The organism is Pseudonocardia sp. 73-21 (genome assembly GCF_001899645.1).
Classification (GTDB): domain Bacteria; phylum Actinomycetota; class Actinomycetes; order Mycobacteriales; family Pseudonocardiaceae; genus Pseudonocardia.
Genome location: NZ_MKVV01000014.1, coordinates 146,897 through 201,030 on the forward strand (window position 1 = coordinate 146,897; position 54,134 = coordinate 201,030).

The following is a 54,134-nucleotide window of genomic DNA, read 5'->3' on the forward strand; positions in this document are numbered from 1 at the left end:
CCGGGTGCCCCCGACGGGGGTCGCCCCACACGGCGTCGGCCGCCGCCCCCAGTACGAGCCCCACTGCACGCGATCTCACCCCGCGAAACTACGGGGAGGGCGGGATCATGGTGGTCATGCGTACCGATCTGGATCCCGTGGAGGTGGGCGCGGGCCCCTTCTACAAGCTGATGACCTCGGTGATCGTGCCCCGGCCGATCGCGTGGGTCTCCACCCGCTCGGCCGACGGCGTGAACAACCTCGCCCCGCACTCGTTCTTCACCGTCTCCTGCGTGGACCCGCCGATGATCCAGTTCACGAGCGTCGGGAAGAAGGACTCGCTGCGCAACGCCACCGAGACGCGCGAGTTCGTGGTGTGCCTGGCCCCGGAGCCGCTGTTCGAGCAGGTCAACGCGACGGGCACGAACTTCCCGGCGGGCGTGAGCGAGTTCTCCGAGGTGGGCCTGACCGAGGAGGCGAGCTCGCTGGTGGCGCCGCCGCGGGTGGCGGAGTCACCGGTGGCGCTGGAGTGCCGCCTGCACCTCGCGCTCGAGCTGGGCGACTGCACCGTGGTGATCGGCCGCGTGGTGCACGCCGCCATCGACACCGACGTCTTCGACGGCGAGCCGATGGGCCAGGACGCCGACGGGCACCTGATCCTGCCGGAGATCGACCGGCTCAAGCCGCTCGCGCGGCTGGGGCGCAACGAGTGGTCGACGATCGGCGAGCTGCTCGACATCACCCGCATCCCGTACAAGAACTGGCCCGGGCACTACTCGCCCCCGACCGCCTGACCCAGCCGCAGGCCGTGGAGGCGCTGGGCCTCGCCGGCGATCCGGTGCAGCGAGCACGGCCAGAGTTCGCCCGACCCGCTGGAGTTGCGGCACGAGGTGCAGCGCCCCAGCCGGTCGGGCACGTGCGCGGCGAGCAGCCGCCGCCACACCTCGGGCATCCCCGCCATGACGGCAGCCATGGACTGGTCCCCCTGCTTGTCACTCACAAGTACCCCCAACCCGTGCGTGTGCCCGACCAATCCCCTCCGCGGAGGTCCCTCGGTGGACGGTGCAGCGTCCGCGGTGGGCGACTGCACCGTTCACCGTACTGTCGGGCACGACCGTTCGACGTACCACCGCGGCCGTTCGACGGAAAGCCCTGCCCTACAGGGTGAACTCCCCCTCCGGCGTGGCCACGAGGGTGTCGGTGTCGGCTCCGTGCAGGTCGTTCTCCCGCCCCCGCAGCTCGACGCGGCGGATCTTCCCCGAGATGGTCTTGGGGAGCGGCGCGAACTCCAGACGACGGATCCGCTTGTACGGGGCGAGGTTGTCCCGGGCGAACTGCAGGATCTCCCGGGCCGTGTCCTCCGTCGGCTCGTAACCGGCCGCGAGCACCACGTAGGCCTTGGGCACCGCGAGCCGGACCGGGTCGGGCGAGGGCACGATGGCCGCCTCCGCGACGGCCGGGTGCTCGATGAGCACGCTCTCCAGCTCGAACGGGCTGATCCGGTAGTCGCTGGCCTTGAACACGTCGTCGGCGCGCCCGACGTAGGTGATGTAGCCGTCCTCGTCGCGGGATCCGACGTCACCGGTGTGGTAGACCCCGCCGGCCATGGCCTCGGCGTTGCGCTCGGCGTCGCCGTAGTAGCCGACCATCAGCCCCAGCGGCCGGGCCTCGAGGTCGACGCAGATCTCGCCCTCGGCCACGCCCTTCTCGCCGGTGGCCGGGTCGACGAGCACGATCGGGTAGCCCGGGATCGGACGCCCCATCGAGCCGGGCTTGACGATCTGCCCGGGCGGGTTGCCGATCTGCACGGTGGACTCGGTCTGCCCGAACCCGTCGCGGATCCGCACGCCCCAGGCCTTGTCGATCTTGTCGATGACCTCGGGGTTGAGCGGTTCCCCCGCGCCGACGACCTTCTGCGGCGGGTTCTTCAGCACCGACAGGTCGGCCTGGATGAGCATCCGCCACACCGTGGGCGGGGCGCAGAAGCTCGTGACGTTGCAGCGGTCCAGCACCGCGAACACACCGGCGGCGTCGAACTTCGTGTAGTTCATGACGAGCACGCACGCCTCGGCGATCCACGGCGTGAAGACGTTGCTCCACGCGTGCTTGGCCCAGCCGGGCGAGGAGATGTTGAGGTGGACGTCGCCGGGCTCCAGCCCGATCCAGTACATCGTGGAGAGGTGCCCCACGGGGTAGGACGCGTGGGTGTGCTCCACGAGCTTCGGCTTCGCCGTGGTGCCGGAGGTGAAGTAGAGCAGCAGCGTGTCGGAGCCGAACGTGGCGCCGTCGGGCGTGAATTCCGCGGAAGCCGCGGAGGCATCGGAGTAGTCGAGCCATCCGGACGGCGCGTCCCGGACGGCGATCTTCGTGTAGTCACCCTCGACCTCGTCGAACTTCCCGACGTCGGCACCGCCCACCACCACGTGCTTCGCCGCGCCCCGGTCGAGCCGGTCGCGCAGGTCCGCGGGGGTGAGCAGCGTGGTGGCCGGGATGACGACCGCACCGAGCTTCATCGCGGCGAGGATGGTCTCCCACAGCTCGAACTGGTTGCCGAGCATCAGGATGATCCGGTCGCCGCGGGCCACGCCCTGGGCGCGCAGCCAGTTGGCCACCCGGTTCGACCGCTCCGAGAGCTCTGCGTAGGTCCAGTGGGCCTCGCTGCCGTCCTGCTCGATGATCCACAGTGCCCGCTGGTCGCCCCGCTGGGTGGCGACGTTGTCGAAGTGGTCGAGCGCCCAGTTGAACTCCCCGATCTCCGGCCACCGGAAGTCGCGGTAGGCCCTGTCGTAGTCCTCCCGGTTGGCCATCAGGAACTCACGGGCCGTGTAGAAGGCCTCTGCCGACGCGTTCATAGATCCACCTCGTGAAATAGCCGCTCTGCTCGCGATGCACCTTAATGATCGAGGGCCCCGGATCCCACCCGGACGTGCACCGTTCCTGGCCGGACAGGCAGTACTGCGGCGTCCTACGGTGATCGGGTGCATCTCCGCCCCCGGCTCGTCGTCCCGGCCCTGCTCGCCTGCCTGCTCGCCGGCTGCGGCACCCCGGTGGACGGCACGCCGTCGGCCGCGGAGTCGACCGCCTCCGCCATCCCGACGACGGGCGCGGCCCCCACGACGACCGAGGAGCCGACCACCGGCCCGGCCCCCTCCCCCGCCTCGACGCTGCCGAGGCCGACCGTGAAGTCGTCCGGCGCCGCGGAGGCGGGCCCCGTCACCCTGCTGCCCTGGCCGACCGCGGACCCGAAACGCCTCCAGACCGCCGTGGACGGCGGCTCCCAGCCGTGGCTGCTCGACCCGTCCGACCTCGCGGACTCCTACGTCTCGGCCACCTACGGCTGGACCGCGGCCGACTCCACGCCGCGAGCCGGTGGCACGTCGGCGAGGACCGTCGTGGACGTCCGCAACGCCGACGGCGCCCGCCGCACCCTGACCGTCGCCCAGCCCGGTCGGAAGGGTCAGGGCGGGATCTGGCTGGTGACGGCGGACGCCAGGGGTTAGTGCCTGCGGTACCAGTCGCGCCAGATGAGCCGGTGCACCGGCACCCACCGGGGGATCGAGCGCACCCCCGGGATGAAGGGGACCAGCACCAGTCCGAGGGTCAGCAGCATCATCAGGCCCCAGACCTGGGCGTCGGCGTTCTCCGACGTGGCGAACGGGGGCACCTGGTACCAGAACGTGTAGAGCCACATCCACGGCTGGCCGGGGTAGTTGCCCGTCTCGTTCATCATGCCCCACTGGTCGCCGCCGAGGCTGCGGGCGCGGGCCTGGTCCTCCAGGTAGGCGCCGTCGGCGAGCAGCAGCAGGCCGCGGGTGGCGTCGCCGCCGTAGAAGGTGCCGGAGGGATCCAGCGCCCCCTCGAGACCGCCGGTGCGCGCGAGCGCCAGGAACGACGACGCGATCACCGGGACGGGGCCGTAGTCACCCGGGGCCACGCCCGCGGGGTCGCCGTCCGGAGCGGCCGTCAGCGCGTCGGAGTAGGCGGTGCTCCAGGCAGTCCGCTGCTCGGGCGGGGCCGCGGCCCAGGTGTCGAGCGCGGCGGCCGTCGTGGGGTCGGCGGAGCGGCGCAGCGGGGCCAGCACCAGGTCCTGCGCCGGGTCGACCGGGATGGTGACGCCCGCCCAGCGCTGCAACGCCAGCGGGCCGAGGGTCTGGCCGGGACCGGCGTCGTTGTAGGGCGCGCCGTAGCCCGCGCTGGTGGTGGTGCCCGCGAGCTCGCCGGTGGCCGTCGCGACCACGTCGTTCGGCGCGGCCGCGGCCCAGCCGACCAGGCTGATCGGCTTCTCGTCGGGCGAGGAGAACACCGCGGCGAGCGCGATGGTGAGCACGAGCATCGCCACCAGGGCGAGGGTGAACTCCTTGACCAGGTCGTAGGGCCGGGTCGGGAAGGCGTGGGAGTCCGGCGTGCGGTCGCGGCCGGTGGGGCGCAGCGTGGAGGCCATCGTCATCACCCCGTGGTCGTGAGGTCGCGGGCGGCCGGAGCGACGGGGATCGGCCCGGTGGGTGTCGCACCGTCGTCGGGTCCGTCGAGCACCGCGTCGATGGGCGGGACCACACCGTGGCGCCGCACGAGCACGATGTGCGCGACGACGATCACGCCGACGACCAGCGGCAGCAGCGTGACGTGCCAGAGCAGCATCTGCCCGGGATCGAGGACGTTGAAGAACGCCCCGATGCCGACGGAGTTGAGGCCGTCCTTGGCCTCACCCGCGATCCACTGCGAGTCGAAGTTGGTCTGCGAGAGGTAGCCGGTGAACGCGGTGCCGATCGAGCCCACGAACGCGACGGCGCCCGTCATCCAGGTCAGGGCCCGCTTGCCGCGCCAGGCCGCCATGAAGAACTTGCCCCACAGGTGGATCACCATCGTGGCGAAGAACAGCTCGACGCTCCACAGGTGCGTGGAGTTGACGAAGTGGCCCAGGCCCGAGGTGTGCCACCAGGTGACCCCGCCGATCGCGAGCACGCACCCGGTGCCGATCACGACGACCAGCGACGCGAGCGACAGCACCCCGAACACGTAGATCCACGACGAGACGTACGCGGGCTGGCGGTCGGGCAGCAGTTCCCCCGGGGGCACCGTCCGGGCGAGCCGGGTGCGCAGGCCGACGGTCCAGCTGCTCACGAGGCGTCCCCGTCACCCGAGCCGGGCCCGTGGAACGGCACGAGCACCGCGAGCAGGAACACCACCACCATCACCGCGATGACGACGAGGTTCGCCACCGAGATGTGGACGACCCCCCAGTCCACGTAGCTGCCGTTCATGGCACGCACCTCCGGGTCGGGAACCGTGGACCCGCAGGCTCGTCTCCACGACGGGGTGACGGCAGAGCCGCTGGACCCTGCCGGACGGGACCAAAGCCATCACGATGGGTGGGCACCATCACTGGTTCGAGTGAACAACGGCGGGAAGTGCAGCGTTCCGGCCGGAGCCGTCGATAGGCCAGTCAAGACCGGCGCACACCGCGCAGGGCACGATCCCTCGGGGGTTGACGACATGAGCAACGAGACCAGCACCGACTCGGTCCAGCAGGACATGTTCACCGTGCTGCACGGGCAGCCGGCCCCCGTCGTGACCCGCTGGAGCTACTGCGCCGCCGACCCGTACGCCGTCACGCTCGCCGTCCGGACCAGGCACGACCGCTGGGTCGAGTGGCTGGTGGGCCGGGACCTGGTCGCCGAGTCGCTGGAGGCGCCCGCGGGCATGGGCGACATCCGGATGAGCCCGCAGACCGTGCAGGGCTACGACATCGTCGAGATCGAGATCCGGTCCACCGACGGCCGGGCGATCCTCGAGGTCGACCGCGACCTGCTGCGGCACTTCGTCACGTCCACCACGGAGATCGTCGCTCTGGGTGACGAGACCGGCCGCATGGACCTCGACGGCGAGATCGCCCGGCTCACGCAGAACTGCTGAGCCGCTAGTCCTCGTCCCGGCGGTAGGGCTGCGTGAACCGTGCGATCCGGCCCGGGACGCGGGCCGCGAGCCGCCCGTCGCGCACCTGCTGCGCGACCCCGCGCAGGAACCCCGCCTTGAGCGCCCGGCTCTCGGCCGCCTCGTCGAGGTAGGCCAGGGCGTAGATCATCCCGACCAGGACGCCGCCCGCGATCGCCATCAGGCGCACCCACGGCTCCGACGGCACGAGCACGTAGATTCCCACGGCGACCGGCGCGATCTGCACGAGCGACCGGAACAGCGACCGCAACCGCCACCACCGCGCGGTGACGTCGTGCAGCACCCACTGGCTGTAGCGGATGGGGAGCCGACCACCGAACGCGTACCAGAGCCAGCGCAGTGGATCCGGGCGTTTCACCCCCGTCACGGTACCCGCGGCGTGGTCTGATGCGGGGTGTGAGAGCGCTGAGCACCAGGTCCGTGGCCGAGGGCATGCAGGCCCTCGCCCGTGCGACCGCCGACCCCACCAGCACCGTCTCCGAGGCGTGGCCCATGCCGGGCAACGCCGGGCTGTCCTTCGGCTGCGACGTGGTGGACCGCGACGGCACCACGCCGCTCGTGATCCGGCTCGCCCCGCCCGGCGTGCGCCGCCGCGGCAACACCGACGTGCTGCGCATCGTCCCCCTGCTCGACTCGCTCGCCGCCGCCGGTGTGCCGGTGGCGGCCGTGCGCTGGAGCGTCGACGACCCGCGGTGGTTCGGCACCGACGCCGTGGTCCAGGACCGCCTCGACGCGCTGCCGCTGCACATGGCCGACCCCGCGCTGAGCGCCACCGTCTCCGTGCCCCACGCGCTGGCCCAGGCGGTGGAGGTGCTGGCGCGCATCCACGCGACCCCTCCCCCGCCGGGCTGGCCGGAGCCCCGCCCCCTCGCCGAGGAGATCGACTTCTGGGCGCCGATGCTCGGCCGGTCGAGCGAGCCGGCGTGGACCGACGCCGGCACCGCGCTGCGCGACGCATTGCTCGCCGGGATCCCCGACGACCCCGCCGTCGGCGTCTTCCACGGCGACTTCCACACCAACAACATCCTGTTCGACGCCGACGGCACGCTCGCCGCCGTCGTCGACTGGGAGATCTCCGGCGTCGGCGCGCAGCTGCTCGACCTGGCCTGGCTGGCGATGTTCACCGATCCCGGCTGCTGGGAGCCCGCTTTCGGCGCCCGGATGCGCGTGACGGCCGACCCGGCGTGGCTGCGCGAGCGCTACGAGACCGCCACCGGCCGGAGCACCGGGACGTTCGACTGGTTCCGGGCGCTGGCCTGCTACCGGTTCGGTGTCATCACCGTCTTCAACGTCTACCTGCACCGCAGCGGCAAGCGCGTGGACGCGACCTGGGAGGACCGGGCCCGGTCGATCCTGCCGCTGCTGCACCGGGGGCTGGAGTTCCTGCGATGAGTGACCTCTTCGACCTGACCGGCCGCACGGCGCTGATCACCGGCGGCAGCCGTGGACTCGGTCGCGAGATGGCCCTGGCCTTCGCCCGCGCGGGCGCCGACGTCGCGGTCGCCTCCCGCCACCTCGACGCCTGCGAGGCCGTGGCGGACGAGGTCCGCGCGTTGGGCCGTGAGGCGTCCGCGCACGCGTGCCACCTCGGGCGCTGGGACGAGATCGGCGCGCTCGCCGACGCCGTGACCGCACGGTTCGGCCGCGTCGACGTGCTGGTCAACAACGCCGGGAAGTCACCCCTCTACGACCGGCTCACCGACCTCACCGAGGCCCAGTACGACAGCGTGCTGGATCTGAACCTCAAGGGCCCGTTCCGGCTCACCGCCCTGCTCGCGGAGCGGATGCAGGCGGCCGGGCGCGGCTCGGTGATCAACATATCGAGCATCGGGGCGCTGCGGCCCGACCCGTCCGCCGCCCCGTACTCCGCGGCCAAGGCCGGCCTCAACGCGCTGACGGTGGCGCTGGCCCACACCTACGGGCCCGAGGTCCGGGTCAACGCCATCGCGCCCGGCGCGTTTGCCACCGACATCGCCCGGGCCTGGACGCCCGACGTCGTGGCCGCGCTGGAGGCGCGCACCGCGCTGCACCGGGTGGGCCGGCCGTCGGAGATCGTCGGCGCGGCGCTCTACCTCGCGAGCGACGCGTCGACGTACACGACGGGCACGATCCTGCAGGTGGACGGGGGGACGCGCTAGCGCGCTCCTAGAGGCCCGAGCCGGGGCCGACGTCGTCGCGGCCGGACGCGGGGGCGGCCGCCCCACCGGCGTCGCGGAACGAGTCGATCACGGCGGCGGGCTCGCGCAGCGCGTGGCGACCGGTGGGCACGTCCTCGGCGGCGTCCCGGGCCGCGTCCTCGAAGGCCGGGCCGCCCGCCGCGTCCACCGCCGCGTCGGCCTCCGGGTCCGCCGGCACCACGATGGCGGGCTCGGTCTCGACGGGCCGTGCCCCGTCCCCCACGTCGTGCACGGCCGCCTCCTCGGCGGAAGCGGCGCCGCCGTCGATGCCGACGTCGGTGCCCTCCCCGTCCGCCGTGCCGTCGGCCACCAGCCGCCCCGCCCGCTCGTCGTCCACCGGGAGCTCGTCGGGCTGCTCGCGGCGCAGCCGCTCGTCGAGGCTGTCGCCGCCGCGCATCCCGGCTCCGGTGACACCGTCCTCGTCGAGGCCGTACGGGCGGTCCGGGGGCACGTAGCCCGCGTCGAGCGCGTCGGCGCCGCCGGCAGGCCCGTCGAGGGTCTCGGCGTTGTCGAGCTGGACGGCGGCCCCCAGGTCGGGGGACTGCGGCTGCTGGTCGTCGGGGTGGGCCATGGCGGCGGTGTACCCGGACCGCGCCGGGGCCACACCCTGGCCCGTCATCCGATGTGGTCTGATCCGGGCATGACATCGGCGCGGCCGTCCGGGCCCATCCGGACGAGGGACGCCGCCGCGACCCGCCGCGCGCTCCTCGCCGCGGGGCGGGAGCTGTTCGCGTCGGAGGGCTTCGACCGCACCACGGTCCGCGCGGTGGCCGAGCGGGCCGGGGTCAACCAGGCCCTGCTGTTCCGCTACTTCGGCAACAAGGAGGGCCTGTTCGCGGAGGCCATCCGCGACGACGCGCTGGAGGTGCTGGAGGCGGGCCCCCGTCGCGACCTGCTGGAGCGCACCGTCGCGACGTTGTTCCACGCCTCGTCCGCCGCGGACGCCGAGCCGCTGCTGGCCGTGCTGCGGGGGGCGAGCAGCTCGCAGATCGGCGCCGAGGTGCGCCAGCAGCTCGCCGACTCCTACGTCTCCGCTTTCGCCGACCTGGTGGACACACCCGACCGGGCCGACGCCGTGCTGCGCGCCGAGCTGTTCCTGAGCTGGCTGCTGGGGATCTCCCTGTCGCGCTCGGCCGACCTGCCCGGGCACAGCCTCGACGAGGTAGCGGCGCAGGCCCACCTGCTGAGAGCGGCTCGGGCCCTGCTCGGGCCCCTCCCCGCCACCCTCGCCACTGATCCACCGGGTTCCTAGCGTCGCCACCGACGGCCGCCGGGGGCGGTCAGCCCGTGAGCTCCTGGCACAGCGTCCAGAGGCGTTCCCGGTCGGCGGGGGTCTCCCGCGTCCACGGCACGTAGTGCTCGGGCCGGGCCCGCCGGTCGTGCCAGAAGCGCCCGGTGCCGATCACCGCGGCGGGTGCGGCGCTGAGCCACACGGCGGTGTCGGCGCCCTCGTCCGGGGTGCGCAGGAGCGGCCCGACGACCGTGCGGAACGCGGGCAGCGAGCTGGTGACCCCGGGGGTGTCGGCCCAGCCGGGGTGCGTGGCGTGCACCGACACCCCGGACGCCGCGAGCCGGTCGGCCCACAGCCCGGTGAGCACCACCTGCATCCGCTTGGTGCGGGCGTAGGCGGCGGTGCCGCTGTAGGGCACCTTCGTCGACTCGACGTCGTCGAGCTCCAGCTTCTGCGCGTACATCCCGCCCGACGAGACGAACACGACCCGGCCGTCCGGGGCCAGCGACGGCGCGAGCAGCGAGGTGAGCAGGTGCGGGCCGAGCACGTGGGTGGCGAACGCCAGCTCGTGCCCCTGCGGCGAGAGCGTCCGGGACGGCGGCAGCACCCCCGCGTTGTGGATCAGCACGTGGGGCCCGGTGTCGGCCAGCTCCTTCGCGGCGCGGCGCACGTCGTCGAGGTCGGACAGGTCGCACAGCGTCACGTGCAGGTCCGCGCCCGGGACGGCGGCCGCCACCGCGTCGCGGGCCGCGGCGCCGCGCCCGGCGTCGCGGACGACGAGGTGCACGGTGGCGCCCAGCCGTGCGAGGCCCTCCACCGTCGCGAGGCCGAGCCCGGAGCTCGCCCCGGTGACGAGGACGACGCGGCCGCGCAGGGCGTCGGGGGCGGGGTCGCCGCGGTCGCCGACGAAGCCCGCGGAGCGCAGCAGGTAGCCCAGCCGCGAGTAGCCGGGCGCGATGGTGCGGTCGAGAACGGTGTCGACGATGCGCGCGAGCATGATTGCGTCTCCCTGTTCCGGTGATTGCCCACTAGCCTGCCCGGATGGGCAGAACTGCGCTCCTCGTGGGCACCTCCGACGGCACGCGGCTGGTCGGGCAACGCTGGACGGTCGACGGGGAGGCGCGGGCCGCGCTCGTCCTCGTCCACGGGATGGGCGAGCACTCGCTGCGCTACGACCGTGTGGGCAAGGCGCTGGCCGCCGCCGGCATCGAGGTACTGGCCGTCGACCAGCGCGGGCACGGCCGCACCGCGGGCATCTCCGGCGAGCCGCTGGGTTCGCTGGGCAAGCCCGGCTGGGACGGGCTCGCCGCCGATCTCGCCCTGGTGGTGCGCAGCACCCGCGGGGAGCGGCCGGAGATCCCGATCGTCGTGCTCGGCCACAGCATGGGCTCCTGGGTGGTGCAGCAGTACCTGCTGGAGCACTCCGACGACATAGCCGCCGCCGTGCTCACCGGCACCGCCGCGCTCGACCAGGTGGTGACGGTGGTCGACCCCACCAAGGAGGTGGACCTCAGCGCGTTCAACGGGCCGTTCGCCCCGGCCCGCACCGACTTCGACTGGCTCTCGCGCGACGAGCAGGAGGTGGACGACTACGTGGCCGAGCCGCTGTGCGGCTTCGGCCTCGACACCGACGCCACCGTGGGCATGGTCGCCGCGGCGCCCCGGCTCGCGGACGTGTCCTCCCTGCGCAAGGGCCTGCCCGTCTACATCGCGGTGGGCTCGGCCGATCCCGTCAACGCGGGCGGCGCCTGGCTGGCGCCGCTGCTGGAGCGCTACGAGGCCGCGGGGGTCGACCTCACCACGAAGGTCTACGACGGCGCCCGCCACGAGGTGTTCAACGAGACCAACCGCGACGAGGTGGTGGCCGACCTGATCACCTGGCTCGACGCGAAGCTCGCCTAGCGTTCGACGTGCACCTGAACGGACCGGCCGTCCCCGGACAGCCAGCCCTTCTTCTCCGCGTAGCCGGTCATGGCGCTCCAGCGCTCCGCCCAGTCGGGCGCCGTGGCCAGCAGCGCGGCGCGGGAGCGCAGCACCGCGAGATCCAGGTGGGCGTTGTCGGAGTCCACCAGCTCCCCGGTGCCCGTGGTCCTCAGCGCCGTGCGCAGGGCCGCCTCGTCGAGATCGGTCTCCAGGTGCAGCCGGCCGCAGTCGTCGGCGTCGCTCACGACGGCGCCGTCCTTCCCCACTCGCACGATCATGGCCATAGTCTTCCACCCGTGGCACTCCCCGAGGAGATCTCGGTGGTCACCGTCGGGCGGGCAGCCCGCTCACCGGCTGATCAGGGGGACCGGCGGCGCTCCCACCAGTACACCTGACGCTCCTCGCAACCCGCGGCGTCGCGCAGGGAGCAGGTTCCGCAGTAGAGCGGCTCGCCTGCGCGGCGCGGGAACCGCTCCCGGTAGGCCCGCGTCTCGGCGTCCAGCGTGGCCGGGTCGGGCTCGGGGCCCGGCGGGGTCTGGTAGCTGAGGCAGCAGCCCGCCTTGCGTCCGAGGTAGAGCGGGCCGATGGCGGTCTCGGCCACCCGCACCGTCGGGCGCTGCCGCCACGGCGCGCCGGGCGCGTCCAGCGCGGCCCGCACCGCGTCGACGGCGCGCTGGTCCACGGGCAGCCCGGGGACGTGGAGCACGGCCGAACCCACGCCGTCGGCCACCTCCGTCCACGCCGCGGACCGCCCGACGCGGCCGAGCCGCCGGCAGGCCTCCACCAGTGGCCCCGCCACGTCGACCAGTGCCGCCAACGCCGGCGCCGTCGGGTCCTCGACGACCCGGACCCCGTCCATCCCCGCCCACGGATGCCCGGCGGCGACGGCCACGGCGACCGGGCCGGGATCGACACGCCCGGGCCTGCCGTCGGCCTCCACCCGCCACCGCACCGCGTCGGCCTCCACGAGCAGCCCGGCCGACGCCGTCGCCAGCGTGAATGCGACGGCACCGGCGAGCTCCCCCGCCACCCAGCTGACCAGCCACTTCGCCGCGGCGGCCGGGGTCGCGTCGTACTCGCCGACCAACCGGGCGTGCACCGCGGGCAGGGAGGCGAGCACCGCCTCCGGGCCCGCCCAGCTACCCGTGGACCCGGCCGCGTCGTAGCGACCCGTGAAGACCGGCAGCTGCGCGGCGAACCACCGCGACGGCGACGGGGCGGCGAGCAGGAGATCGGAGGCACTCACGCCGTCAAATTAGGACAGCCTTGCCTCATACGACCAGTCCGAGCAGCAGGACGAACACCAGCCCGACCACGGAGATGATCGTCTCCATCACCGACCACGTCTTGATGTTCTGCCCGACACTCAGCCCGAAGTATTCCTTGACCAGCCAGAACCCCGCGTCGTTGACGTGGGAGAAGAACAGCGAGCCGGCGCCGATGGCCAGCACCAGCAGCGAGGTCTCCCCCGGGTCGAGGGTGCTGACGAGCGGCGCCAGGATCCCCGCCGCCGTCACGGTCGCGACCGTCGCCGAGCCGGTGGCCAACCGGATCAGCACCGCGATGAACCACGCCAGCAGCAGCACGGAGACACCGCTGCCCGCCACGAAGCCGGCGATGAGGTCGCCGATCTTGGTGTCCACCAGCGTCTGCTTGAACCCGCCACCCGCCGCGACGATGAGGAGGATGCCCGCGATCGGCGGCAGCGACTTCTCGATCGACGACGAGACGCCGCGCACGCCCATCCCGCGCCCGAGCGTGAACATCGCGACGACGACGGCGATCAGGAGCGCGATCAGCGGCGTGCCGACGAAGTCGAAGACCCCCCGCATCAGGTCGCCCTTGGCCGTGAAGATGTCGACCAGCGCCTTGCCCATCATGAGGACGACGGGCAGCAGCACGGTGGCCAGCGTGAGGCCGAACGTGGGCCGGACGCGCGTCTCGACGGCCGTGCCCCCGCCGGACGGGGCCTCGGAGAACAGTTCCGGCGCCGGCACGTCCACCCACCGCGCGGCGACGCGGGCGAACAGCGGCCCGGCGATCGCGATGGTCGGGATGGCGATGAGCACGCCGAGCCCGAGCGTCAGCCCGAGGTTCGCGTTGAGCGCGGCCACGGCCACGAGGGGGCCGGGGTGCGGCGGGATGAACCCGTGCATCGCCGACAGGCCGGCGAGTGCGGGGATGCCGACCGCGATGATCGACAGTCCGGAGCGCCGGGCCACCAGGAAGATCACGGGCATCAGCAGCACGAGGCCGATCTCGAAGAACATCGGCAGCCCGATCAGGGCCCCGACCAGCGCCATCGCCCACGGCAGCGTGCGCGTGCTGGAGCGTCCGATGATCGTGTCGACGATCTGGTCGGCCCCGCCGGAGTCGGCCAGCAGCTTGCCGAACATCGCGCCGAGCGCGATCAGCGTGCCGACGCTCGCGGCGGTGTCGCCGAACCCCTTGGAGAAGCCCGTGACGGCGTCGCCCACGGGCCTCCCGGCGATCGCGGCGACGACCAGCGAACCGACGGTCAGCCCCAGGAACGGATGGACGTGGAAGCGTGTGATGAGCAGGACGATGACGGCGATGCCGACGAGCGCGGCCGCGATGAGCTGGAACGCCACGGTCAGACCTCCGATCCGGTGGTGACGGCGAGGTAGTCCTCGACGAGCTCGTCGACGGTCCGGTCGAGGCCCAGGGCCACGCCGTTCTCGTCGGGGCCGAGCGGTTCGAGGGTGGCGAACTGCGAGTCGACGAGGCTGGCCGGCATGAAGTGCCCGAGGCGGCCCTGCACCCGGCGGGCGACCACCTCGGGGCTCCCGTCGAGGTGCACGAAGAACTGTGTGGGCGCGGCGTCGCGGAGGACGCCGCGGTAGGAGCGCTTGAGCGCCGAGCAGCTGACCACTCCGCCGCCGTCGGCGTGCGCGGCCAGCCAGGCGCCGATGGTGTGCAGCCAGGGCAACCGGTCGGCGTCGTCGAGCGGCACTCCGGCGGCCATCTTGGCGACGTTCTCCGGCGGGTGGAAGTCGTCGGCGTCGGCGAACGGGACGCGCAGACGCTGGGCCAGCGCGGCGCCGACGGTGGTCTTGCCGGAGCCGGAGACGCCCATGACGGTGAGCAGCGGCGGCGAGGGTGGGACGTGCATCGTTGCGGTCCTCTCGTGAACGGTGTCCCCAGAGTCCGCTTATAAGTACTACTTTTGCAAGACTGGATCGGTTTAGATATTACGAATTGCTGATGCGGTGCCAGGATGAGCCGGTGACGCTCCCGCAGAACGGACTGCACGCCGACATGCTCGACCGGATCGGCGTGCTGCTGGCCTCGGGCGAGCTCGCCGAGGGCCAGGTCCTGCGGGCCGACGACCTGGGGGTGCGTTTCGGCGTCTCGCGCACCGTCGTCCGCGAGGCCGTGCGCGTCCTGGAGTCGATGGGCATGGTCAGCAGCCGCCGCCGCGTGGGCACCACCGTCGCGCCGCGGTCGCGCTGGAACGTCTACGACCCCCTGCTCATCCGCTGGCGCCTCGCCGGCCCCGGCCGCGACGACCAGCTGCGCTCGCTCTCGGAGCTGCGCGCCGGGTTCGAGCCGGTGGCCGCCCGCTACGCCGCGGGGCGCGCCACCCCCGAGCAGTGCGGGGCGCTCACCGGCGCCGTGATGGACATGGCGGTGCACGGCCGCTCCGGCGACCTCGACGCCTACCTCGACGCCGACGTCCGCTTCCACCGCGCCCTGCTGGAGGCCACGGGCAACGAGATGCTGGCCGCACTGGCCGACGTCGTGACCGAGGTGCTCACGGGCCGCACCCACCACGGCCTGATGCCCGCCCTCCCGGAGCCGGCCGCGATCCGCCTGCACGGCGACGTGGCGGAAGCCGTGGGGTCCGGCGACGCCGACGCCGCGGAACGGGCCATGCGGGCGATCATCAGCGAGGCCGCCGGGGCGATGCTGGGGCCGGACCAGGCGGTCGGTGGTCGCGGGACCCGACCATGAGCGGGAGAGGCTGCCTGCGCCCTCCGCGCCGGGCAGGATGACCCCCATGGAGCTGCCCCCCGGACTGACCGTGACGCAGAAGGCCGCACTGTGCCTCGGATCGGACTTCTGGCACACCGCCCCGGTCCCCGGGCACGGCATCGAGGCGATCATGGTCTCGGACGGCCCGCACGGCCTGCGCGCCCAGCCCGAGCAGGGCGACCACGTGGGGCTGTCCGGCAGCACCCCCGCCACCTGCTTCCCGACCGCGTCGGCGCTCGGCTCGTCGTGGGACGTGGGGCTGGCCCGGGAGATCGGCGCCGCGATCGGGGTGGAGGCGCGCGAGCAGGGCGTGGCCGTGGTGCTCGGGCCGGGCGTCAACATCAAGCGCTCGCCGCTGTGCGGCCGCAACTTCGAGTACCTCTCCGAGGACCCCCTGCTCGCCGGGCACCTCGGGGCCGCGCTGGTGGAGGGCCTGCAGTCCCAGGGCGTCGGCGCGTCGGTGAAGCACTTCGCCGCCAACAACCAGGAGACCGACCGGCTGCGCGTGAGCGCCGACGTCGACGAGCGCACGCTGCGCGAGATCTACCTGCCCGCGTTCGAGCACGTCGTCACGACGGCGGGGCCGTGGACGGTGATGTGCGCCTACAACAAGGTGAACGGCGAGTACGCCTCCCAGCACCACTGGCTGCTCACCGACGTGCTGCGCGGCGAGTGGGGCTTCGACGGGCTCGTCGTCTCGGACTGGGGCGCCGTGCACGACCGCGTCGCCGCCCTGGTCGCGGGGCTGGACCTGGAGATGCCGCCCCACCTGGGCGTGAGCGACAAGGCCATCGTCGACGCCGTGGCCGACGGGTCCCTGGACGAGGCCGTGCTCGACACGACGGTGGGCCGCGTGCTCGGCCTCGTTGAACGCGCCCGCTCCCGGCAGCCCGCCACGGTGGACGTCGCGACGACTGCCGGGGCCCACCACGCCCTCGCCCGCCGGGCCGCCGCCGACTGCACGGTGCTGCTGCGCAACGACGACGGCGTGCTGCCGCTGGTCGACCGGCCCGGGCTGCGGGTCCTCGTGGTCGGCGAGTTCGCCCGCACCCCGCGCTACCAGGGCGCCGGCAGCTCCCAGGTGAACCCGACGCGGGTCGACAACGCCCTCGACGCGCTGCGCGCCGCGCTGCCGTCGGCGGAGATCACCTTCGGCGGCGATGCGGCCGGCTCGGACGTGATCCTCGCCTTCCTCGGCCTGCCGCCGGAGGCCGAGTCGGAGGGATTCGACCGCACCCACATCGACCTGCCCCCCGAGCAGCTCCGCCTGGTCGCCGACCTCGCCGAGTCCGGCGTGCCGATCGTCGCCGTCCTCGCCAACGGCGGGGTCGTGCGCACCAGCACGTGGGAGCACCACGTCGCGGCCGTCGTCGAGTGCTGGCTGGGCGGCCAGGCCGCGGGCTCGGCCGTGGCCGACGTGCTGACCGGCGCCGTCGACCCCGGCGGCCGGCTCGCCGAGACGATCCCGCTGCACCTGCTGGACCACCCGTCGTCGCTCAACTTCCCGGGCGAGGAGGGCCACGTCCGCTACGGCGAGGGCGTGTTCGTCGGCTACCGCGGGTTCGACGCCACCGAGCGCGACGTCGCCTACCCGTTCGGCCACGGCCTGTCCTACACGACGTTCGCCCACCGCGACCTCACCGTCACGACCACGGGCACCCACGACGGCGGCGACCTGGCGCTGACCGTGGAGGTCACCGTCGGCAACACCGGCGCCCGCGCCGGGCGCGAGGTGGTGCAGCTCTACGTCGGCGACCCGGAGTCGACCGTGGCCCGGCCGCCGCGCGAGCTGAAGGGCTTCGCGAAGGTGACGCTGGCGCCCGGCGAGGAGCAGCGCGTCACGTTCACCCTCGGTGCGCGCGACCTGTCGTACTGGTCGACGGAGTTCGGGCGCTGGGTGCTGGAGGGCGGCGAGTTCGGGATCGCGGTGGGCGCATCGTCGCGGGATCTGACGCAGCGCGCCACCGTCACCGTCGACGCCATCCCGCCGCACCGGCCGTTGACCGGGATGTCGACGCTGCAGGAGTGGTTGGCCGATCCGGAGGGCGCCGCGGCGCTCGTCGCGGCCGTCGGCACCGGCCCCGACGGCCGCCCGCTCGGCGTCCTCGGCAACGCGGAGATGCTCCCCGTGATCGGCAACTTCCCGCTCGCCGTCCTCGCCGCGTTCACCGGCCTCGGGATCGACGCCGACGCGCTCGCGAAGCTCGGGGTGGAGTAGCCCGAACGGACCTGGGTGGACGAACGAACGGCGCACGGAAGCGTCCACGACGCCGACGACCGGCCCATCGGACGAGCCGAGCGGCAGATTGGACCGAACGGGTGACGACCGGCGAGCGGGCGAACAGCATCTAGAGGGCCTTTTCCTCGAGGAGTAGTAATGCAGCTCCACTCCGTCATGCATTGGAGGGTCGTTCGATCGTGGAACCCGCCCACCCGTACCGGTCCCGCCGTGGACCGGTCCACCCGGTCTCCGTCGCCGAGCTCGTGTCGCTGCACACCGGGCCGCCGGGGACCCCGGAGCGGGTGTCGGCGACGGGCGCTCCGCTCTCTGTGGGCGCGCTGCTGCGCCGCGAGGGCCGCGCACCCCACGCGTTCGACCGCCCGACGGTGCCCCGCGGCCACTCCCGGCCACCGGAGGAGCCGCCCGCCGCGCCGCCCGCCCAGGGCTCCCGAAGGGCGTCGGCGGCCACCGGGGCGCTGCTGATGGTGGGTGCCGTCCTCGGCACCGCCGTGGTTGAGCAGTCGGTCGTGTCCCTGCCGGAGGCCTCACCGGAGCTCGGCGAGCCGGCGGGCGACGCTCCCGCGCCGGCGCCCGCCCGCCCGGCGCCGTCCGCGGGCCGGACGGTGCCTGTGTCCTTCGCCGGCCCGCTGACCAGCGAGGTCCCGGTCACGACGTTCGACCTGCCGGTCGCCTCCGGCGCGTCGATCGGACGCGGGGCGCTCGGCGGTGCGCCGACCGGGACGCCGACCGGGACGCCGACCGGCCCGACCGCCCCCGGTGCGGCCGGGGCCCCACCGGTCGTCACCCCACCCGTCGCCACCCAGCCCGACGTCGTCATCCCGCAGCCGCGTCCACCCGTCGAGACCCCGCCGGCCGGCGCGGGGCCGGTCGTCATCGGCCCGGTCGCGATCGGCCCGGTCGGCCCGGCGCCGGCCGGAACCCCGCCTCCGCCGCTGGTGACCGTGACCCCTCCCGGGGTGGGGAGGCCGGTCGTCGAGCTCCCGCCGGTGACGGCGCCGACGGTGCTCGGCCCGGTCACGACCCCCGGCGTGTCGGCCTCCCCCGTGGCGGTCACCCCGCCGGCCGTGGCCGTGTCCACATCGGACGGTCTGGCTGTGACGACCACGCCCGCCGAGGTGGTGACGCCGGACGTCGGGGTCGGGCCCGTGGCGGCCGGCCCCGTCGCGCTGTCCCCGACCACGGTGGGCCTGCCGGACGTGGCCGTCTCGCCCGCGAAGGTCGACCTCGCACCCGGCGGTGCGGGCGTCACCCTGCCGTCGGTGGCCGTGTCGCCGACGGCCCTCACCACGCCGGACCTGAAGGTCGGCGCGGCCGAGGTGCCCCTCCCCGACGTCACGCTCCCGGCCGTGAGGGTGCCGGCGGTCTCGCTGCCGGTGCCGGAGCCGGTGGCGAAGGCCGTCGAGCCGGTGGCGGAGACCGTCACCCAGGTCGCCGAGCCCGTGGTCGCGGCCGTCGAGCCGGTGGCGAAGGCCGCGGCCGAGCCGGTCACCGCCGTGACCGGTGCGGTCGGCGGCCTCCTCGGCGGGAAGAAGTAGCGCCTATGTCGACACGCACACGCACCCGCGGTTCATGCCCCGCGAGGTGGTGATCGCACAGAAGCGCAGGCCGATGGGATCGTGGTCCTCGAGCGGGTGCGGGCAGGCGTCGCAGGTGGGAACGGGGAGGGCGGGAACATCGGGAAGGTCGGTGTCCGGGCTGGTGGTCATGCGTCGTCTCGTTCCGTCGTGGAGGCGCGCAGGGGTGCCCCGATGGTGTGCAGGTGGCGCAGGACGTCGGCGTAGGAGCGCACCAGCGAGCAGTGCGTGTAGCCGATCCCGCGCTCGACGCAGAACGCCTCGATGAGTGGCTGCGCGCGGCGCAGGTTGGGCCGCGGCATCGTCGGGAAGAGGTGGTGCTCGATCTGGTAGTTCAGCCCGCCGAGAGCGGCGCCGGTCCAGCGTCCGCCCACGTCACGGGAGGTCAGGATCTGCCGGTACATGAAGCTGGTGGTGTCGCCGGCCGACATCGTCTCCATGCCCTTGTGGTTCGGGGCGAACGAGCACCCCATGTAGAGCCCCCACAGGCACTGGTGCACCGCGACGAACGCGAGGGCCAGCGGCCACGGCAGCACCACGAACACCGCCGCGAGGTAGACCACCACGTGGGCGACCACGAGCACCCGCTCGAGCGTGCGCCGCCTCAGATCGCCCCGGAACGCGGCGTCGAGGCTCGCCCAGTGCAGCGCGAACCCCTCCAGCAGCAGGAGCGGGAAGAACAGGTACGCCTGGTGCCCGGCCGTCCAGTGCCGCAGCCCCCGCCGGCCCCGGCTCTGGTTCTCGGTGAAGGCCAGGATCGGGATGTCGAGGTCGGGGTCGGAGTCCTCGTTGTTGGGGTGGGCGTGGTGGCGGTTGTGCTTGGCCACCCACCAGCCGAAGCTCAGCCCGACGAGCGCGGCGTTGAGGTGCCCGACCGTGTCATTGGCCCGCTTGCCGCGGAAGATCTGCTTGTGGCCGGCGTCGTGGCCCAGGTAGGACAGCTGCGTGTAGACCACCGCGAGCGCGACGGCCACACCGAGCTGCCACCAGCTGTCGCCCAGCGCCGCGAACAGCACCCAGAGGCCTGCGAACGCGGCGAGCGTGGCGGCGAGAGAGAGCGCGTAGTAGCCGTAGCGGCGGTCCAGCAACCCGACGGCGCGGATCGTGCGGGACAGTTCGCCGTACTCGACCTGACCCCGATCGGAGGTGATCGTGGCAGTGGTACTGGCCTGGGTACTGGCCTGGGTACTGGCCTGGGTAGTGGCCTGGGTCATCCAAGACCTTCCGCGTAGCGCCGAATGGCGCACCGGGGTCTCGGGCGAAGCCACGTCGCGAGGCACGCGACCATGGCCCACACTACCGGGTGACCGCTGGGAGGGCGCGTGGACGCGGAACGTCTGAGGGAGGAACACGAGTCGACGGCCGGGCGGATCGCCTCGCTGGCCCGGCAGGTCGACGCGCTCGCCGAGCAGCAGGCGCTGACCACGCACGACGACGAGCACGATCCCGAGGGTGTGACGATCGGCTTCGAACGCGCCCAGCTGCAGGGGCTGCTGGCCGGCGCCCGCCGCGACCTCGACGCCCTGGATCGGGCGTCGAGGCGCCTGGCCGAAGGCACCTACGGCCGGTGCGTCTTCTGCGGCGAGGCCATCCCCGACGCCCGGCTGGAGGCTCTGCCCGCCGTCGAGACCTGCCTGGCCTGCTCGGGGCGGCGCGTCGACCCGAGGAGAGTCAGCCCAGCGTGAACGGGTCGCGGGTGCCGCCCGTCAGCTCCACCCACACCGACTTGTTCTCCAGGTACTCGTCGAGCGCGCCCACGCCGTTCTCGCGGCCCAGCCCGGACAGCCCGAACCCGCCGAAGGGCACGCTGGGGCTCACCACCCGGTAGGCGTTGATCCACACCGTGCCCGCGCGCAGCTTCGCGGCGACCCGGTGGGCGCGGTGCACGTCCTTCGTCCAGACGGCTCCGGCCAGGCCGTACGGGGTGTCGTTGGCGAGCTTGAGCGCGTCCTCCTCATCGGTGAACGTGTAGGCCGAGAGCACCGGCCCGAACACCTCCTCGCGCACGATCGTCGACTCCGCGGTGACGCCGGTGAGTACCGTGGGCTTGACGAACAGCCCGCCGAGCCCCTCGTCGGCCGCGCCGCCGTAGGCCACCGTGGCGCCCTCGGACTCGGCCGTCTTCAGGTAGCCCAGCACCTTCTCGTACTGCGGCCGGTTGGCGACCGGACCCATCTCGGTCTCGGGGTCGTTGGGGTCGCCGAGCCGGATCTGCGCCGCCCGCGCCGCCACCAGCCGCACGAGCTCGTCGTGGACGTCGGCGTGCACGATCAGCCGGGAGCCCGCCATGCAGGTCTGCCCGGTGGCCGCGAACACGCCCGCGACCAGGCCGTTCGCGGCGGCCTGCAGGTCGGCGTCGGGGAAGACGATCTGAGGGCTCTTGCCGCCGAGCTCCAGGGTGACCTTGTTCAGATTCTCCGCCGCCGCGTGGGCGACCGCGCGGCCGGTGGCCGTCGAGCCGGTGAACGCGATCTTGTCGACGCCCGGGTGGCCCGCCAGCGCCGCGCCCGTCTCGCGGGAGAGACCGCTCACGACGTTGACGACGCCGGGCGGGAAGCCGGCCTGCGCGAACAGCTCCGCGAACCCCAGCGTGGAGGCCGGCGAGTGCTCCGACGGCTTGACGACGAACGTGCATCCCGCGGCCAGGCCGGGGGCGAGCTTCCAGGTGAGCAGCAGCAGCGGCGAGTTCCACGGCGTGATCGCACCGACCACGCCGACCGGCTCGCGGCGGGTGTAGACGAGGTAGTTCGGGTTGGGCGTCGGGATCTGGCGGCCCTCGATGGTGGCCGCGAGCCCCGCGTAGTACTGGTACCAGCCGCCCAGGCCCGTGAGCTGGCCGATCATCTCGCGGTAGAGCTTGCCCGAGTCGTTGACCTCCAGGCGCGCGAGCCGCTCGGCGTTCTCGGTGATGAGGTCGGCCAGCCGGCGCAGCAGGGCCGCGCGGGCGAACCCGGTGAGCTGCCCCCACTCCCCGTCCAGCGCCGCGCGGGCGGCGGTGACGGCGGCGTCCACGTCCGCCGGACCGCCGTCGGGCACCGTGGCCCAGGCCTCGCCCGTGTAGGGGTTCTGCGACTCGAACGTCGCACCCGACGCCGCGTCCACCGGCTCCCCGCCGATCAGCATCCGGAACCGCTCCAGCTCAGCCATGTGAAGTCCTCCTCGACCACGTGCCGTAGCCCACACTGTCGTCATGCGACTGCGCATGGGCAAGGTGCAGGCTCCGGGCGACGAGCCCGTGACGATGCTGGAGCTGTTCTTCGACCTGGTCTTCGTCTTCGTGATCACGCAGATCACCACCCTGATCACCGCCTCCGACGGCTGGACGGGCTACGGGCACGCGGCCCTGGTCCTGCTGGTCACGTGGTGGATGTACGACGGGTTCGCGTGGCTGGCCAACAACGTCTTGCCCACCGCCACCCGCCTGCCGATGCTGCTGGCGATGACGTGCTTCCTCGCGATGGCCGCGGTGGTGCCCGACGTGTTCGACACCGGGGCGTGGATCTTCGGCGTCAGCGTGCAGGGATCGCTGGGCCGCCCCCTGGTGCTCGGCGCGTTCGTGCTGGCGATGGTGCTGATCAGCGCGCTGTGGTGGGTCTACTTCGGCACGGGTGACGACGAGCGCGGGCTGCACGCCGTGGAGGCCGCGCCCGCCGACCGGCGGGCCGGGCTGTGCCTGCGCGCGTTCGGCCACGACCACCTGCTGCACATCACCGGGCTCGTGCTGGTGGCGGCCGGGCTGCACGAGATCGTCCACGATCCGGCCCACCACCCCTCGTGGGCGTTCGCGATCACCTGTTCCGGCGGCGTCGCGGCGTTCCTGCTCGGCCAGGCCGGGTTCCGCCGGACGCTCGGCACCGGGCCGGTCGGTGTGCTCCTCACCGGTGCCCTGCTCGCAGTGGCCCTCGCTCCACTGGGCGTGCTGGTCGCCGGGTTCGCGCAGCTGGTGGGGCTGGCCGTGGTGGCGGCCGGGGCGGCGGCGCTGATGGTCCGGCAGCACTCCCCCGTCGCGGCCTGATGGCGCGCTCCCCCTCCGGCGAGTCCGTGCTCGAGCGCGCGGTGCGGATCTTCGAGGCCTTCACGCCCGGGGAGACGGCGCTGCGCGTCGCGGACATCGCGCGGCGCGCCGGGCTGCCGCCGGCCACGGCATCACGCATGGTGGCGGAGCTGGTGGAGCACGGCCTGCTCGCCCGCGACGACGACCGGCGCGTCCGGGTCGGGGTGCGGATGTGGGAGCTGGCGCTACGTGCGTCACCCACGCTGAGCCTGCGCGACGCGGCCATGCCGTTCCTGGAGGACCTGCACGCCGTGGTCGGCCACCACGTGCAGCTCGGTGTCCTCGACGGCGACGAGGTGCTCTTCGTCGAGCGGCTCTCCGCCCCCGGCGCCGTCATCAACTACACGCGCATCGCCGGGCGGCTGCCGCTGCACGCGTCGTCGTCGGGACTGGTGCTGCTGGCCCACGGGCCCCGTGAGCTGCAGGAGAAGGTGCTGGCCGGGCCGCTGCCCGGCTACACCGCATACACGATCACGACCCCGGCGCGGCTGCGCGCGACACTCGCCGGCGTGCGGCGCGACGGCCACGCGTTCTGCCCCGGCCACATCCATCCCGACGCGCTGGGCGTCGCGGTTCCGGTGCGCGCGGGCGGCCGGGTGGTGGCCGCGGTGGCGGCGATCGTCCCCAACGACGCGGACGGCCGCGCGGTCGTCCCGGTGCTGGGGGCGACGGCCCGTGGGATCGGGCGGACGCTCATTCAATGAGATGTGTGTCGCGGCGGACGGCCCCGCCACGGCATCGTCGGCGCATGGACACGCTCGCGGTGACGGAGCTCGTGGTATCCGAGAAGGCCGAGGTCGCCGACGGCGTCGTCAGCCTGGTGCTGGCCCGTCCCGACCGGCTGCGGCTGCCCGACTGGACCCCCGGCGCGCACATCGACCTCGTGCTCCCCGACGGCACCGTCCGCCAGTACTCGCTCTGCGGCGACCGCTGGGACGCCCACACCTACCGCGTCGGCGTCCTGCGCGAGCCCTACGGCCGCGGCGGCTCCGCGTTCGTGCACGACGAGCTGCGCGTGGGCGACCGGGTCGGCGTCGGCGGGCCGCGCAACCACTTCCCGCTCGTGCCGTCCGCCCGGTACCTCTTCATCGCCGGGGGGATCGGGATCACGCCGCTGCTGCCGATGATCCGGCAGGCCACGGTGCTCGGCGCGGAGTGGGACCTCGTCTACGGCGGACGGCGGCGGGCGTCGATGGCGTTCGTGGACGAGCTCGGCCCGTCGGACCGGGTCCATCTCGTGCCCGAGGACGAGCAGGGCCTCATCGACCTTCCGGCCTGGCTCGGCACGCCCCGCGACGGCGTGCGCGTCTACTGCTGCGGCCCCGCGCCGCTGCTCGCCGCCGTCGAGGAGGCGTGCGCCGCGTGGCCACCGCACACCTTGCGCGTCGAGCGCTTCACCGCACAGGAGCAGGGCCCGCCGGTGCGCAGCACGCCGTTCGCGGTGGAGCTGGCCCGGACCGGCGCGACGGTGACCGTGGACCCGTCCGTGTCGGTGCTCGAGGCCGTCCGCGCCGCCGGGGCCGCCGTCCTCTCGTCGTGCCGGGAGGGCACGTGCGGCACGTGCGAGACCGGCGTCGTCTCGGGCGTGCCCGACCACCGCGACTCCATCCTCGACGACGCCGACCGCGCGGCCGGCGACTGCATGTTCGTCTGCGTCTCCCGCTCGATCGGCGACAGATTGGTGCTGGACCTGTGATCACGCTGCTTCCCTCGACCGACGTCGACCCGTTCGGGCCCGAGGTCCTGGAGGACCCCCGGCCGTTCCACGCGCAGCTGCGCGACGCCGGGCCGGTGGTGCACCTGACCCGCTACGACACCTACGCGATGGCGCGCTACGAGCACGTCCACGCGGCCCTGGTGAACTGGCAGGGCTTCCAGTCCGGGGCCGGGGTCGGGCTGTCGAACTTCCACACCGAGAAGCCGTGGCGGCCGCCGAGCCTGCTGCTGGAGTCCGACCCGCCCGGCCACGACGCCCCCCGTCGCGTGCTGGGCGCGATCCTGAGCCAGCGGGCCCTGCGCCGGCTGCGCGAGCAGTGGTTCGCCGCCGCGGAGGAGCTCGTGGACGCGGTGCTGGCCGCCGGGCCGGAGCTCGACGCGGTTCCCGCGCTGGCCGAGGCGTTCCCGCTGCGGGTGTTCCCGGACGCCGTCGGGATCCCGGACGAGGGTCGCGAGAACCTGCTGCCCTACGGCGACTTCCTGTTCAACGCGTTCGGCCCCCGCAACGAGCTGATGGAGGCCGGCCTCGCCGACGCCGGTCGGCTCGGGGCGTGGGTGAACGAGCAGTGCCGGCGCGAGGTGCTCGCCCCCGGAGGATTCGGCGCGGCCATCTGGGCGGCCGCCGACCGTGGCGACATCACCCCCGGGCAGGCGCCGCTGGTGGTGCGCTCGCTGCTCTCGGCCGGCGTCGACACGACCGTGCAGGGCCTCGGCGCCGTGCTGCACGCGTTCGCGACCCACCCCGGGCAGTGGCGGCGGCTGCGCGCCGACCCGCGGCTCGCGCGGGTGGCGTTCGACGAGGCCGTGCGCTGGGCGTCACCGGTCCAGACGTTCTTCCGCACCGCCACCACCGAGGTCCGGGTGGCCGACACGGTGATCCCCAGCGGCCAGAAGATCCTCATGTTCCTCGGGGCCGCGAACCGCGACCCCCGCCGCTGGGCCGACCCCGACGCCTTCGACCTGGCCCGTGACCCGTCCGGCCACGTCGGCTTCGGCATGGGCATCCACCAGTGCGTCGGCCAGCACGTGGCCCGCCTGGAGTCCGAGGCCCTGCTCACGGCCCTGGCGGCGCGGGTGGAGACGATCGAGCTCAGCGGGCCCACCCGGCGCCACCACAACAACACGATGCGCGCCTGGGCGTCACTACCGATGCGCCTCGGCTAGTTGTGATGTCCCGCCACGTGGAGATCAGCCACGCGCACACCTCGGGCACGGGTGACGTCGTCCACCGTGGGGGCGAGGCTGGCCGCCCATGATCAGCGGTTCGGCGCAGAATCGGCCGGATCTGGCCGGAAACGCGCCGAACTCCTGATCATGCAGCTCGCCGCGACCGCCGCAGACCTCACCCCTCGCCACGCCAGGGACACGCCGCTCATGGAGCTGGTCGGGCAACCGGTGGAGCCGAGCCACGAGCACCGGCACGACCGTCGCCACGAGCGCGAACGGGTAGCCGTGTGACGCCGCGAGGGACTGCCGGATCAGCGGGTTGAAGGCGGCGGGACAGTTCCCGAGCTGATAGGTGAGGCCGGGGTGGAAACTGCGGATCGTGTCCGGGACATCTCGGTCAGACGAACCGGAATGACGCCCCACGCGCCCTGCACCATCACCTGCATGAGGAACGATCCGAGGCAGCGGAATCCCGCTGTCGTGGAGAGCGCGAACAACGGCACGATCGGCAGCCCGATCACCGCGGCGAACGCGATCGTGTGGCGGCGGCCGAACCGTTCCGACAACGACCCGAGGGCGCCGCCGATCGTGGCACCGATGTGGTAGATCACCGCGATCCCCGTGGCGGTGGCCGCGGAAAGGCCGGCGCCGCCGTCGTCGGTGGCCCCGGGGAACGTCGGGTAGAGCTGCCACACCTCCGGCTCGTGCACCGGGTCCGGATCAGCAGGCTGATCAGCGCCGGGACGATGCCGAGCGCGAACAGCCAGCGCCACGGCAGCCCGAGATCCGTCGTGACCAGCAACGACGCGCGCGACGCCAGCAGGTAGCCGAGCGAGTGGCCCTGCTGCAGCACGCCGGAGAAGAAGCCGCGGCGCTTCGCGGGGATCCTCTCCGCCGCCGGCGCCGCCGATGCCGTAGAGCAGGCGCAGCACCAGCAGCACCAGCAGCACCGTGAAGTCCGGCGCGTACGCGCACAGGACGCCGACCACGGAGGAGCACGTGACGTCGACGAGCAGCGGGACGCGCCGGCCCCTCCGGTCGGCCCACAGCCCGAAGATGACGGCCCCCACCGGGCTCATCAGCAGCGTGGCCGTGGTCAGGAACGCCATCTGCGTGAGCGAGACGCCGAAGTCCCCGGCGATGTCGGCGTCGACGAACACGACAATGGAGTAGTCGAACGTGTCCATCATCCGGCCGGGCAGCGCGGCGGTGAAGGAATTGCGTTGATCGGGTGTGAGCGGAGTGGCGGTCGAACCGAACATTCGCGGCACGCGACGCGCGGAAATCCGACCTCACCGGGCCGGAATCACCGTTGTCCGAACCGTCCCTTTCGACCGCGGGAACAATTCCTTCTATCGTCGGGCCATGACGCTGCGACGAGGGTGGCCGCTCGCGGCCGTGGCCGTGCTGGCCGCCCTCGCCTACGGCCGGGCGATGGTCCGCGAACCCCTGGGGCCCTACGACGCCGCCGCGGTGCGCAGCATGGCCGGCAGCTGGCACGACGTCGTCTTCGGCGCGTTCGACCCCGCAGGCACGGTCTCGCTCGACAAGCTGCCGGGCGCGTTCTGGCTGCAGGTCCTCTCGGCGCGGCTGCTGGGCGTCCACACCTGGGCGCTCGTGCTGCCGCAGGTGGCCGAGGGCGTCCTGACGGTCCTGGTGCTCCATCGCGTGGTGCGCCGCTGCGCCGGGCGGCCCGCCGGGCTCGCCGCGGCGGCGGTGCTGGCCGCCAGCCCCGCCGTCGTCGCGCTGAACCGCGGCAGCATCTCCGGCTCCCTGATGATCCTGCTCGTCGTCCTGGCCGCCGATGCCGTGGTGGGCGCCCTCCAGGACGGCCGCGCGTGGCGGCTCGCCCTCGCGGGCGTGTGGATCGGGCTGGCGTTCCAGGCGACGATGATCGAGGCGTGGCTCGTGCTGTCGGCGCTCGCGGTCGCGGTGCTCGTCGCCGCCCCCGGTCCGCTGCGGCGCCGGATCGGCGGGGTGGCCGTCGGCGGTGTCACCACCGCGGTCGTGTCGCTGCTGTGGATGGGCGCGGTGAGGCTGGTGCCCGTCGCCGCCCGCCCCTACGCGGACGGGAGCGTCACGAACTCGGTCTTCGAGCAGGTCCTCGGTTACAACGGCCTGGCGCGTGTCGGTGCGCAGAGCCCGTTGCAGGTCCTCCCCGGCCAGGGCCTCGACGTCGCCGCCGGCGCTCCCCCGGGCTGGGACCGGCTGCTCACCGGCGACCTGGGCCGCGACACCGGCTGGCTGCTGCCCGTGGCCCTCGTCGCCGCCGTCGCCCTGCTGCTGTCGCGGCGCGGCGAGCCCCGCACCGACCCGGTCCGGGCGGCCGTCCTGCTGTGGGGCGTCTGGGCGGTCACGCTCGGCGTCGCGTCCTCGTGGGCCGCCACGATCAACGGCTCCTACACGGCCGCGCTGGCGCCCGCGGTCGCCGCGCTCTGCGGGATCGGCGCCGCGACGGCGTGGGCGCACCGCGCCGAGGCCCCGACGCGGGTGGCCGTCGTGGTGGCGGTGCTCGGCGCGGCGGTCTACGGGGCCGCGCTGCTGTGGGAGTCCACCGCCCCCGCCTGGCTGCTGCCCACCCTGGTCGCGGTCTCGCTCGCCGCCCTCGTACTGGTCGCGGTCCGGGTCGAGCGGGTCGGGCTGGGGGTGGCCGCCCTCGCCGTGCTGCTGGTGCCGGCCACGGCGTCGGTGTCGCTGGTCCTTCACGGCTACGGGGCGTTCGACACGCCGTTCGAGTCGAGCACCGCGGCCCGGGGAATCCACCGGCTGTTCGTCGCCACACCGGCCCGGGCGGCTCGCCCGCTCCCGGCCCTCGGGAAGGCCCGGGCGGGGGCGCCCGACCTGCCCGCCGGGCCGTCGTCCGCCGTCACGTCGGTGGTCAGCTACCCGACGGCCCAGGAGGTGCTGCCCATCGGCGGGTCCACCGGCACCCAGCCCGTCCGACGCTCGACGGGCGGCGCGCCGACATCGCCCGCGGTGCGTTCCACCTGGTACTCGCGTTCCCGGGCGACGACCCCTGCTGGTCTGGATCGCGACGCACCGCCGGGCGGTCGACGCGCGACACCGCCGCTCAGGAGCTACTACTGCCTACCCGCCGACGCGACCGGGTGAGGAGAGCGTAGAGTTCACCACAAGGTCGTCGGTTTCGGTTGTCGTGTCATGCACGCCCATTGGGACGAGATGGTGGGCGAGTGCGATGTCACGAGGACGTCGTGTGGACCCATCTGGTCGGCCGGGACAACCCGCACAGTGCGGGGGTCCCATCGAACAGGAGTTCATCGCATGGCACAGGGCACCGTGAAGTGGTTCAACGGCGAGAAGGGCTTCGGCTTCATCTCGGTCGACGGTGGCGGCGCTGACGTCTTCGTCCACTACTCCGAGATCGACGCGGGCGGCTTCCGCTCGCTCGACGAGGGCCAGCGCGTCGAGTTCGAGGTCGGCCAGGGCGCCAAGGGCCCCCAGGCCACCGGCGTGCGCGTCGTCTGATCCACAGCACACCAGAGCCCGTCTCCCTCCGGGGAGGCGGGCTCTTTGCGTGTCAGCCCAACAGCACCGAGACGAGCCCCCTCGCCCAGTCGGCATCCGCCGGGCGTCCGGTGAAGATCGCCCGGTAGTACAACGGGCCGAGCAGCAGGTCCGCGGCCCGCTCGACGTCCGGGGCGCCTCCCCCGCGCTCCAGGATCGCCGCGAGCTGCGCGTGCCGGTCCGCGACGCAGGCGCACCCGCCCTCCTCCCCCACCCCGATGGCCGCGCGCATCACCGCGAGGGTGTCGGGATCGGCGAGGTCCGTGGCCACGTCGGCCATCCAGGTCTCGAGGTCGCCGCGCAGCGAGCCCGTGTCCGGCACGACGATGTCGCCGCTGAACCGGCTCGCCGCCACCGACGCGAGCAGCTCACCGAGCGTGCCCCAGCGCCGGTAGACCGTGGTGGGGTGCACGCCGGCCCGCGCCGCGATCACCGGCATCGTCAGCGCCTCGGGCGAGCTCTCGGTCAGCAGCTCCTCCACCGCACGGTGGACGGCGGCACGCACCCGGGCCGAGCGGCCGCCGGGACGCGGGGGAATACCTGGGGTCACGCCAGCCATTCTCCCTAACGCAACGATCGCTGCAGAACTGGGAGTGCCACATGCTGTCCCGCTCCGTCTCCTTCGTCGCCGTCACGGCGATCACGGCGCTGTTCATGGCCGCCTCCAGCGCCCCGACGCCGCTGTACGTCGTCTACCAGCAGGCCTGGGGCTTCTCCGCCGCCACGCTCACCGTCGTCTTCGCCGTCTACGTGCTGGGGCTGCTGGGCTCGGTGCTGGTGGTCGGCGCACTGTCCGACCACGTCGGACGCCGGCCCGTGCTCGCCGTGGCCCTCGCCCTGGAGATCGCGGCGCTGGTGCTGTTCCTGCTGGCCGACGGCGTCACGGTGCTGCTGGTCGCCCGGCTCGCGCAGGGCATCGCCACCGGGGCCGCGATCACCACGCTCGGCGCGACGCTGGTGGACCTCGACCCGCCGCACGCCCCCGGCCGCGCGGGCACCACCAACGGCGTGGCGACCGTGGGCGGCCTGGCCGTCGGGGCCGTCGGGTGCGGCGCGCTCGTCCGGTTCGCGCCCGCTCCCACCCACCTCGTGTACGCGCTGCTGCTGGCCGGGATGGTGGCAGCGGCCGTGGTCGTGGCCCGGATGCCGGAGACGTCGGCGCGGCGGCCCGGTGCGCTCTCCTCCCTGCGCCCCCGCGTCGGGCTGCCGGCGCGGCTGCGCCCGGAGTTCCTCGCCGTGGTCCCGACGGTGATCGCCAGCTGGGCACTGGGCGGGCTCTACCTCTCGCTCGGCCCGTCGGTGGCGGCCACCCTGTTCGGCCTGCGCGACCACCTCGTCGGCGGGTTCGTGGTGACGCTGCTGTGCGGCACGGGGGCGGTCACCGCGTTCGCGCTGCGCCACCGCGCCGTCCCCCGCGTGCTCCTGGCCTCGTCGGTCCTGCTCGCCGCCGGTACGCTGGCCACGCTCGGTGGCATCGAGGCCGGCTCGGTCGCCCTCGCCGCGGGCGGCACCGTCGTCGCGGGCGTCGGGTTCGGCGCGGCCGCGCTCGGCACCTTCGGCACGTTCGCCCGCATCGCCGCCCCGGCCGAGCGCGGCGAGCTGTTCGCGGTCGCCTACACGATCGCCTACCTGGCGTTCAGCGTCCCGGCCGTGGCCGCCGGCGTGGCCACCGGCCTGGTGGGGCTGCGACCCACCGCCGAGGTCTACGGGTCGGCCGTCGTGCTCCTGGGCGTCGCCGCGCTCGTGGCCCAGGGCCTGCTCGCCCGGAGGCTCGCGATGCAGGGGCGCGTCAGTTCGCCGGTGGCGGCCCCGCGCTCGTGAAGATCGTGATCGGGGTGCCCGCACCGACGTTGCCCTGCGGGCTCTGGCCCACCACCGTGCCGCGCGGCGAGAGCGATCCGATCATCTGCTGCGTGGACGGGTAGCCGGCCTGCTGCAGCGCCTGCGCCGCGGCCGGCCCCGCCTGTCCGATGACGAACGGCACGATCTGGCCGTGGTCGCCCTCGGTGAGGTAGGCGGGGTCCGGTCCCGGGACGGGCACGTCGGGCTGCCCGGCGAGGATCTGGTTCATGGCGTCGAAGTAGGGGGGCGCCGCCACCGTGCCGCCGAACGCGCCGTGCCCGCAGTTGCCCAGGTGCACCGGCGTGCCGGGGCAGACCTCCTGCGGGTGCGAGCCGTCGGCGAAGACGAACGACGCCGCCGCGTAGTGGTCGACGCCGCCGACGAACGCCACCGACTCGCTCTCGTTCGTGGTGCCCGTCTTGCCGATGTCGGGATGGTGCCAACCGGCGCGGGCCGCCGCGGCGGCCGAGGTGCCCTTCGTCGTGTCGGCGCTCAGGCCCGCGGCCAGGGTGTGCGCCAGCCCCGGCGACACCACCTGCTGGCACGGCTCCTGGTCGACCTGCACCGGCTTCCCGTCGCGGTCGGTGACCGAGAGGATCGGGTTGGGCGGGCACCACACACCGTCGCTCAGGATCGTGGCGGAGACGTTGGACATCTCCAGCGTGCTGACGGGGCTGTCACCGAGCGTGAACGACAGCAGCCCCTGGAAGTACCGCGACATCGGCTCGTTGTACTGCGGGTCCTTCGACTGCGGGTCGGCCGGGTCGGTGATCGGCGTGCCGCCCGCGTCGTTGGCCGCCAACGTGTGGCGCAGCCCGAGGCGCTCGGCCATCTGCACCACCGCCGGCATGCCGGTGCGCGACTCCAGCCCGACGAACGCGACGTTGGGCGAGGTGGCCAGCGCGTCCTGCAGGCTGATCGGGTTGGGGTAGCTCGTGCCGTCGTTGGCCACCGGGTAGCACCGGGTGTAGCGGTTGGTGACGGGCGGGGTGAAGCAGTCCGAGCCCGGGTTGGGCAGGGCGGAGGTGAAGCCCACGGTGCCGGCCTCGAGCGCCGCCGCCGTCGTGAAGATCTTGAACGAGGAACCGGCGCCGAACACGTTGCTCGGGTCGGCCACGATGTTGGTGGAGCGCTCCCCCTGCGTCGCGTCGGTGCCGAAGTTGCGGTTGGACACCATGGCCAGGACCTGGTGGCCGGTCTGCCCGGGCTGGATCAGCGAGAACGTGTTGGCCACGCCGTCCTGCGTGGTGGGCACGTTCTTGTCGACCGCGTCCTTGATCGTCTGGCTGGCGGCGGGGTCCATCGTGGTCTTGATCGTGTAGCCACCGGTGGAGATCTCGTCCGACGACAGGCCGGACTGCTTGAGGTAGGTCACGACGTAGTTGCAGAAGAACCCGGCGTCGGGCGCGGCGGACATGCAGGTGCTGCCCGGCACGACCGGCCCGTTCGGGACCACACCCAGCGGCGCGGACTTGGCGGTGTTCCCGGCGTCGGCGGCCAGCGAGCCGCTCTGCACCATCGCGTCGATCACGGTGTTGCGCCGCTGCAGCGCCTGCCCGGGATGCGTGTAGGGGTTGTAGAGGTTCGGGTTGTTCACCATTCCGGCCAGCAGAGCCGACTGCGGAATGGTCAGTTTGTCCGACGTGGTGCCGAAGTACGCCTTGGCCGCCGCGCCGACTCCGTACACGTTGCCGGAGAACTCCACCACGTTGAGATAACCGGTGAGAATGTCCTCCTTCGGCACGCTCTGCCCGATCTGCAGCGCGAGCTCGGCTTCCTTGACCTTGCGGGAGAACGTGTCGGCGCGGTCCTGCTGCTGGGCGGCCGGGTTCTGCCGGTCCACGACGTTGATCAGGTAGTTCTTGACGTACTGCTGGGTGATCGTCGACGCGCCCTGCGTGCTGCCGCCGGAGCTGTTGTTCAGCGCCGCGCGCAGCACGGCGCGGGGGTCCACGCCGGCGTCCTGGAAGAACCGGCGGTCCTCGATCGCGATGATCGCCGCGTCCATCGGGCGGGATATCTGCTGGTAGGTGACCGGGAGCCGGTACTGGTCGAACAGCTGGGCCAGCAGGCCGCCGTTGCGGTCGAGCACCGTGGTGACGAGCGGCATGTCGGTGGAGGTGATCTGCGAGGTGTCGACGCCGGACGCCGCGTCGTCGACCGAACCGTTGACCTGGTTGGACAGCAGACCCGCTCCGAGCACCACCGGCGAGAGCAGCCCCGCCAGCACCACACCGGCGAGCGCACAGGCCCCGAGCAGGAGGGCGAGCGACCGCCCACGACGAATCCGCGGCCTCGTGTCGTGCTGCATCCCCACGGCACAAACGTACGCCCGGCCCCCGTGCTTTGCCGGTGCCACCCGTTCCCACCTGCGACGAATCGGAATTCCGTGACGATAAGGTCGGGAGCCTGTCGGCACGTCGTCGCTGCGACGGCACGCGCGAGGACGGCACGTTCCGCGACACGGTGGTCCTCGGCGTCCCGGCCGACGGGTGGCCGACCGTGCGTGCGGTAGTCGGGCGTCACAGCGCGGGCACCCGGACCGGCCGGGATACTGGCGGTATGTCCGTCGACGTACAGGCCTCCCCTCCCGCCCGCACCGACGTCCTCGTCGTCGGGGCCGGGCCGGCCGGGGCGGCCGCCGCGGCGTGGTCCGCCCGCGCCGGTCTCGACGTGGTGCTCGCCGACGCCGCGGTGTTCCCGCGCGACAAGGCCTGCGGCGACGGGCTCACCCCCCGCGCCATCGCCGAGCTGGACAGGCTCGGGCTGGGCGGCTGGATCGACGGCCACGGCACCAACCGCGGGCTGCGCGCCGCGGGCTTCGGCCAGGAGCTGATGCTGCCCTGGCCGGGCGGGTCGCTGCCCGACCACGGCAGCGCCGTGCCGCGCCTGGAGCTCGACGCCCGCATCCGCGACGTGGCGCTCAAGGACGGCGCGGTGCCCGTGGAGGGCGCCCGCGCCGTCGACGTCACGCGCGACGGCGGGCGCGTCACCGGCGTGGTGTTCGCGGACGGCCGGACGATCGCGTGCAAGCGCCTGGTGGTGGCCGACGGCGCGAAGTCGACGCTGGGCCGGCTGCTCGGCCGCGAGTGGCACCGCGACACCGCGTTCGGGGTGGCCGCCCGCGGCTACATCAGGAGCGGTCGCAGCGACGACGAGTGGATCTCCTCGCACCTGGAGCTGCGCGGTGAGCAGAACGAGGTCCTGGCCGGGTACGGCTGGGTGTTCCCGCTCTCGGACGGCGAGGTCAACATCGGCGTCGGCACGCTGGCCACCGCGAAGCGGCCCGCCCAGATCCGTCTGCGCAGCCTCATCGAGCACTACGCCGACGCGCGCCGCGGGGACTGGCAGCTCGACGGCCCCGTCCGCGCGCCGTCGTCGGCGCTGCTGCCGATGGGCGGCGCCGTGTCGCACGTGGCGGGCACGAACTGGGCCCTGATCGGCGACGCGGCGGGGTGCGTCAACCCGCTCAACGGCGAGGGCATCGACTACGGCCTGGAGACCGGCCGCCTCGTCGCGGAGCTGATGGCGCAGGAACGCCACCTCGGCACGGGCTGGCCCGCCACCCTGCGCCACCACTACGGCCAGGCGTTCTCCATCGCCCGCCGCCTCGCCGGCCTGCTCACGCTGCCGAAGCTGCTGCCCCTGGCCGGTCCGGTCGGGATGCGCTCCACGGCACTGATGACCGTGGCCCTGCGGGTGATGGGCAACCTCGTGACCGAGGAGGACCGCGACGTCACGGCCCGGGCCTGGCGGGCGGCCGGCACGCTCTCGCTGAGGCTCGACGACCGCCCCCCCTTCCCTGCGGCCGACCTGCGCACGGCCTGAGCACGGCCCGGGCACGCCGCGATCAAGGCGACATGGTCGCCCGTGGTGCTCCACGGACGACCATGTGCCCTTGATCACCGCACAGGGGGCTGGCCGGTCAGCGCTCGTCGACGAAGAAGTCGAGCTCCGGGTCGTCGGTGCCGCCGTACGGGCTCAGGTCCGTGACGCCGGCCGCCGCGAGGACGTCCACGTCGATCAGCGTCTGGCCCGTCGGCTTCGCCGGGTCGGCCAGCAGCGCCACGGCGGCATCGCCCATGATCTCCGGCGTGCGGGCCCGGCTCGCCGCCTCCGCGCCGCCCAGCAGGTTCACCACGGCAGCGGTGGCGATCGTGGTCTGCGGCCACAGGCAGTTGGCGCGGATGCCGGCGTCGGCGAACTCCGCCGCCCACCCCAGCGTCAGCAGGCTCATGCCGTACTTGCTGATCATGTAGGCCGGGAACCTGCCCAGCCACTCCGGCGCCAGGTTGATCGGCGGCGAGAGCGTGACGATCTGCGCGTCCGGCGACTTCCGCAGCGCACCCAGGCACGCCTGCGTGAGCAGGAACGTGCCGCGGGCGTTGATCTGCTGCATGAGGTCGAACCGCTTGGCGGGCAACGCCTCCGTGCCCGCCATGTTCAGCGCGCTGGCGTTGTTGACCACGATGTCGATGCCGCCGAACGACTCGACGGCCGTGGCCGCCGCCCGCGCGACGTCGGCCTCGACGCGAACGTCCCCGACGACGGCCACCGCCTTGCCGCCCGCGGCCTCGATCTCCTCCACCGCGGTGTGCACGGTGCCGGGCAGCCGGGGGTCGGGGGTGTCGGTCTTGGCCAGCAGCACCGCGTCGGCGCCCTCCCGGGCCGCGGCGAGCAGGATGGCGAGGCCGATCCCCCGGCTCCCGCCGGACATGACGATGGTGCGACCCGCGAGCCGACCCGCCATCAGATGAGCTCGAGGATGGTGGCGTTGGCCTGGCCACCGCCCTCGCACATCGTCTGGAGGCCGTAGCGGATGCCGTTGTCGCGCATGTGGTGCACCAGCGTGGTCATGAGCCGCGCACCCGAGCCGCCGAGCGGGTGGCCCAGCGCGATCGCGCCGCCGTTCGGGTTGAGGGACTTCGCGTCGGCCCCGATGTCCTTGAGCCACGCCATCGGCACGGGCGCGAACGCCTCGTTGACCTCGAACGCGCCGATCTGGTCGATCGAGAGGCCCGAGCGCTTCAGCGCCTTGACCGTGGCCGGGATCGGCGCGGTCAGCATGATCACCGGGTCGGCGCCCGCGAGGACCGCGGTGTGCACGCGCGCGATCGGGGTGAGCCCCAGCTCCGCCGCCTTCTCGCTGGTCATCATCAGCAGCGCGGCCGAGCCGTCGGAGATCTGCGAGCTGTTGCCCGCCGTGATCACGCCGCCCTCGGGCTTGAACACCTTCTTGAGCCCGGCGAGGCTCTCCACCGACGACCCGCGGCGGATGCCCTCGTCCTTGCTGACGTCGCCGACGGGGGCGATCTGTGCGTCGAAGCGGCCCTCGTCCTGCGCCGCCGCGGCCTTCTCGTGCGACGCCGCCGAGTACTCGTCGACCTGCGTGCGGGAGAAGCCCCACTGCTCGGCGATCATCTCTGCGCCGACACCCTGGTTCGGTCGCACGTGGTTGTAGCGCTCCGCGAACGCCACGCCGAACGGGTCGGCACCCTGCAGCGTGGAGCCCATCGGCACCCGGCTCATCGACTCGACGCCGCCCGCGACGACCACGTCGTACTGGCCCGCGATCAGCCCGGCCGCGGCGAAGTGCACCGACTGCTGGCTGGAGCCGCACTGGCGGTCGACCGTGACGCCGGTGACGGTCTCCGGCCAGCCCGCCGCCAGCACCGCGTTGCGGGCGATGTCGAACGTCTGCTCGCCGGCCTGGGAGACGCAGCCCCAGACGACGTCGTCGACCAGTGCGGGATCGACCCCGCTGCGCTCGGCCAGCGCCGTGAGCACGTGGGCCGACAGGTCCACCGGGTGCACCCCCGAGAGCCCGCCGTTGCGCTTGCCGACCGGCGTGCGCACGGCCTCCACGATCACTGCGTCCCGCATGACGACTCCCTCGTTGCAGCCCGGTTCGGTTCGCCCACTGTAGCGGTCATCGCTGACTGTTTCACTGTGACGTCACACCTTTACGGGGACACACCGAGATGCTGGAGCAGGTTGGCCGAGAAGCGGTCGCCCATCCGCTGCATCGTCTCCTGCATCACGGTCGTGACGGCGGGCGAGGCGAGCCGGGGCAGCGGCAGGTCGACGTCCAGGGTGAGGCTGATCGCGAGGTGCGTGCCGCCCTCGACGTCGGCCAGCACGTAGCTGCCCTCGGCGCCGGTGCGCTCGCCTCCGCCCTTCGGTGGCTCGTGGGTGTAGTCGATGCGCTTCTCCGCGTCGAAGATCATCCGCTCGGTGAACACCGGGCTGATGCCGATGCCCAGCACCGACAGGCCGACCAGGTGCCACCGCCACAGGTCTCCCTCCGAGTCGCGGCCGGTGTCGATCCGGCGCAGCAGCGGCGTGAGCTTCGGGAGCAGCACGGGATCGGTCAGGACCGTCCAGATGGCGGAGCGCTCGGCGGCCACGACGGCCTCGGACTCGGTGGTGGCGGAGAAGCGGCTCATAGGACGATTGTTGTCGCATGAGTTCTGAAGCGCCCCCCGGGACGCCGGGCCACGGCGGCGGGATCACCAGCGTCCGCCGCCACGCCGGCAAGGTCCACCGCTCCGACGAGACCGACGAATGGGTGATCCGGTACGAGGTGATCTGCCCGGACTGCGGCGACGACGGCGGACCGTTCGACGAGCAGCCCGCCCCCGTGCAGCAGGTCCGCGGGCCCTACCCGGACTTCGTGGAGGCCCGGAAGGCCGTGGCCCGGCACACGGGGGCGGGCTGAGCCCGGCCCCCTCAGGCGCCCGGGCGCAGCGCCCAGATGTCGCACCCGTTCGCGGCGCTCGTGCGCACCGGCTGCGCGTTGGTCGCGAGCCAGGCGGCCAGCGGGCTGCCGGCCGGCACCAGGTCCGGCTCGTAGTTGACGAAGAACTTCGCACCCTGCTGGGCGTAGCCGGCCAGGAACGACGGCTGGAGCTGGTCCGCGGCGAGGCTCCAGCCCTTCCGGTCGGCCAGGTAGAAGATCGTCGGCTCCTCGTAGTTGTTGGCCGTGCCGCGGTCGACCGCCAGGCTCGTGGTACTGACCACCACGAGGTCACCGGGCTGCGAGACCTGGTCGAGCTGCGCCGAGCACGCCCCGTACACGCCGCTCTGGTCGCGGAAGGACGCGACGAAGACCATCGCGCTCTGGGTGAACAGCGCCAGTACCGCGACGACCGCCGCTGCGATGCGCACCGTGAGCGACACGCGGCCGCGCAGCCACGCGGCGATCCCCTCGGCGCCGATCGCGATCAGGATCGCGGCGAACGGCAGCGAGAAGATGTGGTACTGCGGCCCCAGCTCGGAGCTGTAGCGCGCCACGGCGAAGTAGAAGACGACCAGCGCCGGGAACCCGGCGGCCAGGATCACCGGGCCCCGGGCCTTCCACGCCAGCCAGGCCCCGAGCAGCGCCACCGGCACGCCGATGATGCCGTAGATCAGCGTGGCCTCGATCGTCACGTTGCCGGTGTAGAACAGCGACGACGTCCAGATGGCGAGGTTCCCGAACTTGCTGTCGCCGCCGGAGATCACGCCGAACGTGTTGCCGTAGGTGACGTAGAGCTCGTGGGCGTGCCACAGCCACAGCGCGGGCAGCACCAGCGACGCGAGCGCCGCGACGTAGAGGGAGGGCCGCTTGAAGCGGTCGCGCGCCGAGATCGCCAGCCAGATCAGCAGGATCAGGAAGACGTGCAGCGAGGTGGGCTTGGCCAGCGCGGCCATCGACGCCGCCGCGGCGGCCGCCACGAGGTGGACCAGGCGGTCCTGCGTCAGCCACCGCTCGAAGAACAGCAGCGTGAGCAGGTAGAAGAACAGGACGGTGACGTCCGGCATGAACGCGTTGCCGTAGGTCATCACCGCGGGTGAGACGACGTAGGCGATGAGCGCCCAGCGGGCCGTCCGCGGCGGGACCAGCCGCTTCACCAGCGTCCAGAACACCGCGAGGCCGCCCACCGTGAACGCCAGCGAGACCAGGCGCCCGACCCACGCGTGCTCCCCGAACACGTGGAACAGCGCCGCGGAGATCCAGGGCAGGATCTGCAGCTCGGCCTCGACGTAACCGGGGCCCGAACCACCCCAGTTGACCTGCGGGTAGAAGAGGTTCATGCCGCCCACGAAGAAGTTGTGGGCGATGGTCGCGGTGTCGGCCGGGCGCCAGATGTCACCGAGCCAGGGCATCGGGAGGAAGGCGCGGACCACCGAGAGGACGACGACGACGCCGACCACTCCCAGGGCCGCACGTCCGAGGCCGTCGCCCCGCAGGGCGGGGGCCGGGCCGCCGGGGGGCGGAACGGGCTTCTCGAGCGTGCCCGTGCCGCGGCTGTCCGTACTTGACATCAGAGAACTCCTGCAGAGAGAAGACGGTGGGAAGGACGCGCAGAGATGCAGGACGTCTATGTGCGCATGATGCAGAGCAGGTGGGACGCCGGAGCCCGGGCGGTCGGCCCTCCCTCGACGGCGACGGGACGCGCCGCCCCGACGTCCGGGCGGTGGATGCCGGCCACCACGACGACCGGCAGATCGCGGGTGGTGGTGCCGCCCTGCGCCACGACCGCCGCGGGGTGGTCGCCCCGGTGGCCGCACCCGTCGCCCGGGCCGTCGGCGTTCTGGTCCGGCGGATCGCCGACCACGGCCCCGTCGGCGAGGGCGTCGGGGGTGACGCCGAGGCCTGCGGCGGCGACGCGGCCCGCCCCGTGCGCGGAGGTGTGCTCCTCGAAGCAGCAGCACAGCGTGGCGAGGCCCACCAGCAGACCGGCCACGACGGCCGTGACGACCACGGAGTCCGTCACGAACCGGTTCCTCCGCACAGCGGTCGCCATTCCGTGGACCTTCCCGGCCGTTTCGAGCAGTTCTCCGACATCGTGGTGCGAATTCGCCGAAGCGTCCCCCACCGCGGCTGTGGCGGGCAGCTTAGGGGACCGTCGCTGAGCCCCCGCTGAGGAACCGACGGGGCGGATCGTCCGGGGATGCCCGGACACCCGGCCCGTTCGGGAACCCGGCGCCGACTACGGGCCACGACATCCGCTGCTCCCCCTGCGGACACTCCCCGTGACCTGCGGCCACCCGCTCTCACCCGACGGATCGGGCAGCTACCGAGCCCACCTCTCCCAGTCGGGTAACGGTTCGTGATCGGTACTCGATACGATGCCTGCGACAACTTCACAGTTCCCGCGGGATGGGAACGGCGTAGATCATCGAGACTCCCCAGTCGGTGACGTGCGGCCCACCATCGCCGGAAGATCAATGATGATCGACGGGCCCCTCCCGCGCTGCGCCACCTTTCCGCCCCCGACACGGCACGACCTGCGGCCCCGCTCCCCCACCGTGGCCCGGTTGTCCCGCCCGTAACCAGGGAGAGCCTCGAGCATGACGATCGCCGCCACCACCTCGGAACCGCAACCACTCGTCGTCCCCGGTGAGGTGCGGTCGGTCGTCGGGAGATGGCGCCTCGTGGCCCGGGCGCTCGGCGACTCACCGGCCATCAGCTCCCCGGACGCGAGCTACACGTTCGCCCAGGTCGACGCGCTCAGCGACGCCGTGGCGGCCCGCCTGCTCGCGGCCGCGCCCGCCGACGGCACCCCCGTGGTCACCGTCCTCGACCACGGCGCCACCGGCATCGTCGGCCTGTGGTCGGTGATGAAGGCCGGTCGCATCCTCGTGGCGCTCGACGCCCACCTGCCCGCGGAGCGGCTGCGCCAGATCGTCGACCTCGCCGGGGCCACCACGTGCGTCGCCGACGCCGACCACGCCGATCTGGCCGCCGAGCTCGGCATCCCGAACGTCCTGCGGCTCGACGAGCTCACGGCCGACGTGGACACCACCGACCCGCTCGCGCTGGCCACCCACCGCGCCGCGCTCGCCGACGTCCCCGTCGCCGACCACGACGACATCCTCAACATCGTGTTCACGTCGGGGTCCACCGGTGTGCCCAAGGGCGTGATCACCACGCACGGCTCGGCCCTCAACGACGCCTACGCCGGCCAGACGCAGTTCGGCATCGGCACCGACGACCGCCTCACCCAGGTGCTGCCGCTGTCGTTCGCGGCCGGGTTCACGATGATGATGATGGGCCTGCTCAACGGCGCCGGGATCTGGGCCTACGACCCGCGCGACCGCGGCGTCCGGGGCCTGGAGCCGTGGATCGCCCAGAACGGGCTCACCACCCTGCACTGCACGCCCCACCTGCTGCGCTCGCTCGTGAGCACCCTGTCGGCCGGCCAGACGCTGTCCACCGTGCGCCTCGCCGCCACCGTCGGCGAGGCCGTCTACGGCCGCGACTACGAGGCGTTGCGCCCGCACCTGCGCCCCGGCGCGTCGTTCTTCAACTGGACCGGGTCGTCCGAGGTCGGCAACCTGTCCTGCCACGAGATCCCCTTCGGAGCCCCGGAGCAGGAGGGCGCCGTCCCGGCCGGGCGCGTCGTGCCCAACAAGGAGCTGCGCGTCCTCGACGAGAACGGCGACCCCGTCGCTCCCGGTGAGGTCGGCGAGCTGGTCGTCGTCTCGGACTTCCTGTCGGGCGGCTACTGGCGCAACCCGGAGGCGGCCGCCACCAAGTTCGGCCGCAACGACCGGGGCGAGCGGTTCTGCAAGCCCGGCGACATGGGCCGCGTCGAGGACGGTGTGCTGTCCTTCGCGGGCCGCACCGACGCCGCGGTCAAGATCCGCGGCTACCTGGTGGACCCCAGCGAGGTCGAGGCCGCCGTGCTCGACTCCGACGCCGTGAGCGAGGTGTCGGTGATGGCCGTGGTGCGGCCGCCGGCGGCGAGCTACCTGGTGGCCTACGTCGCGGCCGACACCCGCTTCCGCGCCGAGTCCCCCGCGATGATCCGCCGCCGGCTGCGCCTGCGGCTGCCCGAGTACATGGTGCCGTCGGTGATCGTGCAGGTCACGTCGCTGCCGCGCAACGAGCGCGGCAAGGTCGACCGCCAGGCGCTGCCCCCGGCCGAGCCGGCCAAGCCCACCGCCCCGCCCACCACGCAGTGGGAGATCGTGCTGTCGGACCTGTGGGGCGAGGTGCTCGGGCTCGACTCCGTCGGGCTCGACGACGACTTCATGGAGGTCGGCGGCGACTCGCTCACCGCCGAGGAGATGTTGACGCTGGTCAACGACCGGCTCGGCATCGCGCTCGTCTCGTCCGATCTGATCGAGGCGCCCACCCTGCGCCAGTTCACCCAGCGCGTCACGCTCGGCTCGGCCTCGCTGCCCAGCCACCCCGACGTCGTCGCGCTGCGCACCGGCGGCGCCGGCACCCCGGCGTTCTGCTTCGTCGGCGGCGGCTCGCTCGCCCTGACGTTCGTGCCGATCGCGCGCCATCTCGGCGACCGCCCCGTCTACGCGTTCCAGGCCCACGGCCTCGAGCAGCGGGCCATCCCGGACAAGAGCGTCGAGGCGGCGGCCGCGCGGGCACTGCAGATGATGCGCGTGATCCAGCCCCGCGGCCCGTACGTGATGGTCGGCCACTCCTTCGGCGGCCTGGTGGCCCTGGAGGCGGCCCGGCAGCTGGAGCAGGCGGGCGAGACCGTCCAGCACGTCACGCTGCTCGACACCTACCAGCCCGGCAACTCGGTCGGTGCGCTCGCGCCGTCGGCGTCGGAGCAGCCGTCGCTCACCACCCGCCCGGCCGGCCCGCGGTCGGTGGTGCGCCGGAGTCTGAGCACCGTCGCGCGCCCGGTCAAGTCCCAGATCGAGGCCCGGCTCGTGTCCGTGCTGCCCGACGGCCTGCCCGAGCTCGAGCAGCTCGGCGACCGGGTGCGTGCGCGCCTGGCGGGCATCGTGCCGTTCTCCGGGCAGCGCCAGTTCGACGCCTTCTTCGACCACTCCGGGCTCGTCGCCCGCAAGTACGCGCTGCGCCCGCTCACCACGCCGGTGCTGCTCGTGCTGGGCGACAACAACCCCGACGGCGCCGACGCGTGGAGGCCGCTGCTCACCGGGCCCCACACGATCGTCGAGATCCAGGCCGAGCACAGCTCCCTGATGCGCGAGCCGCACGCCACCACGGTGGGCGAGCTCATCCAGGCGGAGCTCGACAAGGCACCCGGCGGGTCGTGAGATCGAGCGCGCCACGGCGACGGGTGCCCGCGCCGCGGCGGGCGAGCTGATGAGCCGCCACCGCGCGGACGCCCCACCCCGACACGCACCGGCCGACCCCGAGACCGTGGCGTTCCGGTCCGTCGGAAAGGACCCGACCGACCTCGACACCGTCGTGCTGCCCGTCGTCGCCGGCGGTGGCGGCAGCGCGATGTCCGGCCTGTTCGGTCGCGGCCTGCTCTACGCGATCGTGCCGGCGTTGCAGCTGCTGTCGGCCACGCTCGTCTCACCGGTGCTCGCTCACCTGCTCGGCCCGTCGGAGTTCGGCGACCTGGCCACCGCCATCGCCGTACACCAGCTGCTCGTGGTGCTGGCCGTCATCGGTCTCGACCAGGCCCTGGTGCAGCAACGGGCCGAGGACGGCGACGACCACACCGCTCGCGGCCTGGTCATGGTCGGCGCCGTGCTGTCGGGCGCCGTCATGGTGGCGGTGTTCCTCACCGGCCCGCTGTGGAGCCCTCTGCTGGGCTTCGGCGGCGGCTTCACCGGCGTCGTCGTCGCGATGGTGCTGTGGACGCTGCCCGCCGCGACCAATCAGATGATCATGGGCCTGCTGATGAGCCAGGACCGCTTCCCGCGGTTCGCCGTGATCAGCATGCTGTCGGCCGTCGGCGGGCAGGTCGTCGGCATCGGGCTCGTGGTCGTGTCGGGCAGCGACTCCGCCGCGGTCTACGCGTGGGGCACCGTGATCAGCCAGTACCTCGCGCTGCTGATCGGCATCGGCTACGTCCGGCCCGCGCTGCGGGGGCTCGTGGACACCGCGGCGATCGGGCGGGCCGTGCGTCTCGGCGTTCCGCTGATGATCACGGTGCTGTTCGCGTTCGTGCTGAACGCGGGCGACCGCGTGCTCATCCAGCGCATCCTCGGCGCCGAGGAGACCGGCCGCTACCAGGTGGCCTACACCGTCGGTTACGTCGTGGTGCTCCTGATCGGCTACACCACCCAGGCCTGGACGCCGCGCATCTCCGCGATCTCGGACGTGCGCGAGCGCTGCGGGGTGATCGCGCAGTCCCGCGACGAGCTCTACAAGCTGCTCGTGCCGGTGATCCTCGGCATCACGCTCGCCTCGCCGGTGCTGCTGCGCATCGTGGCCCCCGCGAGCTTCGACCCGGAGACGCTGCTGGTGGTGGTCTACCTGGTGGCGCTCGCGGCGTTCCCCGTGGCCGCCAGCAACGGGACCGGCCGGCTGCTGGTCACCCAGCGCCGCGGCAAGCCGCTCGCGCTGTGCGCGTTCGCCGCCGCGGCGGTGAACATCGCGCTCAACGTCGTGCTGCTGCCGGTGATGGGCATCGCCGGCGCCGCGCTGGCCACCGCGATCGCGTTCGGGCTGGAGGCGCTGCTGCTGCGCCGGGTCGTCCCGCGCCTGCCCCACCTGGACCGTACGCCGCCCGTGCTACTCATCACCGTGGTGGCCGCGTGCGCGGTCGCCGGGGCGTCGTGCGCGCTGCCCCAGACGCTGTGGTGGAACGTGGCGCGCTTCGCGATCGCGCTGGCCTGCTTCCCGTGGCTGCTGGTGCGGCTGCGCGCGTCCCGTCAGGCGGCGGCCGCGTAGGGAGGAGGTCGGGATGCGGCTCCTCGCGGCCCTCCTCGCCCTCGCCCTCGTCGTCACCGCGTCGGACCCGGTGGCCACCGGCGCGCAGGCCGGCGCCACCATCGGGGCGGCGGGCAACTACCTCTTCGACGACGAGTTCGACGGCACCGCCGTGGACACCTCGGTCTGGAGCGTGCTCAGCCGCGGCGGCGACGCCAGCAACCACGAGGCCCAGTGCTACGTGCCGGGCAACGTGAGCGAAGGCGGCGGCAACCTGCAGATCACGTCGAAGGTCGACTCCTCCTGCCGCGGCTACCGCTACACCTCCGGCATGGTGCAGTGGACGAACGCCACGTTCACCTACGGCACGATCGAGATCCGCGCGAAGGAGTCCGGCGGGCAGGGGTCGTGGCCGGCCCAGTGGCTGCTCGGGGCGAAGTGCCAGGTCGCCAACCTCACCACGGACGAGAACGTGGGCGGCTGCGACTGGCCGAATCCCGGCTCCGACGAGATCGACATCGCCGAGTTCAAGACGAGCGGGCCCGGTACGGTGCTGCAGAACGTGATCTCCGGCCGCAGCGGCTTCCTGACCTGCGCCGAGACGATCTCGCCCGCCGACGCGAACTGGCACGTCTACGCCCTGACCAGGACGCCGACCGCGGTCACGTGGAGCGTCGACGGCGCCACGACCTGCACCCAGCGCACCGTCGTCCCCACCGACCCGATGTTCCTGATCATCAACAACGCGATGGGCGGCGACGGCGGCGGCCGCATCGACCCGGGCGACTTCCCGCAGACGATGCTCGTCGACTACGTCCGGGTGAAGAAGTCATAGCGCGACGGCGAGTATGAGCAGGTCACACCCACATGCACCCCATGAGCCCCATCCGTGTCATTGCTGCGCCCGAATCGCTGACATAGCGTCACGGAGCCCGCACCGAATGCAGCACGAGGGGAAATTCCAGTGCGCTTCTCTCCGTTCGCCCGCCGTCTCGCCCAACTGGCCGTCGCGGGTTCCGTGCTGCTCGCCGTGACCGCCGCACCGGCACTGGCCGACACCCCCACGAGCGAGCCCGCCCCGACCGACCTGTCGGGCTACCTGTTCGACGACGAGTTCAACGACACCACCGTGGACCCGGCGGCCTGGGGCATCCTCGACCGCGGCGGCGACGCCAGCAACGCCGAGGACCAGTGCTACAAGCCCGGGAACGTCGCCGAGAAGGGCGGCTTCCTCCAGATCACCTCGAAGGTCGACTCGTCCTGCAAGGGCTACAAGTACACCTCCGGCATGGTGCAGTGGAAGAAGTTCAACTTCACCTCGGGCACGATCGAGATCCGCGCCAAGCAGTCGGGCGGCAAGGGCTCGTGGCCGGCGCAGTGGCTGCTCGGCTCCGACTGCCAGGCCGCCAACCTCACCACCGAGGAGAACTCCTACGGCTGCAACTGGCCCAAGCCCGGCTCCGACGAGATCGACATCGCCGAGTTCAAGACGAGTGGCCCGTCGTCGGTGTGGCAGAACGTCGTCTCCGGTGACAGCGGCTTCAAGACCTGCCGGCCCGACGTGTCGGCGTCCAACGACAACTTCCACGTCTACTCGCTGACCTGGCACGCGAAGTCGCTCGTGTGGAAGGTCGACGGCAGGACCACCTGCACCCAGACCGACGTGGTACCCACGCAGGCTATGTTCCTGATCATGAACAACGCGATGGGCGGGGGCGGTGGCGGGCAGATCGACCCCGCCGACTTCCCGCAGACGATGCTCGTCGACTACGTCCGCGTGAAGAAGATCTAGTGGCGCCGGGGCCGGTCGCACTGGTCGGGAGCGGCGAGTACCTGCCGGTGATGGCGGGCGTCGAGGGCGCCCTCCTCATCGGCCGCCCCCCGCGCTACGTCCAGATCCCCACGGCGGCCACGCTCGAGAGCCGGGCGTCGGTCGACCGGTGGGTGGCCCTGGGCGTCGAGCAGGCCGCCCGGCTCGGCGTGGAGGCCGTACCGGTGGTCGTCCGCAACCGCGACGACGCCGACGACCCCGCGCTCGCCGCCCTCGTCGAGGGGGCCGGGCTCGTCTACCTCTCCGGCGGCAGCCCCGTCCACTGCGCGTCGACGCTGCGCGGCACCGCCGTCTGGGACGCGGTGCTCGCGGCCTGGCGCGGCGGTGCGGCGCTCGCCGGGTGCAGCGCCGGGGCGATGTCGCTGACGTCGTGGGTGCCCGACCTGCGGCACCCGTCGCGATCCGCCGACCCCGGCCTCGGGATCGTGCCGGAGGTCCGGGTGATCCCCCACTTCGACAGGTTCGCCGGCTGGGTGCCCGACATCATCACCCGCTACCTGACGCGTGCACCCGAGGGCACCGCGGTGGTGGGCGTCGACGAGGACACGGCCGTGGTCTGGGACGGGACCAGCTGGACCGTACGTGGCCGGCAGTCCGCGTGGCTGCTGAGCCGGGCCGGGCGCGTGGGCCACGCCGACGGCGAGACCGTGGAGATGCCCGGCCCGATCCTGTAGTTGAGTTCTCAAGTACAGTCGGGGCATGCACATCGGCATCGACAGCTTCGTCTCGACCGTGACCGACCCGGACACGGGCCGCGTGGTGAGCCCGGAGGACCGCGTCGCGGACCTGCTGGAGGAGGTGGAGCGCGCCGACCAGGTGGGGCTCGACTCGTTCGGCATCGGCGAGCACCACCGTCGCGAGTACTACGACTCGGCGCCGTCGATCCTGCTGGCCGCGGCGGCCGCGCGCACCAGCCGCATCCGGCTCAACAGCGCCGTCACCGTGCTCAGCGCCGACGACCCGGTTCGGGTGTTCCAGCAGTTCGCCACGCTGGACCTCGTCTCGCGCGGGCGCGTCGAGATGGTCGTCGGACGCGGGTCGTTCACCGAGGCGTTCCCGCTGTTCGGGCTGGCCCTGGAGGACTACGACTCGCTGTTCGCCGAGAAGCTCGACCTGCTGCTGCAGATCCGCGACTCCACCGCCGTGCACTGGTCGGGCAAGCACCGCGCCCCGCTGACCGGGCAGGAGGTCTACCCCCGCCCACTGCAGGAGCAGCTGCCGATCTGGCTCGGCGTGGGCGGCACGCCGGAGTCGTTCGTGCGTGCGGGCGTGCTCGGACTGCCGCTGATGGTCGCGATCATCGGCGGCGAGCCGCGCCGGTTCAGGCCGCTGATCGACCTCTACCGGGAGGCCGGCAAGCGCGCCGGCCACTCCCCCGGGCAGCTCAAGGTGGGCCTGCACTGCTTCGGCTTCGTCGGCGACACCGACCGGCAGGCAGCCGACGACTTCTACCCCGGCTGGGCGGAGCAGTTCACGAAGATCGGCCGCGAGCGCGGCTTCCCCCCGCCCAACCGGATGCAGTTCGACGCCACGACGGGCCCGACCGGCGCCTACTTCATCGGCGCCCCGGAGACGGTCGCGGCGAAGATCGTCGCGGTCTCCGAGGCGCTGGACGGCATCGACCGGTTCTCCCTGCAGATGACGAACATGCGCCTGGCGCACCACAACCTGCTGCACGGCATCGAACTGCTCGGCACCGAGGTGGCCCCGGCGGTCCGCGTCAGCGTCGGATAGCGCTCGCCTCGGCCCGGATCCCCAGGTCGCGCCGGAACCCCGGCGGCACCACGACGTCCTCCGGGGAGAGGTCCTGCACCGACGAGTGGCCCAGGCCGAGCACGGCGGAGTCGATGCCGCCGCGCAGGATGTCGAGCACGTTCTCGACGCCGGCCTGGCCACCGGCCGCGAGACCCCAGAGGTAGGCGCGGCCGATCAGCACCGCCTTCGCCCCCAGCGACAGGGCCTTCACCACGTCGCTGCCCCGGCGGATCCCGCCGTCGAGGAGCACCTCGACCTGCTCCCCCACGGCCTCGGCCACGGCGGGCAGCACCCGGATCGTGGCCGGGGTGCCGTCGAGGTTGTTGCCGCCGTGGTTGGACACCGAGATGGCCGTGACGCCCGCGTCGACGGCGCGCCGGGCGTCGTCGACCCGGGTGATGCCCTTGAGCATGAACGGCCCGCCCCACTGCTCGCGCAGCCACGCGACGTCGTCCCAGGTCGGGAGCGGCGTGCCCATCCACTCGCCGTACGCGCCGAAGAACGTGGGCGCGGTGCCGCCGGGCGGGGTGAGGTTGGGCGTGGTCAGGTCGGGGATCTTCCCGGCCTTGGCGAAGTCCAGCAGCCAGCCCGGCCGCAGCGCGCACTCCGGCCCGAACTTCAGCGCCGCCTTGAGGTCGACCTTCTCCGGGATGGCCGGGCTGCCCCAGTCGCGCCCGTTGGAGAACGACCAGTCCAGCGTCATGATCAGCCCGACCGCGCCGGCCTTGCGGGCGCGCTCCATGCGCTGCACGAGGACGTCTCGGGTGCCGACCCAGTACATCTGGAAGAACGTCTGGGGGTTGGCCGCCGCCACCTCCTCGATCGACTTGCTCGCGAACGAGCTCAGCCCCATCGGGATCCCGCGCGCCGCCGCCGCCCGCGCCACCGCCACCTCGCCGTCGGGGTGCACGGCCTGCACGCCCGTCGGGGAGATGAGAACCGGCATCGAGGCGGGCTGCCCCATCACGGTGGTGGCCAGGTCGCGGGTGCCCGACAGCCCGGCGACGTGGGGTGCGAAGCCCAGCTCCCCGAACGCCGCGATGTTGTCGTCGATGGTCAGGCCCCGTTCGGACCCGGCCACGAGGGCCCCGTACACCGACTTGGGCAGCCGCTTCTTCGCGCGCCGCTGCGCCTCCGCCACCGTCTCGAACCAACCGCCCGCCATCGGACCTCCTCGCCGTCGAGTCTTTGGCCGCATTATGGCACCGGATGCCAATTGGGTGCGCCCCTACGAACGGACGGTTAGCGCTCCTGACCCTGGCCCTGGACCGCCGTCCGGTACCCGACCGCCTGCGGGGTCAGCGAGCCGGTCGGCCGGGATCGGCTCGGGCTCCTCAGGTGCGTCCTTCAAGCGGTCAGGAACGAAGAAGCACCCGGCCGGTCGGCGTCCCTAGGGTTCGTCCCATGAAGACGATGACATGCAAGCACATGGGCGGACCCTGCGACCTCGCGATACACGGCGGGACGGCCGACGAGATCATCAAGGCGCAGGACCGGCACCTCCAGGCCGCGGTCGCGGACGGCGACACCACGCACGCCGACGCGCTGGCGAGCATGAAGGGCCGGTGGAAGCGGCCCATCGCGGGAATGGGGTGGTACCGGCAGATGAAGCGCGACTTCGCCGCGCTCCCCGACGACTGAGCGCGTCACCGGGTCCCGTCGGTCGCCCGGTCGATCCTGGCCGTCAGCCCGTCCAGCACCATCTCCAGGCGTCGCTCGAACACCACGTCCGGATCAGGGAAGTCCTCGGCCTCGACGATCAGCCGCTCCAGGTACGGGTGCTCGCCCTCGTCCAGGAGTTTCGCGAGGAACGGCCCGGTCCGGCGCTGGTAGGCCGCGAAGTCCAGGCCGGTGCGCCGCTGCGCCTCGACCTCACCCAGCTCCTGCTCGACGAAGCCCCGGGTGAACGCCATGGCGGTGGACAGCAGGTCCAGCATCCCGTCGATGTCGAGACCGAGCCCGTCCACGCAGGCCAGACCGGCTTCGGAGAACCGCCGGGCGTGGGGCCCGAGGGTCGGGCGGTGCCCGAACCGGGCGATCCACGGGTGGGCGTGGTGGAGCCGGCGGGTCTCCCGGGCCAGCCGGGCGACGTCGTCGCGCCAGCGTCCGGACGGGATCCCGGTCAGGTCCAGCTCGCCCAGCACCGCGTCGTACATCAGCTCGGTCAGGTCGTCCTTGCTGCCGACGTGCCGGTAGAGCGCCATCGCGCTGTGGTCCATCCGTCCGGCGATGCGGCGCATGGAGACCGCGTCGACCCCGTCGGCGTCGGCCAGGGCGACCGCGACCGCGGTGATGGCCGCGTGGTCGAGCGTGCGCGCCGGCCCGCGCCCCTGGGTGGACAGGCGCGCCCAGATGACGGGTGGCGGTTCGTCGACCACGGCAGGACTCCTCGGGTCGTTTACGATGTACATTTCTGGACGCATACGCCGTACACGTCCAGGCCCACCGATTCTACCGAGGTGTCGACATGTCCCACTCCTCCATCGCCGTCGTCGGCGGCGGCCTCAGCGGGCTGGTGCTGGCCCGCATCCTGCAGCGCCACGACATCGCCTGCACCGTCCACGAGCTCGACGCCACCGCCGGCGCCCGCAGGCAGGGCGGCCTGCTGGACCTGCACGTCGGATCGGGCCAGCTGGCCCTGCGCGAGGCGGGGCTGTACGAGCAGTTCCGCCGGCTCATCCGGCCACAGGCCGAGGCCATGCGGGTGATGGACAAGGCGGGCACCGTCTTCATCGACCAGGCCGCCGCGGGCAACTCGGGACGACCCGAGGTCGACCGCACGGAACTGCGCGCCCTGCTGCTGGACTCGCTCCACCCCGGCACGGTCGTCTGGGACCACAAGCTCAGCCGGGCCGAGCGCCGCGACGACGGCCGGTTCGAGCTCGTGTTCGCCGACGGCACGCGCGAGACCGCCGACCTGCTGGTCGGGGCCGACGGCGCCTGGTCGCGGGTCCGGCCCCTCGTCTCGGACGCCGTCCCCGGGTACACCGGGATCAGCTACGTCGAGGTCCACGTCACCGACGCCCCGGCCACCCTGCCCGCCTCGGCCGCCCTGGTCGGCACCGGGAGCCTGTTCGCCCTGTCGGACAACAAGAACCTCGGCGGGCACGGGGGCCGCGACCTGCATCTGGGAGCGCAACTGCGGGTCGCCGAGGACTGGCTCGACACCCGCGGCGTCGACTGGTCGGACCCGGCCGCCGCCCGCACCGCCCTGCTGGCCGAGTTCGCGGACTGGACCCCGGCGCTGACCGACCTGATCCGCCACTGCGACGACGAGATCGTCGCCCGCCGGATCCACGCCCTGCCCACCGGCCACGCGTGGCCGCGCACGCCGGGCGTGACCCTGGTCGGCGACGCCGCCCACCTGATGTCGCCGTTCGCGGGCGAGGGCGCGAACGCCGCGATGCTCGACGGGTGCGAGCTGGCCCTGGCCCTGGTCGAGCACGGTGACGCCGTCGAGGCCGCTCTGCGGGCGTACGAGACGGCGATGTTCCCGCGCTCCACCGACGCGGCCCGGCGGTCCGCCCGCGGGCTCGACCTGTGCTTCGCCGACGACGCCCCCCGGGGCATGGTCGAGTTCTTCGGCCGGATGGGGGTCCCGGTCGCCTCGGCCGGGCGCCCGTAGACCCTCGCCGGCACGGACAACGACGTCGTCTCCCGTCGTCCCGTGCGGACCGCGTCCGATGTGCCGTCGCGCGCCGGCGTCGGGAATGGGTGGAGCAGCCACGACCCCCCGCCCGGGCGTTCCGGGCGGAGGCGCCGCGCTATGGCACGCACCCCGCTCCTGCGGGTGGCGCCGCTGGTCTGCCCCCGCCCACGGCAGGTACCCATCGTCGAGGCCTGCTGACTCAGCGGGCTCGGGGCGACGGTCCCGTTCTGCCCTCCGGCGGTCCACCCGCTTTCCCGAAAGGCGCAGCTCAGACGACAGCCGTTCCCCCGGATGACGGGAGCGGGTGCCATTCGCCGACCTGCGGTGGGGCGTCCGACCCTTGGTGACGGAACGGTCGCCGGGACAGCATCGCCCGATGACCTCTGACGCCTCCACCGGCCGGCCCGACCCACCCGTGCGATTCCCCGACGTCACCGGGCGGACCCTCCTCGACGAGGAACTGCGGTTGCCCGCAGACCTACCCGGCGTCCGGACCCTCGCCGTCGTCGCCTTCCGGCGCCGGCACCAAACCACAGTGGACCGTTGGATCGACCGGGCGGTCGCCGCCGGCATCCCGCCGACCAGCCGCGGCGCGGCGGGACCGCTGCGGGTCGCCGTCGTCGAGGTCCCCGTACTGGGTGCGCAGTGGCGGGTCGCCCGCCGGGTCATCGACGGCGGCATGTCCTCAGCCATCCGCGACCCCGACGTGCTGGCCCGCACGATCACCGTCTACACCGACGCCACCCGCTTCCGCCGGTCCCTGGGGATCCGCGGCGGCGGTGAGGTCCAGGCGCTGGTCGTGGACCGCGAAGGCTCCGTGCTCGCCCGCGCGAGCGGCGAGCCCGATGACGCCGCCTGGGCCGGGCTCGCCGCCGCACTGGACGCTCGGGGTGACGCCTGACTCCGGTCCCGAGGCCGCGACGGCATCACCTACAGCGGGACCGGCGCGCTGCGACCCTACGCACAGGTCCTCCACCACCTGCAACACCGTCGCTGCAACACCGTCGGATCGCCCCTGCGCCGCCCCGCCGCCGGCTTGTCGGGCCCCATGTCGCGGGGCAGGACCACGATCCGGTCTCGAGCCCTGGTCGGAAGTCGGGCACCGGGCCGACGGTCAGTCGACGAGCAGGTGTCGGGCCCGCTTCGCCACGGCGTCCGTCAGAGCGGTGCGCGAGAGGGTCCGCGGCCCGCACTCGCAACCTGCGGGCAGGTCGTCCTCCTGGTTCGGGATGTCCCCCGTGTCGAGGAAGTCGACGAACGGGCGGCCGTGCGCACCGGTCCCGTGACCGGTGTCGACGCGGTCGTTGCTGCCGTGGCTGTGCGGCCCGATCGTGGTCGCGTAGATCAGGAGGCCGTCGGGGGACTCCATGACCGCGGCGACGTGGTGGCCGCTCGCACACCGCACCTCCAGCCGGGTCCGCTCGTGCCGCGGGCCCAGAGCGGCGAGTGCGGCATGGGCCCGATCACGGCGCTCGCCGGGCGAGAGCTGCTCCAGTGGCCTGCCTCCACCCGGGCGGGACGTCCCGTCCACACGGTCGGGAACACGTCGCTGCGGCATTCGGCTCGGCGTTGTCATGCCGCCGAGCGTCGTCCTCCCGGTGGCGAGCGGAAAGGGCCGATGCACCCTCCGGTGGCAGGACGATCGTCCCGCGTCCGCATCCACGACGCCGCGGCCACGGCCGGTTCCACATCGCGGACGGTCCGGCCGATCGCCCGTGCCCGAGCAGGTCGAGGCCGGCACGTCCACGTGCTCACCCGGCAAGGGCAACACCGCCGACCAGGCCGCCGGGCTGCCGGCCGGCCCGTGCAGCAGCACCACGACCCGGCCGCGACGTCCGGCTCCGGTCTCCCGGTACCGCACGCGCCGGCCGCGCAGCATGATCTCCCGCCGGAACACCCGCGATCCCGGTGTCGGGCGCGGCAGCCGGAGTGG

Annotated in this window: 54 protein-coding genes and 1 pseudogene; 29 read left to right on the forward strand and 26 right to left on the reverse strand. The window is 73.1% G+C overall.

Translation table 11 applies throughout. The annotated features are described in order from the left end of the window. The first annotated feature begins 116 nt into the window (after window positions 1-116). Window positions 117-773, forward strand: a complete 657-nt coding sequence (locus BGP03_RS02570; protein WP_296370748.1) for a flavin reductase family protein — start codon at window positions 117-119, stop codon at window positions 771-773. Here BGP03_RS02570 and BGP03_RS02575 read toward each other — a convergent pair. Further along, window positions 752-952, reverse strand: coding sequence for a hypothetical protein (locus BGP03_RS02575; protein ID WP_296370749.1), 201 nt, complete (start codon window positions 950-952; stop codon window positions 752-754). The genes BGP03_RS02570 and BGP03_RS02575 overlap by 22 nt on opposite strands. Before the next feature lie 184 nt (window positions 953-1,136). Continuing rightward, window positions 1,137-2,831, reverse strand: coding sequence for an AMP-binding protein (locus BGP03_RS02580; RefSeq protein WP_296370750.1), 1,695 nt, complete (start codon window positions 2,829-2,831; stop codon window positions 1,137-1,139). Window positions 2,832-2,957: 126 nt separating this feature from the next. Here BGP03_RS02580 and BGP03_RS02585 point away from each other — a divergent pair, with 126 nt between their 5' ends. Further along, the gene (locus BGP03_RS02585) at window positions 2,958-3,479 is read left to right on the forward strand and encodes a hypothetical protein (protein WP_296370751.1); all 522 of its coding nucleotides are present in this window, start codon (window positions 2,958-2,960) and stop codon (window positions 3,477-3,479) included. Here the strand turns inward: BGP03_RS02585 and BGP03_RS02590 are convergent. Genes BGP03_RS02590 through BGP03_RS02600 form a run of 3 tightly spaced genes read right to left on the reverse strand, consistent with a single transcriptional unit; the run spans window position 3,476 to window position 5,240 of the window. Next, window positions 3,476-4,420, reverse strand: coding sequence for a hypothetical protein (locus BGP03_RS02590; RefSeq protein WP_296370752.1), 945 nt, complete (start codon window positions 4,418-4,420; stop codon window positions 3,476-3,478). The genes BGP03_RS02585 and BGP03_RS02590 overlap by 4 nt on opposite strands. A gap of 5 nt (window positions 4,421-4,425) precedes the next feature. Next, complete coding sequence (locus BGP03_RS02595; protein ID WP_296370753.1) at window positions 4,426-5,100, reverse strand: cytochrome b N-terminal domain-containing protein; 675 nt, start codon at window positions 5,098-5,100, stop codon at window positions 4,426-4,428. Beyond that, complete coding sequence (locus BGP03_RS02600; protein ID WP_296370754.1) at window positions 5,097-5,240, reverse strand: hypothetical protein; 144 nt, start codon at window positions 5,238-5,240, stop codon at window positions 5,097-5,099. Before BGP03_RS02600 ends, BGP03_RS02595 begins: the two co-directional genes overlap by 4 nt. Before the next feature lie 232 nt (window positions 5,241-5,472). On the opposite strand from BGP03_RS02600, the gene BGP03_RS02605 reads away from it, so the two are divergent. Next, on the forward strand, window positions 5,473-5,892 hold the full coding sequence (locus BGP03_RS02605) for an SsgA family sporulation/cell division regulator (protein ID WP_296370755.1): 420 nt from the start codon (window positions 5,473-5,475) through the stop codon (window positions 5,890-5,892). Between the two features lie 4 nt (window positions 5,893-5,896). Here BGP03_RS02605 and BGP03_RS02610 read toward each other — a convergent pair whose 3' ends face one another. Continuing rightward, entirely contained in the window at window positions 5,897-6,289 is a 393-nt protein-coding gene (locus BGP03_RS02610) for a DUF5313 family protein (protein ID WP_296370756.1), read from the reverse strand. A 38-nt stretch (window positions 6,290-6,327) separates the two neighbouring features. On the opposite strand from BGP03_RS02610, the gene BGP03_RS02615 reads away from it, so the two are divergent. Further along, window positions 6,328-7,323, forward strand: coding sequence for a phosphotransferase (locus BGP03_RS02615; protein ID WP_298799650.1), 996 nt, complete (start codon window positions 6,328-6,330; stop codon window positions 7,321-7,323). Next, window positions 7,320-8,069 (forward strand): glucose 1-dehydrogenase, encoded by a 750-nt coding sequence (locus BGP03_RS02620; RefSeq protein WP_296370758.1) that lies wholly within the window; start codon window positions 7,320-7,322, stop codon window positions 8,067-8,069. Before BGP03_RS02615 ends, BGP03_RS02620 begins: the two co-directional genes overlap by 4 nt. A gap of 7 nt (window positions 8,070-8,076) precedes the next feature. Here BGP03_RS02620 and BGP03_RS02625 read toward each other — a convergent pair whose 3' ends face one another. Beyond that, complete coding sequence (locus BGP03_RS02625) at window positions 8,077-8,727, reverse strand: DUF5709 domain-containing protein (protein ID WP_298799649.1); 651 nt, start codon at window positions 8,725-8,727, stop codon at window positions 8,077-8,079. Between the two features lie 21 nt (window positions 8,728-8,748). Between BGP03_RS02625 and BGP03_RS02630 the strand changes: the two genes are divergently transcribed. Continuing rightward, a complete protein-coding gene (locus tag BGP03_RS02630) occupies window positions 8,749-9,360 on the forward strand; it encodes a TetR/AcrR family transcriptional regulator (protein WP_296370760.1) in 612 nt (203 codons plus the stop codon). A gap of 28 nt (window positions 9,361-9,388) precedes the next feature. Here the strand turns inward: BGP03_RS02630 and BGP03_RS02635 are convergent, their stop codons facing one another. Beyond that, the gene (locus tag BGP03_RS02635; RefSeq protein WP_298799648.1) at window positions 9,389-10,336 is read right to left on the reverse strand and encodes an SDR family NAD(P)-dependent oxidoreductase; all 948 of its coding nucleotides are present in this window, start codon (window positions 10,334-10,336) and stop codon (window positions 9,389-9,391) included. Window positions 10,337-10,380: 44 nt separating this feature from the next. On the opposite strand from BGP03_RS02635, the gene BGP03_RS02640 reads away from it, so the two are divergent. Next, entirely contained in the window at window positions 10,381-11,241 is an 861-nt protein-coding gene (locus tag BGP03_RS02640; RefSeq protein WP_296370762.1) for an alpha/beta hydrolase, read from the forward strand. On the opposite strand, the gene BGP03_RS02645 is transcribed toward BGP03_RS02640, so the two are convergent. From BGP03_RS02645 to BGP03_RS02660, 4 genes are all read right to left on the reverse strand, one after another. Further along, window positions 11,238-11,540, reverse strand: a complete 303-nt coding sequence (locus BGP03_RS02645) for a hypothetical protein (RefSeq protein WP_296370763.1) — start codon at window positions 11,538-11,540, stop codon at window positions 11,238-11,240. The genes BGP03_RS02640 and BGP03_RS02645 overlap by 4 nt on opposite strands. Window positions 11,541-11,620: 80 nt before the next feature. Then, window positions 11,621-12,508 carry a hypothetical protein gene (locus BGP03_RS02650; RefSeq protein ID WP_298799647.1) on the reverse strand — a complete coding sequence of 296 codons (888 nt, stop codon included), beginning with the start codon at window positions 12,506-12,508 and terminating at the stop codon, window positions 11,621-11,623. Window positions 12,509-12,533: 25 nt separating this feature from the next. Further along, complete coding sequence (locus BGP03_RS02655; RefSeq protein ID WP_298799646.1) at window positions 12,534-13,874, reverse strand: gluconate:H+ symporter; 1,341 nt, start codon at window positions 13,872-13,874, stop codon at window positions 12,534-12,536. Between the two features lie 2 nt (window positions 13,875-13,876). Beyond that, window positions 13,877-14,395, reverse strand: a complete 519-nt coding sequence (locus BGP03_RS02660; protein ID WP_298799645.1) for a gluconokinase — start codon at window positions 14,393-14,395, stop codon at window positions 13,877-13,879. Window positions 14,396-14,541: 146 nt separating this feature from the next. Here BGP03_RS02660 and BGP03_RS02665 point away from each other — a divergent pair, with 146 nt between their 5' ends. The 3 genes from BGP03_RS02665 to BGP03_RS02675 all read left to right on the forward strand — a co-directional run bounded on the left by BGP03_RS02665 (window position 14,542) and on the right by BGP03_RS02675 (window position 19,035). After that, window positions 14,542-15,237 (forward strand): FadR/GntR family transcriptional regulator, encoded by a 696-nt coding sequence (locus tag BGP03_RS02665; RefSeq protein ID WP_298799729.1) that lies wholly within the window; start codon window positions 14,542-14,544, stop codon window positions 15,235-15,237. Between the two features lie 46 nt (window positions 15,238-15,283). Further along, a complete protein-coding gene (locus BGP03_RS02670) occupies window positions 15,284-17,476 on the forward strand; it encodes a glycoside hydrolase family 3 C-terminal domain-containing protein (RefSeq protein WP_296370767.1) in 2,193 nt (730 codons plus the stop codon). 200 nt (window positions 17,477-17,676) lie between these two features. Then, window positions 17,677-19,035, forward strand: coding sequence for a hypothetical protein (locus tag BGP03_RS02675; protein ID WP_298799644.1), 1,359 nt, complete (start codon window positions 17,677-17,679; stop codon window positions 19,033-19,035). Window positions 19,036-19,038: 3 nt separating this feature from the next. On the opposite strand, the gene BGP03_RS02680 is transcribed toward BGP03_RS02675, so the two are convergent. Continuing rightward, window positions 19,039-19,206: an RGCVC family protein gene (locus BGP03_RS02680; RefSeq protein WP_296370769.1), complete on the reverse strand. Its 168-nt coding sequence runs from the start codon at window positions 19,204-19,206 to the stop codon at window positions 19,039-19,041. Beyond that, on the reverse strand, window positions 19,203-20,288 hold the full coding sequence (locus BGP03_RS02685) for an acyl-CoA desaturase (protein WP_298799643.1): 1,086 nt from the start codon (window positions 20,286-20,288) through the stop codon (window positions 19,203-19,205). The genes BGP03_RS02680 and BGP03_RS02685 overlap by 4 nt, the downstream gene beginning before the upstream one ends. 108 nt (window positions 20,289-20,396) lie before the next feature. Between BGP03_RS02685 and BGP03_RS02690 the strand changes: the two genes are divergently transcribed. Further along, on the forward strand, window positions 20,397-20,759 hold the full coding sequence (locus tag BGP03_RS02690) for a TraR/DksA C4-type zinc finger protein (RefSeq protein ID WP_298799641.1): 363 nt from the start codon (window positions 20,397-20,399) through the stop codon (window positions 20,757-20,759). Here the strand turns inward: BGP03_RS02690 and BGP03_RS02695 are convergent. Further along, window positions 20,746-22,221, reverse strand: a complete 1,476-nt coding sequence (locus BGP03_RS02695; RefSeq protein ID WP_296370772.1) for an aldehyde dehydrogenase — start codon at window positions 22,219-22,221, stop codon at window positions 20,746-20,748. The genes BGP03_RS02690 and BGP03_RS02695 overlap by 14 nt on opposite strands. Window positions 22,222-22,264: 43 nt before the next feature. Between BGP03_RS02695 and BGP03_RS02700 the strand changes: the two genes are divergently transcribed. The 4 genes from BGP03_RS02700 to BGP03_RS02715 are packed head-to-tail and all read left to right on the forward strand — an operon-like array spanning window position 22,265 to window position 26,008. Further along, a complete protein-coding gene (locus BGP03_RS02700) occupies window positions 22,265-23,089 on the forward strand; it encodes a low temperature requirement protein A (RefSeq protein ID WP_298799640.1) in 825 nt (274 codons plus the stop codon). Further along, window positions 23,089-23,832 (forward strand): IclR family transcriptional regulator, encoded by a 744-nt coding sequence (locus tag BGP03_RS02705; protein ID WP_296370774.1) that lies wholly within the window; start codon window positions 23,089-23,091, stop codon window positions 23,830-23,832. Before BGP03_RS02700 ends, BGP03_RS02705 begins: the two co-directional genes overlap by 1 nt. A 44-nt stretch (window positions 23,833-23,876) precedes the next feature. Then, window positions 23,877-24,824, forward strand: coding sequence for a PDR/VanB family oxidoreductase (locus BGP03_RS02710; protein ID WP_298799639.1), 948 nt, complete (start codon window positions 23,877-23,879; stop codon window positions 24,822-24,824). After that, window positions 24,824-26,008: a cytochrome P450 gene (locus tag BGP03_RS02715; protein ID WP_298799727.1), complete on the forward strand. Its 1,185-nt coding sequence runs from the start codon at window positions 24,824-24,826 to the stop codon at window positions 26,006-26,008. The genes BGP03_RS02710 and BGP03_RS02715 overlap by 1 nt, the downstream gene beginning before the upstream one ends. Window positions 26,009-26,618: 610 nt before the next feature. Here BGP03_RS02715 and BGP03_RS35730 read toward each other — a convergent pair. Next, a pseudogene (locus BGP03_RS35730) lies at window positions 26,619-27,273 on the reverse strand (MFS transporter). Window positions 27,274-27,376: 103 nt separating this feature from the next. Between BGP03_RS35730 and BGP03_RS02725 the strand changes: the two are divergent. After that, window positions 27,377-29,122, forward strand: coding sequence for a glycosyltransferase family 39 protein (locus BGP03_RS02725; RefSeq protein ID WP_298799636.1), 1,746 nt, complete (start codon window positions 27,377-27,379; stop codon window positions 29,120-29,122). Window positions 29,123-29,293: 171 nt separating this feature from the next. Further along, window positions 29,294-29,497, forward strand: coding sequence for a cold-shock protein (locus BGP03_RS02730; protein WP_185721642.1), 204 nt, complete (start codon window positions 29,294-29,296; stop codon window positions 29,495-29,497). Window positions 29,498-29,549: 52 nt separating this feature from the next. On the opposite strand, the gene BGP03_RS02735 is transcribed toward BGP03_RS02730, so the two are convergent. Beyond that, a complete protein-coding gene (locus BGP03_RS02735) occupies window positions 29,550-30,086 on the reverse strand; it encodes a TetR/AcrR family transcriptional regulator (protein ID WP_296370964.1) in 537 nt (178 codons plus the stop codon). A gap of 50 nt (window positions 30,087-30,136) precedes the next feature. On the opposite strand from BGP03_RS02735, the gene BGP03_RS02740 reads away from it, so the two are divergent. Next, complete coding sequence (locus BGP03_RS02740) at window positions 30,137-31,357, forward strand: MFS transporter (protein WP_298799635.1); 1,221 nt, start codon at window positions 30,137-30,139, stop codon at window positions 31,355-31,357. On the opposite strand, the gene BGP03_RS02745 is transcribed toward BGP03_RS02740, so the two are convergent. Continuing rightward, the gene (locus BGP03_RS02745; RefSeq protein WP_298799726.1) at window positions 31,326-33,689 is read right to left on the reverse strand and encodes a transglycosylase domain-containing protein; all 2,364 of its coding nucleotides are present in this window, start codon (window positions 33,687-33,689) and stop codon (window positions 31,326-31,328) included. The two genes, BGP03_RS02740 and BGP03_RS02745, sit on opposite strands and share 32 nt — an antisense overlap. Before the next feature lie 251 nt (window positions 33,690-33,940). On the opposite strand from BGP03_RS02745, the gene BGP03_RS02750 reads away from it, so the two are divergent. Further along, complete coding sequence (locus tag BGP03_RS02750; RefSeq protein WP_298799634.1) at window positions 33,941-35,206, forward strand: geranylgeranyl reductase family protein; 1,266 nt, start codon at window positions 33,941-33,943, stop codon at window positions 35,204-35,206. Window positions 35,207-35,303: 97 nt separating this feature from the next. Here BGP03_RS02750 and BGP03_RS02755 read toward each other — a convergent pair whose 3' ends face one another. The 3 genes from BGP03_RS02755 to BGP03_RS02765 all read right to left on the reverse strand — a co-directional run bounded on the left by BGP03_RS02755 (window position 35,304) and on the right by BGP03_RS02765 (window position 37,824). Further along, window positions 35,304-36,128 (reverse strand): NAD(P)-dependent oxidoreductase, encoded by an 825-nt coding sequence (locus BGP03_RS02755; protein WP_296370967.1) that lies wholly within the window; start codon window positions 36,126-36,128, stop codon window positions 35,304-35,306. Next, the gene (locus tag BGP03_RS02760; protein ID WP_298799633.1) at window positions 36,128-37,261 is read right to left on the reverse strand and encodes an acetyl-CoA C-acyltransferase; all 1,134 of its coding nucleotides are present in this window, start codon (window positions 37,259-37,261) and stop codon (window positions 36,128-36,130) included. Before BGP03_RS02760 ends, BGP03_RS02755 begins: the two co-directional genes overlap by 1 nt. 80 nt (window positions 37,262-37,341) lie before the next feature. Continuing rightward, window positions 37,342-37,824, reverse strand: coding sequence for an SRPBCC family protein (locus BGP03_RS02765; protein WP_296370969.1), 483 nt, complete (start codon window positions 37,822-37,824; stop codon window positions 37,342-37,344). 17 nt (window positions 37,825-37,841) lie between these two features. On the opposite strand from BGP03_RS02765, the gene BGP03_RS02770 reads away from it, so the two are divergent. Then, on the forward strand, window positions 37,842-38,096 hold the full coding sequence (locus BGP03_RS02770; RefSeq protein ID WP_296370970.1) for a hypothetical protein: 255 nt from the start codon (window positions 37,842-37,844) through the stop codon (window positions 38,094-38,096). An 11-nt stretch (window positions 38,097-38,107) separates the two neighbouring features. Here the strand turns inward: BGP03_RS02770 and BGP03_RS02775 are convergent, their stop codons facing one another. Both BGP03_RS02775 and BGP03_RS02780 read right to left on the reverse strand, forming a co-directional pair. Further along, complete coding sequence (locus BGP03_RS02775; protein WP_296370971.1) at window positions 38,108-39,685, reverse strand: glycosyltransferase family 39 protein; 1,578 nt, start codon at window positions 39,683-39,685, stop codon at window positions 38,108-38,110. 56 nt (window positions 39,686-39,741) lie between these two features. Next, a complete protein-coding gene (locus BGP03_RS02780) occupies window positions 39,742-40,137 on the reverse strand; it encodes a hypothetical protein (protein ID WP_296370972.1) in 396 nt (131 codons plus the stop codon). A gap of 577 nt (window positions 40,138-40,714) precedes the next feature. Between BGP03_RS02780 and BGP03_RS02785 the strand changes: the two genes are divergently transcribed. From BGP03_RS02785 to BGP03_RS02810, 6 genes are all read left to right on the forward strand, one after another. Then, window positions 40,715-43,396 carry a non-ribosomal peptide synthetase gene (locus BGP03_RS02785; protein WP_298799632.1) on the forward strand — a complete coding sequence of 894 codons (2,682 nt, stop codon included), beginning with the start codon at window positions 40,715-40,717 and terminating at the stop codon, window positions 43,394-43,396. A gap of 49 nt (window positions 43,397-43,445) precedes the next feature. Further along, complete coding sequence (locus BGP03_RS02790) at window positions 43,446-44,987, forward strand: oligosaccharide flippase family protein (RefSeq protein WP_296370974.1); 1,542 nt, start codon at window positions 43,446-43,448, stop codon at window positions 44,985-44,987. Window positions 44,988-45,000: 13 nt separating this feature from the next. After that, a complete protein-coding gene (locus tag BGP03_RS02795; protein WP_296370975.1) occupies window positions 45,001-45,801 on the forward strand; it encodes a glycoside hydrolase family 16 protein in 801 nt (266 codons plus the stop codon). 129 nt (window positions 45,802-45,930) lie between these two features. Next, the gene (locus BGP03_RS02800; protein WP_296370976.1) at window positions 45,931-46,758 is read left to right on the forward strand and encodes a glycoside hydrolase family 16 protein; all 828 of its coding nucleotides are present in this window, start codon (window positions 45,931-45,933) and stop codon (window positions 46,756-46,758) included. Next, entirely contained in the window at window positions 46,758-47,471 is a 714-nt protein-coding gene (locus tag BGP03_RS02805; protein ID WP_298799631.1) for a Type 1 glutamine amidotransferase-like domain-containing protein, read from the forward strand. Before BGP03_RS02800 ends, BGP03_RS02805 begins: the two co-directional genes overlap by 1 nt. Before the next feature lie 25 nt (window positions 47,472-47,496). Next, the gene (locus tag BGP03_RS02810) at window positions 47,497-48,531 is read left to right on the forward strand and encodes an LLM class flavin-dependent oxidoreductase (RefSeq protein WP_296370978.1); all 1,035 of its coding nucleotides are present in this window, start codon (window positions 47,497-47,499) and stop codon (window positions 48,529-48,531) included. Here BGP03_RS02810 and mftD read toward each other — a convergent pair. After that, on the reverse strand, window positions 48,518-49,717 hold the full coding sequence (mftD, locus tag BGP03_RS02815; protein WP_296370979.1) for a pre-mycofactocin synthase MftD: 1,200 nt from the start codon (window positions 49,715-49,717) through the stop codon (window positions 48,518-48,520). The genes BGP03_RS02810 and mftD overlap by 14 nt on opposite strands. A gap of 239 nt (window positions 49,718-49,956) precedes the next feature. Here mftD and BGP03_RS02820 point away from each other — a divergent pair, with 239 nt between their 5' ends. After that, entirely contained in the window at window positions 49,957-50,193 is a 237-nt protein-coding gene (locus tag BGP03_RS02820) for a hypothetical protein (protein ID WP_296370980.1), read from the forward strand. A gap of 5 nt (window positions 50,194-50,198) precedes the next feature. Here BGP03_RS02820 and BGP03_RS02825 read toward each other — a convergent pair whose 3' ends face one another. Continuing rightward, the gene (locus BGP03_RS02825; RefSeq protein WP_298799630.1) at window positions 50,199-50,930 is read right to left on the reverse strand and encodes a TetR/AcrR family transcriptional regulator C-terminal domain-containing protein; all 732 of its coding nucleotides are present in this window, start codon (window positions 50,928-50,930) and stop codon (window positions 50,199-50,201) included. An 89-nt stretch (window positions 50,931-51,019) separates the two neighbouring features. Between BGP03_RS02825 and BGP03_RS02830 the strand changes: the two genes are divergently transcribed. Continuing rightward, window positions 51,020-52,177: an NAD(P)/FAD-dependent oxidoreductase gene (locus tag BGP03_RS02830; RefSeq protein ID WP_298799629.1), complete on the forward strand. Its 1,158-nt coding sequence runs from the start codon at window positions 51,020-51,022 to the stop codon at window positions 52,175-52,177. A gap of 400 nt (window positions 52,178-52,577) precedes the next feature. Further along, a complete protein-coding gene (locus tag BGP03_RS02835; RefSeq protein WP_296370983.1) occupies window positions 52,578-53,102 on the forward strand; it encodes a hypothetical protein in 525 nt (174 codons plus the stop codon). Between the two features lie 213 nt (window positions 53,103-53,315). Here BGP03_RS02835 and BGP03_RS02840 read toward each other — a convergent pair whose 3' ends face one another. After that, a complete protein-coding gene (locus tag BGP03_RS02840; RefSeq protein WP_296370984.1) occupies window positions 53,316-53,777 on the reverse strand; it encodes a hypothetical protein in 462 nt (153 codons plus the stop codon). Window positions 53,778-54,134: the final 357 nt, after the last annotated feature.

Excerpts from the sequence above, each read along its gene's own strand:
- BGP03_RS02570 (WP_296370748.1), top strand. The coding sequence starts at position 117 with ATGCGTACCGATCTGGATCCCGTGGAGGTGGGCGCGGGCCCCTTCTAC.
- BGP03_RS02575 (WP_296370749.1), bottom strand. The coding sequence starts at position 952 with ATGGCTGCCGTCATGGCGGGGATGCCCGAGGTGTGGCGGCGGCTGCTC.
- BGP03_RS02580 (WP_296370750.1), bottom strand. The coding sequence starts at position 2,831 with ATGAACGCGTCGGCAGAGGCCTTCTACACGGCCCGTGAGTTCCTGATG.
- BGP03_RS02590 (WP_296370752.1), bottom strand. The coding sequence starts at position 4,420 with ATGGCCTCCACGCTGCGCCCCACCGGCCGCGACCGCACGCCGGACTCC.
- BGP03_RS02600 (WP_296370754.1), bottom strand. The coding sequence starts at position 5,240 with ATGAACGGCAGCTACGTGGACTGGGGGGTCGTCCACATCTCGGTGGCG.
- BGP03_RS02605 (WP_296370755.1), top strand. The coding sequence starts at position 5,473 with ATGAGCAACGAGACCAGCACCGACTCGGTCCAGCAGGACATGTTCACC.
- BGP03_RS02620 (WP_296370758.1), top strand. The coding sequence starts at position 7,320 with ATGAGTGACCTCTTCGACCTGACCGGCCGCACGGCGCTGATCACCGGC.
- BGP03_RS02625 (WP_298799649.1), bottom strand. The coding sequence starts at position 8,727 with ATGACGGGCCAGGGTGTGGCCCCGGCGCGGTCCGGGTACACCGCCGCC.
- BGP03_RS02630 (WP_296370760.1), top strand. The coding sequence starts at position 8,749 with ATGACATCGGCGCGGCCGTCCGGGCCCATCCGGACGAGGGACGCCGCC.
- BGP03_RS02635 (WP_298799648.1), bottom strand. The coding sequence starts at position 10,336 with ATGCTCGCGCGCATCGTCGACACCGTTCTCGACCGCACCATCGCGCCC.
- BGP03_RS02640 (WP_296370762.1), top strand. The coding sequence starts at position 10,381 with ATGGGCAGAACTGCGCTCCTCGTGGGCACCTCCGACGGCACGCGGCTG.
- BGP03_RS02645 (WP_296370763.1), bottom strand. The coding sequence starts at position 11,540 with ATGATCGTGCGAGTGGGGAAGGACGGCGCCGTCGTGAGCGACGCCGAC.
- BGP03_RS02660 (WP_298799645.1), bottom strand. The coding sequence starts at position 14,395 with ATGCACGTCCCACCCTCGCCGCCGCTGCTCACCGTCATGGGCGTCTCC.
- BGP03_RS02665 (WP_298799729.1), top strand. The coding sequence starts at position 14,542 with ATGCTCGACCGGATCGGCGTGCTGCTGGCCTCGGGCGAGCTCGCCGAG.
- BGP03_RS02670 (WP_296370767.1), top strand. The coding sequence starts at position 15,284 with ATGGAGCTGCCCCCCGGACTGACCGTGACGCAGAAGGCCGCACTGTGC.
- BGP03_RS02680 (WP_296370769.1), bottom strand. The coding sequence starts at position 19,206 with ATGACCACCAGCCCGGACACCGACCTTCCCGATGTTCCCGCCCTCCCC.
- BGP03_RS02685 (WP_298799643.1), bottom strand. The coding sequence starts at position 20,288 with ATGACCCAGGCCACTACCCAGGCCAGTACCCAGGCCAGTACCCAGGCC.
- BGP03_RS02695 (WP_296370772.1), bottom strand. The coding sequence starts at position 22,221 with ATGGCTGAGCTGGAGCGGTTCCGGATGCTGATCGGCGGGGAGCCGGTG.
- BGP03_RS02700 (WP_298799640.1), top strand. The coding sequence starts at position 22,265 with ATGCGACTGCGCATGGGCAAGGTGCAGGCTCCGGGCGACGAGCCCGTG.
- BGP03_RS02705 (WP_296370774.1), top strand. The coding sequence starts at position 23,089 with ATGGCGCGCTCCCCCTCCGGCGAGTCCGTGCTCGAGCGCGCGGTGCGG.
- BGP03_RS02710 (WP_298799639.1), top strand. The coding sequence starts at position 23,877 with ATGGACACGCTCGCGGTGACGGAGCTCGTGGTATCCGAGAAGGCCGAG.
- BGP03_RS02725 (WP_298799636.1), top strand. The coding sequence starts at position 27,377 with ATGACGCTGCGACGAGGGTGGCCGCTCGCGGCCGTGGCCGTGCTGGCC.
- BGP03_RS02730 (WP_185721642.1), top strand. The coding sequence starts at position 29,294 with ATGGCACAGGGCACCGTGAAGTGGTTCAACGGCGAGAAGGGCTTCGGC.
- BGP03_RS02740 (WP_298799635.1), top strand. The coding sequence starts at position 30,137 with ATGCTGTCCCGCTCCGTCTCCTTCGTCGCCGTCACGGCGATCACGGCG.
- BGP03_RS02745 (WP_298799726.1), bottom strand. The coding sequence starts at position 33,689 with ATGCAGCACGACACGAGGCCGCGGATTCGTCGTGGGCGGTCGCTCGCC.
- BGP03_RS02750 (WP_298799634.1), top strand. The coding sequence starts at position 33,941 with ATGTCCGTCGACGTACAGGCCTCCCCTCCCGCCCGCACCGACGTCCTC.
- BGP03_RS02755 (WP_296370967.1), bottom strand. The coding sequence starts at position 36,128 with ATGGCGGGTCGGCTCGCGGGTCGCACCATCGTCATGTCCGGCGGGAGC.
- BGP03_RS02760 (WP_298799633.1), bottom strand. The coding sequence starts at position 37,261 with ATGCGGGACGCAGTGATCGTGGAGGCCGTGCGCACGCCGGTCGGCAAG.
- BGP03_RS02765 (WP_296370969.1), bottom strand. The coding sequence starts at position 37,824 with ATGAGCCGCTTCTCCGCCACCACCGAGTCCGAGGCCGTCGTGGCCGCC.
- BGP03_RS02770 (WP_296370970.1), top strand. The coding sequence starts at position 37,842 with ATGAGTTCTGAAGCGCCCCCCGGGACGCCGGGCCACGGCGGCGGGATC.
- BGP03_RS02775 (WP_296370971.1), bottom strand. The coding sequence starts at position 39,685 with ATGTCAAGTACGGACAGCCGCGGCACGGGCACGCTCGAGAAGCCCGTT.
- BGP03_RS02785 (WP_298799632.1), top strand. The coding sequence starts at position 40,715 with ATGACGATCGCCGCCACCACCTCGGAACCGCAACCACTCGTCGTCCCC.
- BGP03_RS02790 (WP_296370974.1), top strand. The coding sequence starts at position 43,446 with ATGAGCCGCCACCGCGCGGACGCCCCACCCCGACACGCACCGGCCGAC.
- BGP03_RS02795 (WP_296370975.1), top strand. The coding sequence starts at position 45,001 with ATGCGGCTCCTCGCGGCCCTCCTCGCCCTCGCCCTCGTCGTCACCGCG.
- BGP03_RS02810 (WP_296370978.1), top strand. The coding sequence starts at position 47,497 with ATGCACATCGGCATCGACAGCTTCGTCTCGACCGTGACCGACCCGGAC.
- mftD (WP_296370979.1), bottom strand. The coding sequence starts at position 49,717 with ATGGCGGGCGGTTGGTTCGAGACGGTGGCGGAGGCGCAGCGGCGCGCG.
- BGP03_RS02820 (WP_296370980.1), top strand. The coding sequence starts at position 49,957 with ATGAAGACGATGACATGCAAGCACATGGGCGGACCCTGCGACCTCGCG.
- BGP03_RS02830 (WP_298799629.1), top strand. The coding sequence starts at position 51,020 with ATGTCCCACTCCTCCATCGCCGTCGTCGGCGGCGGCCTCAGCGGGCTG.
- BGP03_RS02835 (WP_296370983.1), top strand. The coding sequence starts at position 52,578 with ATGACCTCTGACGCCTCCACCGGCCGGCCCGACCCACCCGTGCGATTC.
- BGP03_RS02840 (WP_296370984.1), bottom strand. The coding sequence starts at position 53,777 with ATGACAACGCCGAGCCGAATGCCGCAGCGACGTGTTCCCGACCGTGTG.